Here is a 54,921-nt window from a genome sequence, read left to right as displayed (position 1 = left end):
CGCAGCTCTGCCGGCGACCGAGAGAGTCCGGATCTTCCTCCATCCAGTAGTGACGCAGGGTTCGGCCCGTCCCTCGACCGGCAGACTGCCCTTGGCCGCAGTCGGGCGAAGGAGGTGTGAAGTACCCACTCGACAAGCAACTTGTTGCGCGGCAAGTTGCGCGCAGAAAATAAGGAGATAGGGGATGGATACGATCCTTCGTGTCGCGCGTGCGGTATTCGTCGCGCCTCGCCGCTACTTCGAACAGGCGCTCCGCGCACCCGAGCCGGGCCAGTGCGGCTGCGGCGCGGAGGCCGAGATCGGCCGAACCAAATGCCACGAGTGCTGGCTCGACGAATAGGCGACCGGCCCGGCCGCGAGGCGGCTGGGCGATCCTTTCCGAAAGACGGGGAGCCCGGGTCGATCCGGACCGGCGGCGACGGGGCCGCTCCCGTGATCCCCGGCGCGCGCCTCCGATCGCGGACGGGCGGACCTCGCGCTGGGTCGGGAGCTGCGGGCAGCCGTCGCTCGCCTGGGGCAGACGTGCGGGTAACCATCATCGCCATTGACGAGGCGATGAGAAGCATGGCAGTTGCCGACCGTCGCAAGCGCCTCGGCGCGTGCGACCGAGCCGGACCACGGCCTCGCGGGTGTAGCTCAATGGTAGAGCAGAAGCTTCCCAAGCTTACGACGAGGGTTCGATTCCCTTCACCCGCTCCACTTCCTTAGAGCTGAGACGATCGAGACGCCCGAATGACGCGGGCGTGATCAGCCTCCCTCGCGCAGCACTCCGGCCACACCATACTCCTGCGCTTCGGCGCGCCTCGCGGCCACCGCTTGTGAGCGCCTGAAGCGCTTCAGCGTAAGCGCCGCGCGGACGCTACAGCCGCATCTCCTCCAGCGGGACGCCGTTGGTCTCCGGCATGAAGCGCCACACCCACACCAGCTGCAGCAGCATCATCGCGCCGAAGAACAGGAACACCCAGCCGCCGACGCGGCCCGCCACGATCGGGAAGGTCCAGGTGATCGCCGCGGCCATCACCCAATGGGTGGTGGAGCCCAGCGCCTGGCCCTTGCCGCGCACTTCGCTGGGGAACACCTCGGAGAGGAAGACCCAGATCACGGCGCCCTGGCTGACGGCAAAGGCGGCGATGAAGCCGAGCATGCCGACCAGGATCAGCGTTCCGTCCGCGACCGGCTGCTCCAGCTGGAAGCCGACCAGGAACAGCGCGAGCGCGCAGACCACCGAGCCGACGTAGAGCAGCGGCTTGCGCCCGAAGCGGTCGATCAGGAACAGCGCGAGCACGGTGAAGGCCAGGTTGATGCCGCCCACCGCCACCGACTGAAGCATGGCGCTGTCGGTGCCGGCACCGCCCAGCGCGAAGATGCGCGGCGCATAATAGAGCAGCGCATTGATGCCGGAGAGCTGGTTGAACATGGCGATCGCGATCGCGCAGCCGACCGGCACGGCATAGCGGCGCTGGAACAGCTGCGGCTGGCGCTCGCGCACCTGCACGCCCTGCATGGCGGCGATCTCGCGCTCCGGGTCGGCGAAGCCCAGCCGTTGCAGCACGTCCAGCGCGTCCGCGGATCGCCCCTTCACGACGAGCCACCGCGGGCTTTCCGGGAGTAGCAGGGTGACCAGCAGGAACAGGGCGGAGGGCGCGGCGACGATCCCGAGCATCCACCGCCAGGCGACGTCCGCGTCCATGCCGCGCGCGATCAGATAGTTGGAGAGAAAGGCGAGGAGGATACCGAGCACGATGTTGAGCTGGTTGAGCGCGACGAGGCGGCCGCGGAAGCGCGTCGGCGAGACCTCCGCGATATAGACCGGCGTCACGACCGAGGCCGCGCCGATCGCCAGCCCGCCGAGGGTGCGGAACAGCAGCAGCACCGGCCAGCTGTTCGCCAGCCCGGAGCCGAGCGACGAAACCAGATAGGCGGCTGCGATCGCCAGCAGCATGCGCCTACGGCCGAACCGGTCGGCGGGAACACCGGCCGCGAGCGAGCCGATCACCGTCCCGATCAGTGCAGAGGCGACCGTGAACCCGAGTGCGGGATCGGACAGCGCGAAATGCGCCTGCAATGCCTGGGTCGCGCCGGAGATGACTGCCGTGTCGAACCCGAACAACAGGCCGCCCAGCGCCGCGCCCAGCGCACTCAGCACGATCGCGGGCGACATGCGCCCCGTGTCCGCGTGGGCAGAAAGCTGCCGGTCGTCCCGTGGCTGTTCGTGCGGCCGCATCGCATCCCCCTCCGCGATCGGCATCGCCGTGCCGTACGCTCTGTCGGGATGGAGGCTATCGCCTGCCGGGGCGCCTGTCCAACCTGCGGCAGGCGCAACCGGATTCAGTCGGCCGAACGGCCTTGGGCGGCGAGTGCCAGCACGCGCTGCGCCTGTTCCAGGTGCAGCCGCTCCACCATCGCGCCGTCTAGGCGGATCGCGCTCCGGCCGTCCGCGTCCGGCGTCGCAAACGCGGCCACGATCGCCTCGGCCCGTGCCACATCCTCCGGGCTTGGCGAGAAGGCGGCGTTGCAGGCCGCGATCTGGCGCGGGTGGATCAGCGTCTTGCCGTCGAAGCCCATGGCGGCACCCTGCCGGCACACCGCCTCGAACCCGGCATCATCGTCGATCTCGTTGTGGACGCCGTCCAGCACCGTGAGCCCCCAGCCGCGCCCGGCGGCGAGCGCGAGGGTCAGCAGCGGCAGCAGTTCCGCGCGATCCGGGGAGAGGCGGCAGCGCATCTCCTTGGCGAGATCGTTGGTGCCGATCACGAACGCCTGGAGCCGCGTGCGCTCGGCAGCCGCGGCGATGGCGCCGAGCGCGGGGATGGCGCGACAGGTCTCGATCATCGCCCAGATCGGAGCGCGTTGCACCTGCGCCTCGACCGCGTCGACGTCGGCCGCGGCGTTCACCTTGGGGACCAGCACGGCTTCGAAGGGGGCGCTGTCGGCGGCGGCGAGGTCGCCGGCTGCCCAGGGACTATCGAGGCCATTGACCCGCAGCACCAGCTCACGCGCGCCGAACCCGCCTTCTCGCGCCGCCGCCACTGCCGCCTCCCGCGCCGCCTGCTTCTGCTCGGGCGCGACCGCATCCTCGAGGTCGAGGATCACGACGTCACAGGGAAGGGTGCGCGCCTTCTCGATCGCCCGTGCGTTGGACGCCGGCAGGAACAACGCGCTGCGGCGGGGGCGAAGGTCGCTCATGCGGGCCGTTCGGGCAGCAGCAGCGAGGCGTCGCCATAGCTGTAGAAGCGATAGCCGCTGGCGATCGCGTGCGCATAGGCCGCCTGCATCCGGCCTAGCCCCATCAGCGCCGATACCAGCATGAACAGCGTCGATCGGGGCAGGTGGAAGTTGGTCATCAGCCCGTCGATGCCGCGGAAGCGATAGCCCGGCGTGATGAAGATCGCCGTGTCGCCCTCGAACGGGCGGATGATGCCATCCTCGCCGCTGGCGCTTTCGATCAGGCGCAGGCTGGTGGTGCCGACCGCGATCACGCGGCCGCCGTCGCGGCGCACCTGGTTGAGCCGATCGGCGGTTGCAGCGTCGAGTCGGCCCCATTCGGCATGCATGCGGTGCTCGTCGGTGTCGGCGGCCTTCACCGGCAGGAAGGTGCCGGCGCCGACGTGGAGGGTGAGCGTCGCATGGCCGATCCCGCGCGCCTCCAGCGCTGCCATCAGGCCGGGCGTGAAGTGCAGCGCCGCGGTGGGGGCGGCGACGGCGCCGGCCTCCCGCGCGAACAGCGTCTGGTAATCCTCGGCATCGCGCGCGTCGGTCTCGCGCTTCGAGGCGATGTAGGGCGGAAGCGGCATGCGGCCGGCGCGTTCCAGCAGCAGTTCGACCGGCTCGTCGCCCGCGAACTCCAGCAGCACGCTGCCATCGTCGCCGCGCTCGCCTGCCGTCGCCGACACGCCGGCGCCGAAGTCGATCACGTCCCCGTCGCGCAGGCGCCGTGCGTTGCGCACGAAGGCGCGCCAGGCGCGCGGCCCCTCGCGCTTGTGGAGGGTGGCGCCGATGCGCGCCTCGCCGCGGCGACCCTCCAGCTGGGCGGGGATGACGCGGGTGTCGTTGAAGACCAAGAGGTCGCCCGGGCGGAGCGCGTCGGGAAGGTCGGTTACCACCGCGTCGCGCGTGCCGGCGTCGTCGAGCACCAGCATGCGTGCGGCATCGCGCGGCGCCGCCGGGCGAAGCGCGATGCGCTCCGCGGGCAGCTCGAAGTCGAAATCGTCTACATTCATCTCAGCGTCCGCCGAACGACCGGCGTGGATGGGTCAGCGCTTGGCCGGGCCGGACGGCAGCGTCAGGTTCTGGTCCTTGGCCGGAACGGTGGCGGCAGCGGCCGGTGCCGGCTGGTACGGCGGGGGATTGTCGGCGGCGATATAGGCGTGGACGACGCGGGTCGGGTTCGCCGGCGGCTCGCCGCGCTGGATCGCGTCGACATACTGCATGCCGTCGAGCACGCGGCCGAACACCGTGTACTTCTTGTCGAGCGCGAGGCGCGGCGCGAGCATAATGTAGAACTGGCTGTTGGCGCTGTTCTCGTCCTGCGCGCGCGCGGCGGCGACGGCGCCGCGGACGTGGGGAAGATAGTTGAACTCCTTCTCCAGGTCCGGAAGCTCGGAGCCACCGGTGCCGTCACCCTTGGGGTCGCCGCCCTGGGCCATGAAGCCTTCGATCACGCGGTGGAAGGGCAGGCCGTCGTAGAACTTCTGGCGGGTGAGCGTCTTCACGCGCTCGACCGCCTTGGGGGCGACATCCGGGCGCAGCCAGACGGTGACGCGGCCACCGCTCGACAGGTCGAGCAGCCACAGGTTCTCCTTGTCGGTGGTCGCGGGCGGTGCCGCGCGGCCGGGGACATCGATCAGCTGGGCTGCGGCGGGCAGCGCGAACAAGGACGCGAACAACGCGAAAACAACGGCAAACAGGCGCATTTCCACCCCGGGGATAAGTTCTCGGCCAGGGGCTTAGAGGATTTCCCGCGGCGGGGGTAGGGGCGCGTTTTCGCTCCCGCCGCCCCCGTCTCAGGCGGCGGCGAGCGCCTCCTCGCGCTCGGCGGCCTGGCGCGCCCACATCTCGGCATAGACTCCGCCCTTGCGCAGCAGCTCGGCATGGGTGCCGCTTTCGACCACCTGGCCCGCTTCCAGCACGACGATGCGGTCGGCGTGGACCACGGTCGACAGGCGGTGGGCGATGACGATGGTGGTTCGGCCCCGCTCGATCGCCTCCAGCGTGGAGAGGATCTCCGCCTCCGTCCGGCTGTCGAGCGCGCTGGTCGCCTCGTCCAGGATCAGCACGGGCGGGTTCTTGAGCAGGGTGCGCGCGATCGCGACGCGCTGCTTCTCGCCGCCCGAAAGCTTCAGCCCGCGCTCGCCGACGCGCGCGTCATAGCCGTCCGGCAGGCTTTCGATGAACGGCGCGATCGCCGCACCGCGGGCGGCGGCCGCGATCTCGTCCGCGGTCGCGCCGGCGCGGCCATAGGCGATGTTGTAGCCGACCGTGTCGTTGAACAGCACGGTGTCCTGGGGAACGATGCCGATCGCGGCGCGCAGCGAATCCTGCCGCACCTGCGCGATGTCCTGCCCGTCGATGGTGATGCGGCCGCCGGTCGGGTCGTAGAAGCGGAACAGCAGCCGCGCGAGCGTGGACTTGCCCGCACCCGATGGACCGACCACCGCCAGGGTGGTGCCGGCCGGAACGTCGATGTCGATCCCCTTCAGGATCGGACGCTCCGGATCATAGCCGAAGCGGACGTCCTCGAAGCGGACATGGCCGTGCGATACGGCAAGGGCGGGCGCGTCGGGGGCATCGCGCACCTCGGTCGGCGTGTCGATCAGGTCGAACATCGAACCCATGTCGGTCACCCCCTGGCGGATGGTGCGATAGACCATGCCGAGCAGGTCGAGCGGGCGGAACAGCTGGGTGAGGAGCGTGGAGACCAGTACCACGTCGCCGGGGGAAAAGCGCCCGCTCGCCCAGCCGAACACCACCAGCGCCATGCCGCCGGCCAGCATCACGCCGGTGATCAGCGCCTGGCCGATGTTGAGCAGCGCAAGGCTGTTCTCGCTGCGCACCGCCGCGGTCGCATAGGCGGCGACGGCACGCTCGTAGCGCTCGGCCTCACGGCCCTCCGCTCCGAAATACTTCACCGTCTCGAAGTTCAGGAGCGAATCGACGGCATGCGCGACGGCGCCCGTGTCGAGGTCGTTCATCCGCTCGCGCAGGGCGTTGCGCCAGTCGGTCACCCAGCGTGTGAAGAGGATATAGGCGGCGACCATCACCACCGTGCCGACCACCAGCCACCCGCCGAAGCGGACGCCGAAGATGCCCAGCACCAGCGCCAGTTCGAGCACCGTCGGCGCGATGTTGAACAGCAGGAAGTAGAGCATCGTGTCGATGCTCTTGGTGCCGCGCTCCACCACCTTGGTGATGGCGCCGGTGCGGCGCTCCAGGTGGAAGCGCAGCGACAGGCCATGGAGGTGGCGGAACACCGTACCCGACAGCCGGCGCGCGGCATCCTGGCCCACCCGCTCGAACACCATGTTGCGCAGGTTGTCGAACAGCGTCGCCCCGAAGCGCGCGGTCGCATAGCCGACGATCAGCGCCACCACGAGCCACAGCGCGTCGCGGCTGCCGGCGCTCATCGTGTCGATCGCGTTCTGCAGCGCGAAGGGTGCGCCATAGACCTGCACCAGCTTCGACAGGACCACCAGCAGCAGCGCGCCCACGACGCGCAGCTTCAGCCCCGCCTGACCCTTTGGCCAGAGGTAGGGGAGGAAGCGCCGGAGGGTCGCGATCATCGGCCGCTGGGACACGGCGGGAGCAGAAGTATCAGGAGGCATCGGATCCCGATTTGGGATGTCCGGGCCCGCTGCGCAACGGACCGAGCAAGTCGCGACCGAGCAAGGCTGATGGAACCGGATGTAATCTCAATCGCTTGACTCCCCGAAAGGAAGTCGAATGAGCTCGATCTTGTACGTCATCGCGATCATGGGCTGTGCCGATGACTCCAGCCAGTGCCGCAGCGCGCGCATCGAGCCGGCGACCTATAGCAGCATCCAGTCGTGCCAGGCGGCGATGCCCGACGCGCTGGTCCGCAACACGGACCTGAGTTACCCGACGATCGCCGCCGCCTGCCAGCAGCAGAGCGCACGCCTCGCCAGCAACGAACCGCCGCAGCCGAGCCGCGGCGGCTGACCGGCGCTTTTTCCGGCCAACGAAAAAGGGCCGCGGCTTGATCGAAAGCCGCGGCCCTTTCGTGTCCAGTCCAGCCGGGATCAGGCGACCTGCGCCGTCGGCTGCTCGTTGGGATCGCGCAGCACATAGCCGCGGCCCCACACCGTCTCGATGTAGTTCTCGCCATCGCAGGCGGTGCTGAGCTTCTTGCGCAGCTTGCAGATGAACACGTCGATGATCTTGAGTTCGGGCTCGTCCATGCCGCCATAGAGATGGTTCAGGAACATCTCCTTGGTCAGCGTCGTGCCCTTGCGGAGCGAGAGCAGCTCCAGCATCGCATATTCCTTGCCGGTCAAATGGACGCGGTTGCCGTCGACCTCGACGGTCTTGGCATCCAGGTTCACCGCCAGCTTGCCGGTCTTGATGACCGACTGGGAATGGCCCTTGGAGCGGCGCACCACGGCGTGGATGCGGGCGATCAGCTCTTCCCGGTGGAAGGGCTTGGTCACGTAATCGTCCGCGCCGAAACCGAACGAGCGGACCTTGGTGTCCATCTCGCTGATGCCCGACAGGATCAAGACCGGCGTCTGCACCCGGGCGACGCGGACCTTCTTCAGAACCTCGTACCCGTGCATGTCGGGCAGGTTCAGGTCGAGAAGGATGATGTCGTAGTCATAGAGCTTGGCGAGATCGAGCCCCTCCTCGCCGAGATCGGTGGTGTAGACGTTGAACCCCTCGGCCTCGAGCATCAGCTCGATCGCCTTGGCAGTGGTGGGTTCGTCCTCGATCAACAAAACGCGCATCGCAGTCCCCCTGTGCGGCGAGCGAACCGGAGGCGGCGCGCCGTAGGACAATCATTAACCTAAACCGAAGTGAAGGCAAAAGGTTAACGCGATCCTAAATCTCTCTTACGTCGAACGCGTACGTAGGCGAGATATCAAACGTCTTCGCCCAGCGTCTCCCGCAGGTAGAGGCTGCGGATCAGCGTGAAGATCACCACCAGCAGCGCCGCCGAGAAGAAGAGGCCGAACAGGCCGAACACCATGCCGATCGCGATGATCGCGAACAGGGTGATGGCAGGCGGGATCGCGATCACACGCGCCTGGACGAAGGGCGTGATGAAGTTGGTCTGCAGCAGGCGTACCACCGCATAGGTGACCAGGGCGCCGATCAGCGGCCCGGTACCCTGGGTGGCGCCCAGGCCTAGAGCCGGGATCATGGCCGCGGTCGGGCCGACATAGGGGATGAACTCGCTGAGACCGGCCAGCAGCCCGAGCGCGGCCGCGGACGGCACGCCCGAGATCCAGAGGCCGAGGCCGATCAGCACCCCCATGCTGGTCATCAGGATGATCTGCGCGCGCAACCATAGCCGCAGTGTCTCCGCCGTGTCGTCGAGCGCATCCGCGAACGCGTCGCGCTTGGAACGGGGCACCAGCAACAGCGCGCCGCGGCGGTAGATCCCGGGATCGGCCGCAAAGAACATCGCGCCGGCGAGCAGCAGGATGCAGTTGAGCAGCAACTCGCCCGAGCCCTGAACCAGCCCGCCGATATCCTGCGCGATGCGGGAGCCGGCGAAGGCCGCCTCCACCGCCTCGACGATGCGCGCGCCGACGGGCGAGTGCGACATCCAGGCGGCGAGGTCGGAGAGCAGGCCCGGCAGCGCCAGCACCAGGGCGTTGACCTGAGATCCGAACTGATAGCCGAACAGCCACACCAGGAAGCCAACGGAGGCCAGCACCGTCACCATGCCGGCCGGCACCCGCGCACGCTCGGGCACGCGCAGGCGCCGCCCGTAGATGTCGGCCAGCGCGTGGATCACGGTCGCGCCCAGCATCGAGCCGAACGCCAGGATCAGCAGGTTGAGCGCGCGATAGAGCGCGACCGCGACGGCGCCGATCAGGATCAGCAGGACGACGCGGCGCAGGAAGCGGGCGTCCTCCGCGTCCGGGCGAAGCCGGTTCACTGGCGGCTCGCGCACAGCTGACGGAAGCGTTCCGCCAGGAATTCGATCAGCACCTCGACGCGGGCCGGCCGCAGCGTGCCGGGCGGGGTGAGGAGGTGCAGCGCCATGTTGGTCTCCCGCCAGTCCTGGAGCAGCTCGACCAGCGTGCCGTCCGCCAGATCCTGATCGACGATGAAATCGGGCAGGCGCGTGATGCCGAGACCGGCGCGGAGCGCCGGGAGCATCGCCTCGCCGCTGTCGGTGCAGAGGGGACCGGCCGGCCGGATCGCCACTTCCTCGTTCCCGCGGCGGAATTGCCAGACGAACGGGCGACTGGCGTTGGTATAGGCAAGGCAGGCGTGGTGGGCGAGGTCTGCGGGATGTTCGGGCCGGCCGTGCTTCTCCAGATAGGCGGGCGCCGCCACCAGGTGGAGCGTGACCGGCGCCAGCCGGCGCACCCGCAGGCTGCTGTCCGGCAGTTCCGCCACTCTAAGCGCCACGTCGATTCCCTCCGCGACGATGTCCGTCGGCGCGTCCGACAGCGTCAGGTCGACCTCGATACCGGGATAGAGGGTCAGGAAATCGGCCAGCGCAGGGGCGACACGGGTCAGGCCGAAGTTCATCGGCGCGGCCAGGCGCACCCGGCCGGTGGGCGTGCTGTTGGAATCGCGCGCGACTTCCTCCGCCTCGCGCGCTTCGGCCAGGATGCGGGCTGCGCGGTCGGAGAGGGCTCGGCCGCTTTCGGTCAGGGTCAGGCGGCGCGAGGTGCGGTGGAACAGCGTCGCGCCCAGCCGCGTCTCCAGGCGGCTGATCGCTTTCGACACCGTGGCCTTGGACGTGCCGAGCGCCTGTGCGGCACCGCTGAAGGAACGGTGTTCGACCACGGACGCAAAGATCGCCCAGGCCTCGAAATCGGGTAGCATCATCGGACAGCACCTCCGTGCCTGCAGCTATAGCGCCGCAACGATCAGTTTCCAACGTTTCCGTTTACGTGGTGATAGGAGCGCCTACCTTCTGACCAACGGCTCGATGCCAGCGGAAAGGAATTTCCCATGATCGACAAACGCAGTTTTGAAGGCCTGGGCCATGCAGACCATGGTTGGCTGAACGCCCGGCACCATTTCTCCTTCGCCAACTACCATGATCCCAAGCGGATGGGATGGGGCGCGATCCGCGTCTGGAACGATGACGAAATCGCACCCAACAGCGGTTTCCCGCCGCACCCGCACCGCGACATGGAGATCATCACCTTCGTGCGCAGCGGCGCGATCACCCATCAGGACTCGATGGGCAACACCGGACGCACGGCGGCGGGCGACGTGCAGGTGATGAGCGCCGGCACCGGCGTCCGCCATGCCGAGTATAATCTGGAGCCGGAGACCACCCGGATCTTTCAGATCTGGATCGAGCCGCGGCTCAAGGGCGGCGCGCCTTCCTGGGGTGCCAAGCCTTTCCCGCGCGACGATCGCTCGGGCCGGTTCGTGACGCTGGCGAGCGGCTTTGCCGAGGACGCCGACGCCTTGCGGATCCGCGCCGACGCACGGGTGCTCGGCGCGACGCTGAAGGCAGGCGAGATCCTGACCCACGAGGTGGGCGCGGGCCGCCACGCCTATCTGGTGCCGGCGACCGGCGCGGTGGAGATCGACGGCGTCCGGTTCGACGCCCGCGACGGCGCGGCGATCGACGGCGGTGCGACCGTCTCGATCACGGCGCTGGAGGATGCGGAGATCGTCCTGGTCGACGCCGAATAACGAGTTTCCCGGGCTGCGACGTGCGGCCGGGGAAGGGGGCCTGCCGATCTCTCCCTCCCTGAGGCAGGCCCCCGAATACCAGCCCGACGGGCGGGCAGAAGCAAGGAGACATGCGATGGCAAAGGTTCTGGTGCTCTATTACTCGTCCTACGGCCACATCATGAAGATGGCCGAGGCGGTGGCCGAAGGTGCCCGCGGCGCCGGCGCCGAAGTCGACATCCGCCGCGTCGCGGAGACGGTGCCGGAAGATCTCGCCCGCGCCTCCCACTATGTGATGGACCAGCCCTATCCGGTGCTGGAGGACGTCAACGAACTCGCCAACTATGACGCGATCATCGTCGGCACCGGCACCCGCTATGGCCGCATGACGAGCCAGATGGCGGCGTTCTGGGACAAGACGGGCGGCGTCTGGGCGCGCGGCGCGCTGATCGGCAAGGTGGGCGGCGCCTTTACCTCGACGGCCAGCCAGCATGGCGGGCAGGAGACGACGCTGTTCTCGATCATCACCAACCTGCTGCACCACGGGCTTGCCATCGTCGGCCTCGACTATGGCTTCCAGGGGCAGATGGGCGTGGACGAAGTGCGCGGCGGATCGCCCTATGGCGCGACCACCATCGCGGGCGGCGACGGCAGCCGCCAGCCGCACGCGGAGGAACTCGAGTCGGCGCGCTATCAGGGTCGTCGCATCGCGCTGACCGCCGCCAAGCTCACCGCCTGATCCGGGGTACCCGCCGCTCCCGGAGCGGCGGGGCTCAGCCCTGCGGCGTCGGCACCGTGGCTTGCACGGGAGCCGGCGTCGCCGGTTGCGTCGGGGCCGGAGCGGCAGGCCTCGTAGGCCGCGGCGCCAGCAGCCGCTTGTCCTCCGGGCGGTTGGGATAGGCGGGGAAGCGTGCGGCCGCCGGCGCGAACAGCCTGCGCGCGGTTGCCGCGCCGGGTGCGTTGGGCGTGCGGCCGACCCAGCGCCAGTGCCACGGCTCCCACTTCACCTGCTGCTTGTTGCCGGCCGGGAAGGACTGCTCGAAGCCGAACTCCGCGGCATGGGCGATCAGCCAGCGCCCCGCGGGGGTGGCCGCGAAACAGGCCTCGGCATCCGGGCAGCCGCCGCGGTCGCGGGTGCCGAAGTCCACGACATAGCCGGTGGCATGCTCGCTGAACCCCGGCGGGGCCGATGCCCAGGCGCGCTCGCGAAAACTGCTGCTCTCGTCCGCGTTGATGCCGCCGCAGAAGGTCTGGCGCTGCAGGCGGACCGAGCGGTGGCAGGACACCGCGCGCAGCTTGCCCGCGATCGCCGGATCCTGGTTGGCGCGGGCGAGCAGCGCCTGCAGGTCGGCCAGCATCGCCGGGTGGATGCGGCAGCTGCCGCCGGGCGCGAACTCCTCCGGCGCCGGGATCAGCGCGGTTTCCGTCGTATCCGGGTAGGGGAAGTGGTTGAACAGCCGCCCGTCCGGCCCGGGCTGGACGATGCCGCGGTCGCACAGCGCGATCGGCGCGCGGTTGACGGCGACGGCGGGCGGCGGTGCTGCGGGGGCAGGCGTGGGGGCCGGCACCACCGGTGCCTCGACGGGAGCGGGCCTGGGCGCCGAGCAGGCGGCAAGCGCCAGCACCAGCGCAGCGGACATCCGCAGGGAGTTACGCAATCCAACCTCCTGAACCGCACGGGGCGGCGCTGCCGCCTTTCGGCGCCTGCGCTCTGGCATGTCGGCGGCGGCGGTGGCAAGGGACCAGCATGCTGGATGACCTAGTGCTCTTCATCGATGGCGAAGCGATCGTGATCGACAAACCGGCGGGCCTGCCGGTCGACCGTCCGCGGGACCGCAGCCCGAGCATCGAATCGCGGCTGGACGAACTGACCTTCGGCTTCCAGCGGCTGCCGACGCCGGTCCACCGCCTGGACCGCGACACCAGCGGCTGCCTGCTGCTCGCCCGCAATCCCAAGGCGCACGCCCGCTTCCAGCAGGCGTTCGAGGCGGGGCTGGTGCAGAAGCGCTACCTGGCCGTGCTCGACGGGGTGCCGGCGGAAAGCTCCGGCACGATCGACCTGCCGCTCGCCAAGGTGAGCAGTCCCGAGGCGGGCTGGCGCATGGTCGGTGACCCGAAGGGCAAGCCCGCGCGCACCAACTGGAAGCTGCTGCGCGCCGACGGCGGCCGCGCGCTGGTCGCCTTCTTTCCCGAGACGGGACGCACCCACCAGATCCGCGTCCATGCCGCCGAGGGGCTGGGCGCGCCGGTGGCGGGCGACCCGGTCTATGGCCGGGCGGGCGGCGCGATGCTGCTCCACGCCGCGCAACTCACCGTGCCCCGCGGCAGCAAGCCTCCGGTGGAGGCGACCGCGCCGCTGCCGCCGAGTTTCGCGGCGGCGGGCTTCGGGGACAGCTGAGGCGCCGTCCACATGGCAGCCATCCCGATCACCCGCTCGATCAGCATCGACAGCGACGAGCTCGTCGAGAGCTTCACGCGCGCGAGCGGGCCGGGCGGGCAGCACGTCAACACGACGGACAGCGCGGTGCTGCTGCGCTTCGACGTGGCGGCCTCCCCGAACCTGCCCGAGGCCGTGAAGAACCGGCTGGCCGAGTTGGCGGGCTCCCGGATGACGCGCGAGGGGGTGCTGGTCTTGCGCAGCGAGGGGGCGCGTTCCCAGCTACTCAACCGAGAGGAAGTGCGCGAGCGGCTGGTCGCCCTGATCCGGGAGGCGACCTTCGTGCCGCGCAAGCGCAAGCCCACCAAGCCCAGCCGCGCGGCAAAGGCGCGGCGGGTGGATGAGAAAAAAGGCCGCAGCGCCGTCAAGGCCGGACGCGGCAAGGTCCGCTTCGAGTGAGGCGCCGGGCCGCAACGAGGAAAAGGAACGCCATGTACGTCTTCGACATCGCCGCCGGCTCCAAGCAGGAGCTGTACCGCGAACTCGCCAGCGCCCTGGATGCGCTCACCGCCGACGAGCCGGACGCGGTCGCCAACATGGCGAATGCGGCGGCGCTGCTGTGGGAATATCTGCCCGACCTCAACTGGTCCGGCTTCTACCGCAACGTCGCCGACGAGCTGGTGCTGGGGCCGTTCCAGGGCAAGGCCGCCTGCATCCGCATCCCGTTCGGCAAGGGCGTGTGCGGCGCCGCTGCGTCCACCCGCGAGACCCAGCGGGTCGAGGACGTCCACGCGTTTCCCGGGCACATCGCCTGCGACGCCGCCAGCCGTTCGGAACTGGTGGTGCCGATCGTCCACGACGGCCGCCTGCTCGGCGTGCTCGACCTCGACAGCCCGTCGCCGGCGCGCTTCGATGCCGAGGACGCGGCCGGCTGCGAGATGCTGATGCAGCGCCTCGCCCCCCGCATCGCGGGCGTTTGACCCCGCGTCAGTCGGCGGAACTGGGCTCCGGCGTGGGGCTCGGCTGCGGCTCGGGAAGCGCGACCGCGATGTCGACGCGGCGGTTGCGTGCGCGGCCGGCTTCGTCGTCGCTGCCGTCCGGGTTGGCGTTGGGTGCTACCGGACGGTTTTCGCCGAGCGCGATCACGGTGATGCGATCCTTGGCCACGCCTTTCGCGACCAGATAGTCGCGCACCGCCTCCGCGCGGCGCCGCGACGATCGCAGGTTATCCGCGTCCGAACCCTTCGAATCGCTGTGGCCGCTCAGCCGGATCGCGCCGCCCGCCTGGAGCGCGGGCTCGGCCAGCAGCGTGTCGAGCGCAGCCTTGGCTGCGTCGTCCAAGGCGACGCCCTTGGGGAACTGGACGGTCCGCTCAATCGGCTCGAGCGGCGGCGGCGTGGGTTCGGCGTCCGGTTCGGTTTCCGGGCGGATGATCGACTTGCCCTCGGGCGTCGGCTCCGGCGCCGGGGCGATGTTGGCGATCTCCAGCTCGGCGCTATTCTCGGCCGGGCCGGGCTCGGCGCGGTTGCCTTCGGACGGGCCGCATCCCGCCAGGAGCGCCGCCAGCCCGCCGGCCGTCACCGCGTGGCACAAGGTCCGTTTCATCGTTCCTCCCCAATCAGGTTCTCGTTTCGGGTCTCCGGCTCGCGCACGCGGGGCGGGGCGTAGGAGACGATCACGTCGCCCGGCTGCGGCGTCGGGCGGGTGGCATGCGTGAAGAAGCGCAACGTCCCGTTCTTGCGCAACAGCAGCAGCATGTCGGCCTCGTCCGGCAGCACCGCCTTCGCGTCCGCAAAGTCGAACTGCTCGCTGATGCGGGTCTTGCGGAACGACCAGCCGGCCCGCTCGCGCTCGGTGATCTCCTCGACGCCGAGGCCCGAGGTGAACAGCGCGCGGCCGCGCAGCGCCTCCGGCAGCGCGCGCGGATCGCCGCTCGCGTCGCCCAGCTGGTACACCGCGTCGCGCCCGATCTGCGGCGCGAACTCGCTGCACACCAGCGCATTATAGGCCTCGTTCTCGGAGGTTGCAGCCAGCACCTGGAACTGGCTGAGGTCCAGCTGCTCCTCGGTCGCCTCGGCCAGGATCTCGCCGTGATAGGTCGGGATGCCGCGCTGGCGGGCGGGGGAGAGCCGCTGCCAGCTGCTGTCGCTCACCAGCACCGGCACGTCGAGCGAGCGCAGATGCTCGGCAAGCGCCAGGCTCCAGTCGGTGCTCCCCACGATCAGCAGGCCCCGCTCGCTGGCGCCGGTGACCTTCAGCCAGCGGGCGACCGTGCGGATGCTGAAGCCATGGGCGATGATCGTGGTGACCACGACCGCAAAGGACAGGGTCACCAGAATGTCGCCGTCGCTGTAGCCGAGCCGGTCGAGCCGGAGCGCGAACAGCCCCGACACCGCGACCGCGACGACGCCGCGCGGCGCGATCCAGGCGATCAGCAGCCGCTCGTTCCACGGCACCCGGCTGAATGCGAGGCTGAGGAGCACCGTCGCCGGCCGCACCAGCAGCAGCAGCGCGACCAGGAAGCCGGCGAAGCGCCATTCGAAGCGGCGCAGCACCTCCAGGTCGAGCTGGGCGGAGAGCAGCACAAACACGCCGGAGATCAGGAGGACGGTGATGTTCTCCTTGAACGGGTGAACGTCGCGCAGCGAGTCGAGCTTCATGTTCGCAAGCGCGATGCCCATGACCGTCACCGCCAGCAGCCCGGTCTCCTGCTGGATCAGGTTCGAGAGCACGAAGGTGCCGATCACCGCGACCAGCAGGACCGGGGCCTTCAGATACTCCGGCACATGCCCGCGCGGGAACGCCCAGGCGATCGCGCGCGCCACCGCATAGCCGATCAGGCCCGCGAGCACTGCGGCCGCCAGCAGCGACACGATCACCCCGCCCAGCGAGGCGCCGGCTTCGGATCGGCGGAGATATTCATAGGTGATGACGGCACAGAGCGCGCCGAAGGGATCGTTGACGATCGCCTCCCACTTCAGGATCGCGCGCGGGCGCGGCGCGACGTTGCTCTGGCGCAGCAGCGGCAGGACCACGGTGGGTCCGGTCACCACCATGATGCCGGCAAACAGGATCGCGACCGGCCACACCAGCCCCGCGACATAATAGCAGGCGAGCGCGCCGAGCGCCCAGCCGACCGGGATGCCGATCAGCGCCAGGCGAGTGACGGCGCCCTCGGTCTTGCGCAGCTCGCGGAAGTTGAGGCTGAGCCCGCCCTCGAACAGGATCACCGCGACGGCAATCGAGATGGCGGGTTCGAGCAGCGGGCCGAAGGCGGCATGTGGGTCGATCAGCCCGGTGACCGGTCCCGCAATGATCCCTGCCACCAGCATCAGCGCGATCGCCGGCCAGCCCGTTCGCCAGGCGACCCATTGCGCGCCGATGCCGAGCACGCCGATCAGCGCGAAGAGGAGAGCCTGTTGTTCCATGCGACCCGCGATACCCACCTGAGCCGGGTGTCGCAAATTCCCGTGGCTTTGGCGGGGGAGGCGGCTATCCCCGCGCCATGGCAACTCCGACCGTCTCCGTTCTGATCCCGGTCCACAACCGGGCGCATCTGGTGGGGGATGCGATCCGCAGCGTCCTTGGCCAGCGGTTCGGCGATTTCGAACTGGTCGTGGTCGACGACGGCTCGACGGATGACTCGGTCGCGGTGGTGGAGGGGTTCGGCGATCCGCGCATCCGGGTGGTGCGCCACGCCCGCAACCTCGGGATCCCCGACGCGCGCAACACCGGGCTGGACGCCGCACGGGGCCGGCTGATCGCCTGGCTCGACAGCGACGACATCGCCCGGCCCGAGCGGCTGGGTGCACAGGTCGATTTCCTCGCCCGCAATCCGGGCATCGCCTTGGTCGGCAGCTCCGCGGGCAAGATCGACAAGGAGGGGCGGCGCAAGCGCGGCGTGCGGGTTCCGCCGCTCGAATCCGGCGACATCGCCGCCTGGCTGCTGTTCCGGTCGGCCTTCCAGCAATCCTCAGTGATGGGCCGGGCCGAGGTGCTCAAGGCAAATCCCTATCGGCCGAGCTTCGACGTGTGCGAGGACCTGGAGCTCTTCGTGCGCCTGTCGCGGACCCATAGGCTGGCGAACCTGCCGCAGGTGCTGGTCGACCGGCGGGTGCATCCCGGCCAGACCGTGTGCCAGCGGCAGGACCGCATCCGGGAGTGCAAGGGCGGGCTCTACGCCGGGCCGCTTTCCGAGCTCGGCATGCGGTTCGACGCCGAGGATCTTCGCCGCCACACGATGCTGGGCAAGACGAAGCTGAAGGGCGTGGAGGCGCCGCCGGATTTCCTGCGGTGGGCCGACGACTGGCTCCAGACGCTGCGCGCGCGCAATGCCGAGAGCCGCTACGTCCCGCCCGAGGGGATGGCGCTGGCGACGGGCTGGTTCTGGCTGCTCGCCTGCCGCGTCGCGATGCCGACGCTGGGCCGGGCCGCGGCGGTGCGGACCTACCTGCGCTCGCCGCTGGCCCGGGGACTGATCCGCGGCCCGGCGCGGGGCTGGCTGACCTCCAGCGCGCCGGTGCTGCTGGGCCTCCGGCGCTAGCCGACCAGGCGGCGGACGAGGTCGAGGTCGGCAGGCTTGTCGACATCCACCGCCGCCAGTCCGAACGGGCTCGCGACCGCGCGCGCGGAAATGTCCGCGGCGGCGCCCAGCCGCATGAGCGCCTGATCGAGCGTGAGCCGCCCGACCAGATAGCGCAGCAGCGTTCCGGTGCCGAGCCGACGCACGATCCGCCACGGCCGCTTGCGATCCGCCTCCACCTGCGACCACAGGTCGAGCGCCGCATTCGCCTTGGGCGTCGCCAGGTAGAAGAGGTTGCACCCCGACCAGCTTCCATCGGCGAAGCGCAGATAGGTGCGTTGCGTGTCCGGCACCGCCGCCTCGATCACGTCGCGACGGGCGAGCAGCGCGGTCACGTCCGCGCCCGCCGGCGTCGCCGCCAGGAACGCGGTGATCCACTCCGGTTCGAGCAGCGCATGGTCGGCGGTGGTGACCAGCAGCGGCGTGCCCAGGGTTGCGAGCCCGCTGCGGGTGCTCCGGCTGGGGCCGGCCTCGGCGGTCAGCACCTCGACACCAAGCGTTTCTGCATGGGCGGCGACTGCCGGATCCGAGACGGAGACACCGATGCGGGTGGCACCGGCTGCCCGGAGCGACCGGATGACGCGGGCAAGCATCGTCATGCCGCCGACCTCGATCAGCGCCTTGGCAGGCACGCCGGCATAGACGGCCACCGGATCGGCACCACCGCGCGAGCCCGCGAGCACCAGGGCGTGGAACGCGCTCATGCCCGTGCCCGCGCGCGCCAGACCTTCCACAGCACGCCGGGGGCGGCGAGCAGGGGGTGGCGTTCGGCCCAGGGCGTCAGCTTGACGGGCACACCGGTATGCCGCTCGACCTTCCACGCGCCATAGCGCGCGGCCCCGTCGAGCAGGAAGGCGGCCTTCACCAGGCGCAGCGCGTTGAGCGGCTTGCCCAGCCGCCGGCGCGACCGCCAGCGGCGCAGCAACTGCGCCCGTGTCTCTGCATCCAGGATCGGCGACACCCCGTCCGGCGTCCGGCGAACCTCGATCCCCGCCGCTTCCCAGGCGAGGAGGAGCAGTTCGGCATAGCGTTGCGGGTCATAGGCGAGGATCTGGTCCTCCCGCCCCGGCTGCTCGACCCGCAATTCCGCGCGATAGGTCTCCCGGAACAGCGCCTTCCAATAGGCGGCCGGCGCGCCGTAGGCGGGGCCGAGCACGGCGGCAAAGCGGGCCGCAGTGGTCGCCGCCGCCGCGATCGCGTCCACGACCGCTTCCGCCTGCGCGGCGCCGGCGATCCACAGCAGGGCACTCGGCTGCACGAAGCGGGTCCAGATCGTCGTGTCGGCGAGTTCCCCGCTCGCCGCCTCCGCAAAGACGGAGAGCGGCATGGTCGCGACCTTCGCCTGCAGCATGCGGCCGCCGACGCGAACCTCCTCGAAGCTGATGTCGGGCCAGATCCGCTGCGACACCATGCCGCGGACGCCGGGCGCCGGCGGTCCTTCTGTCAGGACATAGAAGTCGAGCAGCCCATCGAGGTCGCCGGTCCGCAGCACCGAGCCGTAGAACAGCACCGCCGATCCCCCCAGCCGGCCGGCAACGACCGCGGCCGCCTCGACGATCTCCGGCCGGACCTCGGCCGCCAGCATGTCGGCAATGGCGCGACGTAGCGGGCGCATCACGGCGTCACGAACTGGAGCGGCCGGCCCTGGCGCACCGTGATGGTGCCGCCGTCGTAGAGCTCGCCGTCGAGGATGAAGCCGCCCTCCAGCGTGACCGTGAAGGACTGGACGTCATGGCGGCGGTAGCCGGCCTGCTCCAGCCAGGCGGCCTCGGAGCCGCGCAGCAGCGCCGGCACCGCGCGCGAGAGGCTGGTGGGGGGCGCATCGACCGCCAGCATCTTCAGCCCCGCGCGCTCGTGGCCGAAGGGCTTGAGCCGCAGCGGCAGCCGCTCCAGCGTGGAGCTGAACAAGATGTAGAAGGTCTTGTCGACCGGGGCACCCTCGTCGAGCTGCAGCCGCATCGGCTCGCCCGCGCGCCATTCGTTGGCGTGGCCGCCGAACATCGTCTGGGCGACTCCCCAGAACAGCGAGATGCCGACCGCGAAGCTGTTGAAAGCGCCGGCCTTGTGGGTGCGCTGCGCCAGTTCGGTCGCGCGCACGAACGCACCGGCCCCGAACAGGAAGCCGCACAGCTCCGGCCGGGCCGCGTCGCCGCGCAGGATCTCCACGGACGCACGGGCCCGGACCCCGCCATGGACGCCTGCTTCCAGCGCGTCCTGCACCGTCCAGTCGTTCGGGATGCCGAGGTCGAGCGCGAGCGCGTTGGTCTTGCCCGAGGGGACGACGGCCAGCCGGGGCAGGGCGTCGCCGAAAACCGCCTGCGCGCAGGTCAGCACGTCCCGCACGGTGCCGTCGCCGCCGTCGACCACCAGCAGCTCGATGCCGGCGTCGCGGAACTCCCGCAGCGCCTGGGCCAGGGCCGGGTGGGTGCGGGGGCCGCGGTACAGCAGGTTCGGGGTATCGGCCGGCACCACTGCCGCTTCGGCACCGCGCGTGCGGTTGCGATGGCTGCGGCTGTTGCTGATGATCCCCGTGCGCGGGTGGCCGGCGGGGCGGGTGCCGCGCTCGGGGACCGTCGTTCCAAGGGGAGTAGGGGACGCCATCTGCTCTGCCGGTTCCGAGGTAATCTTCTTCAAACGCGCCCCCGGGGTACGATGCTTGAACGGGAGGCGGGCCCATGCACCGCACGATTGGCCCGTCCGCGCCCATATCGTGGCAGTTTTGTGGCGACCGCCGCCTTCGGCAACCCCTATCGCACGGTTTCGCCGGGGAAGCGCCCGGCTTTTACGACCTATCGGCCATAGCGCGTGCGGATGGCGATGCTGCCGCCGCTGGCGGGCAGCGGAAAGCGCGTCGCCTTGAACGCGGGCAGGCCGAAGGTGGTCGGCGCATCGTTGGAGAAGCCGTATCCTTCCTTGGGCGCAATCGCCGTGCGGTTGAACTTATGGTCGCCGTTCTCGTCGTGATAGGTGGCGAGCGCATAATGGCCGGGCGCCAGCCAGAAGCAGGCGCGGGTGGTCGGCGCCGTCGCCTTGACCCGCGCACGCGCGAGCTTGGCGCCGCCTTTCAGGAAGCGGCTGCTGTCGTCCGGATAGACGGTGAAGGCGACCTCGCCATCGGCGCTGCGCAAGCTGGTGGCGGCAACCTCCAGCTTCACCTTGCCGTTCCCCGGCGTGCCGACGCAGGCCGGCGCGGCCTGGGCGGGAGCGGAGAGGGCGGTGGCGCCCGCGAACAGGGCAAGCGCGGCAAGAGCGGTACGCGACATCGAAGACTCTCGTTGCAACAACTGGGCGTTCGCTATGCGCCCGCCCGGATGAACGGGAGATGGTCGGGGCCTACGCCACCGCCCCTTCGGTCCGCAGCCGGTCCCGCCGGATCGCGAGGCCGAGCATCAGCGCAAGCAGCACGGCTGTGACGACCGAGGCGATCAGCACCCCGGCCGCGATGCCGTTCGCCCCCATGCTGGGCGAGAGCAGGAATGCCGCCGCGAACATGGTCCCCGTGGCTGCCAGCCGGACGAAGAAGGCGCTGCCGGCGCGATTGGCGGCCATCAGCACGGGCTCGAAGCCCACCGTGCACAGGTCGATGCACCCGGCCGCCGTCAGCCACAACAGGCTGGAATAGGCGTTGGTGAACTCCGATCCGCCGACCAGCGCCAGCACATGCTGGCCCCCCAGCAGCAGAAGCCCGAACACCAGCGCGGCCACCAGCGTCGCAACCGAAACCGAGCGGACCAGGAAGCGGCCGACCTTGCGCAGGCCGCCCGCATCGATCGAGCGCACGATCTCTGGAAAGGCGGCGCGGGCGAGGAGCTGCGACAGCTTCGTCATCGCCTGTGCCAGCTGCACCGCCAAGCGGAACTCGCCCGCCGCGGTGGTGCCGGCGACGCCGCCCACCAGCAGCAGCGGGAACTGCTTGCTGGACAGGGTGAAGGTCGCATTGGCGTTGGTGCTGACCGCGAACTGGACGATGCCGGGGTTGTCGGTCACCACCGCGCGCAGGCCGTGGCCGTGGCGGCGCATCAGCCGCAGGTTACCCGTCCGCGCGACCATGAGCCAATAGGCAGTGGCCGTGAGCAGCTCGGCCGCCATCCACGCGACCAGAAAGCCCTGCAGCGTCGGGTGGATCAGCGCGACCAGCTCTGCGCCGACCAGCCGCACCACCGGGGTGGCGCTGTCCGCAAGTGCGGCGAGCGAGAAATTGTCGTTCAGCCGCAGGATGCCGAGCGGAGTCGAGCGCAGCGACAGCAGTTGGATGATCGTGAAGATGAAGGTCGCGCGCCACAGCGTCGGGCCGATGCCCAGCACTTCACCCCAGAGACTCAGGATCGTCGCGGCGACACCCACGCCCACCACCGCACTCGTCGCGTCCAGGGCGGTGCAGGCGCGGAACAGCCGGCCGAGCCGGTCGAGGTCGCCCGCCGAGCGATGGGCGGTGCCGTAGCGGACGATGATCTGCCAGGTCTGGAAGCCCACCAGCGCGACCAGCACCTGCGAAGCGCCGACGATGATCGAGAAGCGCCCGAAGTCGGTCACGCCCAGCGTGCGCGTGACGATCGCCAGGTAGAAGAGCGACAGCACGGCGGTGACGCCGCGTCCGGCGAGCAACCATCCCAGATTGTGCGCGACGCTGCCCAGCCCCTTGCGCGGGGTGCCGGTGCGCGCGGCGAACGGGTTCACGCGAGCCAGCTGGTGATCCTTTCGCCGTGACGGGCCACCCACATCGCCTGAAACAGGCGAACCAGGTGCACCACCAGCGAGATCGCGGTCCAGGCCGCCACCCCGATGATGCCCCAGTCGGGACGCTGCACCAGCAGCAGGAAGAACAGGATCACCATGTTCGGGTTCCGGCGGGCGGTGATGAGCCGGAACCAGCTGTCGAATCGCTCCCACACGTGGATATGCATGCCGAAGCGGACGATGAACGCGCCCTCGATCAGCCGCTGGGCGACATAGCCGAACAGCATCGTCCCGATCACCAGCCAGAACATCTGGTCGGTGAGCGGCCGGCCGTAATCGGCGCACCCCGCGGCCCAGGCCCACCACCAGAAGGGCGGGTGGACGAGGTCGACGCCATGGTCCCAGGCGTTGCCGAGCTTGGAGGACGTGATGGTGCAGCGCGCGAGCTTCCCGTCCACAGTGTCGAACACCATGAAGACGAGCCCGGTGGCCAGGCCGGTCCAGAACCATCCGTGCCAGAAGGCGATCGTGGCAATGATGCACAGCACGCTGCCGGCAGCCGTCACCTGGTTGGGGGTGATCCCCAGCCGTGCGGCGATGCGGGTGAGGGCAAAGGCCCATTCCGGCCAGAGATATTTGGTGAGGAGGTCGGTCACCCCCTTGTAGGCGCCGGTGTAGCTCGCCCGCTCGATGCCGGGCACCGCCTCGGGCACCAGCAGTTCGACGAACGGCTGCTCGCGCTTGCGCAGCGCCTCGTTGAAGATGCCTTCCTCGGCCTCGGCCCGGATCTCGTCCATGCCTGCGTCGAGCGGAACGGGCGCCTGCGCCTGCATCGCGGCGAGCACCGCCTCACGCTCCGCGGCGTTCGTGACATGGGCGAGTGCGGGCACGCCGTTGCGGCTCACCAGCGTTCCCGGCCTGCCGGTCAGGTGCGCGATCCAGACGGGATCGAACGCGAACCGCAGATTGACCAGGATCGTCGGGCCGGTCGGCTGGTCGGTGAAGGCCAGGTCGCGCGAGGCGGCGATCCGCCGCACGCGCTCTTCGTTGGTCATGCCCCACAGCAGCGTCGGGTTGCTGCCGACGGGCGTGACTGCCGGCCGGGGCTGGGCATCCTTGGGTGTCATACTCGGGCCGATACCCGATCGTGCGCCGATTGCGAGAGGAAAGCCGTCATCCCGAGTGGCGCTCCGCCAATACGCCCAGGATTTCGGATGCGGCGCGCGTCGGTGCGGCGCCGCTGGTGTCGCCGAGCGAATCGCTCGCGAGCGCCGCCTGCGCATCCGCAAAGCGCGGGTGCTCGGTCCCGGCGCGGGCCAGGGCAGGCAGGACGCCGTCGAGGCTGTCCACCACTTCGCCGGCCACCCACATCGCGTAGGAGGGATCGTCCTGCCAGTGCGCGCCGCCCGCGTTCAGGAACACGCATGGACGCGGCCGCACCAGGAATTCCAGCACCTGGCTGGACGTGTCGCCCAGGTAGAGGTCGGCCGCGGCGGTGTAGCTGCCGTCCACCGCGGCGAAGCTCTGGTAGTCGCAATGCGTGTCGCCGCGGCCCTTCAGTTCCTCGCACAGCGCGCGAACCTCCGGTGCGCGTTCGACGAGCCGCTGGTGGGGCGCGAAGATCAGGTTCCACCTGCCCTCGGCGAGCACCTGCCGGACGATCTGCTCGCCCCAGCGCCACCAGGAGGAGCGGTGCTGCTGCCAATGCGGATTGTAGAGCAGGACCGGGCGATCCTCTGCGAAGTCCGGCCGCGCATAGCTGCGCTGGCGGAACCCCGCCTTCACATAGCCGGTGGCGACGATCCGCTCCGGCGGCATCCCGCGTTGCAGGTAGGTGCGGCGCTCGCGCTCGCTCGGGACCAGCGTGTGCCAGGCGGCACGGCGGCGGCGGTCGTCGCGCGCGCTCATCGAGCCGACCCCGTGCGACGTCTTGACGAACCGGGTGGGGAGGAACGGCAGCAGCCGCGGCAGCCACAGGCTCGTCTGCTCGGCGCAGACGGCGACGGGCACCCGGGCCAGCCGGGGTGCGAGCCGCGCGAGCATCGGCAGCTTGGGCGGGAGCGGCGGGTTGGTGCCCGCGTCCACCGCAACCGTGCGGAAGCCGGGCGCGCGACGGATGCGGATCGGCGCGTGCGGCCGCTCGGCGAGCCAGCCGCCGATCAGCGCCTCGTGCATCGACGTGCTGACCCACAGGTCCTGCGTCAGCTCCGGCGCAAGGTCCGAGAGCGCTTCCACGATCGGGAAGAGGTGCGGGATCAGCAATGTTTCGCCCAGGAACAGAAAGGCGACCCGGTCGCGCATCAGGCGGGCATTCCCTGTGCCGCGCCCCAGGCGTCGATATCCTCGGGCCGGTCGATCTCCTGCCAGTTGCCGGCGTGATGCTCGATGGCGGTGACGCCGACGGTCGCCGCCAGTTCGGCGACGATGGCGTGGTGATAGGCGGCGTGGCCGCTGTCGCGCTCGATCACCGTCTCGAGTGCGCGGGCATAGGCGCCGTCATCCCCGGTGCTGGTGATGACGCCCAGCGACCGGTGGGTGGTGCGCGCGCTGTCCAGGTCCTTGGCAACCGCCGTCACGCGGCCGTCGGCCACGGCGACCCGCATGTCGTCCAGCACGGGGCCGCGGATCGGCTCCACGACCAGGCCGATGCCGGGCGGTGGCTGGCGCAGGGCTTCGCTCAGCACCGCCTGCTCGAACACCGTGTCGCCGTTCAGGAGGCAGAAGGGCTCCAGCAGGTGCGCGCGGGCGACCCACACGCTGCCGATGCTGTTGCTCACCGACCAGAACGGATTGAACACCGTCGTGACGCGCAGCGGCAGCGCGCGTTCGGCGACGAACTGGCGCACCTGCCGGTGGCGATATCCGACGACGACCGCGGCTTCCTCGATCCCCGCCTCGGCAAGCGCGGTCAGCTGTTGCAGCAGGATCTCGCGCCCCTGCACCTTCACCAGGCACTTGGGGATTTCCATGGTGAGGGGCAGCAGCCGGGAGCCATAGCCCGCGCTCAGGATGACCGCTTTCATGGTCCCGCCTTAGCCGCTGGGCCTGCGCTTGTCAGCTTCGGCGGCGCCAGGGGCGCTGCGCCGCCTCAGCCGAGCGCGCGGATGAAGCCATAGGTGCTGGTAATGGTCAGCACCGTGCCGACCAGGATCAGCATGGTCTTGGTCGGGATGCGCTTGGCCATCACCGCGCCGAACGGCGCCGCGACGATGCCGCCGATCAGCAGGCCGAGTGTCGCAGTGGCGAAGTCGCGGATGCCCAGATGGTAGATGAAGGTCGCCGAGACGGTCAGCGTCAGGAAGAATTCGACGCTGTTGACGGTCCCGACCACCTTGCGCGGCTCAACGCCCTGGACGAGCAGGTTGGAGGTGACGATCGGGCCCCAGCCGCCGCCGCCCGCCGCATCCAGGAATCCGCCGGCGAGGCCCAGCGGCTCGACAACCTTGGGCTTGGCGTGCTTGGGCGGGAACAGGATGCCGCGGATCAGCAGGTAGATGCCGACCGCAACCAGATAGCCGAGCACGAACGGCTTCACCGCATCGCCATCCAGGTTGGTCAGCAGATATGCGCCGCTCACGCCGCCGATGACGCCGGGGATCAGCAGCCGCAGGAACAGCTTCTTGTCCACATTGCCCGACAGGACATGGCTGATGCCGGACACCGCGGTGGTGAAGGTCTCGACCACATGGACGTTGGCGGACGCGCGCGCCGGCGGCAGCCCGATCACCGCCACCAGCAGCGTGTTGCAGATGACGCCGAATGCCATGCCGAGCGCCCCGTCGACGATCTGGGCGCCGAATCCCACGGCAATGAACGGCAGCAACGCTTCTACGCTGAACGAAGGATCCACGGCATCTTCCCTGTTGTTGCGGTTCGACCATGCCGTGGCGGAGTTCGCCCAACAACATAGATATGGTTTAAACTGGTCCGGGCGGTCGGACGCCGGCGCGGCGGGGGAGCGCGTCCACCGCGCCGGCATCGCCCCCCTTTTTCTTCTAGAAGCGATAGCGTGCCGTCACCTGGGCGGTGCGCGGGTCGCCCGGCACGCCGGAGAACATGCCCGAATTGCCCGACTGCGGCGTGAGCAGGGTCATATAGTCCTTGTCGAACAGGTTGCGGACCAGCCCGAACACCTCCCAGCCGGCGTCCGCGGCGAAGCCGACGCGCAGGTTGATGGTCGTGTAGCCGTCGATGCGGAGGTACTTCGAATCCGACGCATCCGCGAAATAGCCGGTGCGCGACTGGCCCTCGATGCCGATATAGGCGTCGCCGTTCAGGCCGGTCGGGCGGCGATATTCCGCGCCATAGGAAAACGCCCAGCGCGAGGTGCCCGGCAGATCCTTCCCCGAAAGGTCGCACACCGTCGTTCCCGATGCGATCAGCTCGAGCGGGCAGGGGGCGTTGTCGAAGGACACATAGTCGGCGTCGGTGAAGGCGGTGCGCAGATAGGCCGAGAGGCCGGAGACCGGCGCCAGCACCAGGTCCAGCTCGGCGCCCTGCGACCGCACCGAATCGATGTTCGCGAGATAGCCGCGCAGCGCGCCCGGACCGGTATCGACGACGTTCGCCTGGAAATCGTCCACGTCGGTGCGGAACAGGGCGAAATTGGCCGTGAGCTTGCGCCCGAACCACTGGCTCTTGATGCCCACTTCGTAGGACTGCGACTTTTCCGGGCTGACGATCGCGCGATCGAGCGCGGGGTTGTTGGTGGCGTTGAACGGCAGGCCCGCCAGGTTGATGCCGCCCGACTTGAAGCCGCGGGCATAGCTTGCATAGGCGAGCAGGTTCGGCCGCGCCTGCCACGACAGGTTGATGTCGCCGGTCAGCGCGTCGTCGCTGAACTTCACGTCATAGGCCTGCGGACGGAAGATCGAGAGCTTGGCCGCCTGGAGCGCCGGGTCGTTGGTCTGGAGGCCGCCGGACACGACCGCTTCGTAATCGGCGGTCTTGTGCTCATAGGTGTAGCGAAGCCCCGGCGTCAGGCGCAGCGTATCGGTGATGTGCCAGGTGACCTGCGCGAAGGCCGCGTAGCTCTGGATGGTCGACAGCGCCGACGAGGTGGTGATGTAGCCGTCGAGCAGGTTGGACGGGATCGCGGTGCCGTTCGCCGTCTGCGTCCCCAGCAGCCAGAAGGCGGCGTCCGATCCCCATTCGGTGACGTTCTGCCCGCGCAGCTCCTGGTAATAGGCATAGAGGCCGAGCGTGTAGTCGAGCCGGTTCTGGCCGTTGGACGCGAGCCGGATCTCCTGGCTCAGCTGGTCCTGCTGCACCGGGTTGGCCGACTGCGGCAGGATGTCGAGCGCGGTATAGTCGCGGTCGTTCGCCGGCTGCCAGTCCCACCAGCGGTAGGCGCTGACCGAGGTGAGGGTGCTGCTGCCCAGGTCCACATCCGCGATCGCCGAGATGCCGCCGATCTCGGACCGCGCCTTCAGCTTGCCATCCGCGTCGGCAAGCCGGTCATAGGGGTCGAGGCTCGGCGGACGATAGCCGAGCGCGGCGGAAAGTGCGGGGAACTGGCGGCTGGCAGGCCGCAGCGTCTCGCCATAGCCGGCATAGACCTGGGTGCAGCAATCGGCATCGGACAGGTTGTAGTCGGCAATCAGACGCACCCGCACGTCGTCGTTCGGCTGCCACAGCAGCTGCCCACGGACGGCGAAGTTGTCGAGGTCGTTGACGTTGCGACCGGTCAGTGTGCTTCGCACGAACCCGTCGCGCGTGGTCTTGCCCGCCGCCACGCGGAACGCCAGCGTTTCGCTGATCGGCCCGGTCACTGCCGCCTTGATCTGCCCGAACTTCTGCGTGCCGACCGACGCCTCGAACTCGCCCTCGGGCGTGAAGCTCGGCGACTTGGTGGTGATGTTGACGGCGCCTGCGGTGGTGTTCTTGCCGAACAGCGTGCCCTGCGGCCCGCGCAGGATCTCCACCCGCTCGATGTCGAGCAGGTCGAACGCGGAGGCGGCCGGGCGGCTGTTGTAGACCTGATCGACATAGAAGCCGACGCCCTGCTCCAGGCCGTCGTTGGCAAGGCCGAACGACACGCCCAGGCCGCGGATGTTGAGCGCGGTGTTGCGCGGGTTGGACGAGGTATATTGCAGCGTCGGCGCCTGCTGCGACACCTGCTGGATGGTGAAGGTGCCGGTGCGGGCGATCTGCTCGGCGCCGAGCACCGACAGCGCGATCGGCACCGACTGCGCGCGCTCGGCGCGACGACGGGCGGTCACCACCACGTCCTCGCCTCCAGCGGCTTCGGCGGCAGGCGCCTCCTGCACCTCGGCTGCCGCAACGGCTTCGGCCGCCGGGACGGGCGGCTCCGTGCTCGCCAGCGGAGCCGTGGTCTGCAACGCCAGTATCACCGCAAGCGAACTCGGCACAATCAACCTCCCCGTTGTCTATCCGCGCCAATCTCCACTGATTTAGTGGAGTATCAACATGGATGCTGCTTTACCAGCGACAAGCAGGGCTATTGGACGGGCGATGGCACCGTTTCGGCGGGGCTGGGCAGGCGCGCCGGCTCCGAAACGGAAGGTCAGTCGATCCGGCGGGCGGACAGGATGCGGACGGGATCGGCGATCATCTCGCCCTTGAAGTGGCCGCCTTCGCTCACCGGCGCGTTCAGGATGCGGTGGACGACCTCCATCCCTTCGACCACCCGGCCGAACGCCGCGTAGCCGAGGTTGTCGCCTTCGCGGCTGGGGTCCGCGTCGAGCGAGGGCTGCGCGCCCACGCTGATGGTGAAGTCGCCCTGCGCGGTGCCGGGCGCCAGCCGCGCGATGGAGATCGCGCCGTCGACATGGCGCACGCCCGTCTGGGTGGTCGGCTCATGCTTGATTGGCGGCAGTACCCGCTTGGGGGCGTTCTGCACGCCGAACTGGACGAAGCCGAAGGTCGGGGTGACTCGCACCGTGCGGTAGAAGACGGTGCCGTCCAGCCGCTTCTCATCGACGTAGCGCAGGAAATTGGCGGTGGTGATCGGCGCGCGGCTCTTCTCCAGCTCCAGCACGATGCTGCCCTCGCTGGTCTCCACCTTCACGCGTGCCGTTTGCGCGGCGGGAGGGGCGGCGGCGGGCGTCTGGGCGAGGGCGGGAGCGGCGCACAGCGCCGCGACGAGCAGGAGCAGGCGTTTCAACATGGGGCTCAGCCTATGCGCTCGGCCGCCGCGACGCCAGCCGGGGCGCGGCTTTGCGCAGCCGGAGCTTTTCTTTGCTGGGACAGCCCGGGCCGCATCCCCATGTTGCGGTCACACCCGCCGTGCCGTTAATGGCGCGACAGTTTCGAGACGGAAAAGAGATGACCACCCACACCACCCGCATGCTGATCCTCGGCTCCGGCCCGGCCGGGCTCTCCGCCGCCATCTATGGCGCGCGCGCCGGCCTGAACCCGATCGTGGTGCAGGGCATCCAGCCCGGCGGGCAGCTCACCACCACGACGGACGTCGAGAACTACCCCGGCTTCGCGGAGGTGATTCAGGGCCCCTGGCTGATGGAGCAGATGCAGGCCCAGGCCGAGCACGTCGGCACGCGGATGATGTACGACACCATTGTCGAGGTGGACGTGAGCCAGCGCCCGTTCCGCCTGATCGGCGACGGCGGCGACGTCTATGAAGGCGATGTGCTGGTGATCGCGACCGGTGCTCAGGCGCGCTGGCTTGGCCTGGAGAGCGAGGAAGCGCTGAAGGGCAAGGGCGTCAGCGCCTGCGCGACCTGCGACGGCTTCTTCTACCGCGGCAAGAAGGTGGCGGTGATCGGCGGCGGCAACACCGCGGTCGAGGAGGCGCTGTACCTCACCAACCACTCGCCCGACGTGACGATCATCCATCGCCGCGACAGCTTCCGCGCCGAAAAGATCCTGCAGGAGCGGCTGTTCGCGCATGACGCGGTGAGCGTGCTCTGGAACAAGAAGGTCGAGCGCTTCATCGACGGCGGCGGCAACGTCGGGCTGGTCGGCATCGAGCTCAAGGACACCGTCACCGGCGAGCTGTCGCAGATCGAGGTCGACGGCGGCTTCGTCGCGATCGGCCATCACCCGGCGACCGAGCTGTTCCGCGGCCATGTCGAGCTGGACGAGGACGGCTATATCGTCGTGGAGAAGGGCTCGACCCGCACCAACGTCCCGGGCGTGTTCGCGTGCGGCGACGTCACCGACAAGGTCTATCGCCAGGCGGTGACCGCGGCCGGCACCGGCTGCATGGCCGCGCTCGATGCCGAGCGCTTCCTGGCCGAGGCGGACTTCGAGAAGATCGCCGAAGCGGCCGAGTGATCTGCCTCTCCTCCGTTTGTCTCGAGTAGGGATCGAGCTTGTCGAGAGCCCGTATCGAGAGAGCCACAACGACCGACCTCTCGATACGCCGTCTCGACAAGCTCGACGGCTACTCGAGGGGAACGGAGAAAGAGCCAACGGCGTAGCCTAGCCGAGCGCCTCCCGCACGCGCGCGTGCAGCCATTCGGCGTCGGGGGCGCGCGCGAAGCTGTGGCTGGCGGTGTCGTGTTCCAGCATGGGGATGCGGCTGCGGACGGCGTCGAACGCGCGGCCGCGCCAGGCGTCGGCGCAGGCGATCGCCGTGTTGTCGCGCCGCGCGAGCAGCAGTGTGGCGGGAACGTGGCTGCCGGCCAGCGCCTCCGCGACCCGCTCGGCCAAGCCGGTGGGTGCGGCCTGCGTGACCGTCCGAAGCCCCCGGGCGAGCTTGCGCAGATCGACCTGGCCGCGCAGCAGCCGCAGCCACTGGGCAGGGTCGCCCAGCCGCTCGGCATAGCGCGCGCGCACCGCGGCCGCGGGCGGGGTGTCGCCGGTGCTCTCGACCAGCCACGGATTGGCGAGGAGCAGCGCGTCGATGCCCGCCGCTTGGTGGAACAGGGCCAGGGTGGTCGCGGCATCGCAGTTGCCGAAGCCCAGGATGCGGGAGACGCCGGGTGCCTCCGCGCGGAACGCCGCGGTGGCGGCGACGAGGTCCGCGCCGCTGTCGGCAAAGCCGCGGTTCTCGCCCGTCGAATCGCCGATGCCGCGCCGGTCGTAGCGGAACACGGGCCACCCGCCGGCCGCAATCCGTTGCGCGAGCAGGGCCATGCCGCGGTGCGCGCCGATCCGTAGCTCATTGCCGCCCGAGACGATGAGCAGCCCGGTGCTGCCCGGCGCCTCGTCCAGGGTCGCGGCAAGCCGCTCGCCAGCGCAGGGGAACTCGATCAGGCGGCGCGCCACGTTCCCACCCAATCGGCAATGTCGGCGGCAAGTGCCTGCGCGAGCGCCGGATCCGCTTCCGGCTCGGCGCGCCGCCAGGGCGGCGAATAGGGGAGGCGGCGGTCGGCCGCGCGGGCATCGCTCTCCAGCCGGACGATCCTGTCCGGCCTGCCGATGTCCGCCCCGGCGAGCGCATCCAGCAAGTGGGTTCCGATGCGGTTGCCCGCGATCTCGATCGCGGCTCCTGCGTCGCCGTGCTCCTGCGCAGGCAGGAGCCCAGGGTTTCTCTGTTTAGACAAGCGTTGTTCTGCTTGGCCCTGGATCCCTACCTGCGCAGGGATGCGGTCGTGTGCGGAGGTCGATTGCGCCTCGCGCGATGCTCCCGCGCCTTCCGGCGTCCCGGCCGAACGCGCCGTGCGGTGCAGCTCGCGCAACAGCTCGGCGCCGGTCTGCGGCGACAGCGACCAACGCGCCTGAACGTCCGCTTCGCCGTCGATCAGCGCCCCGGCGCGAATGCTTGCCGCGAACCGGGGGTGGGGCAGCGTCGCGACGCATGCGGCAAACGCAGCGCGCCAGTCCGTCAACGTGGCGTCTTCGGTCGCAACCAGGCTTTCGCCCTGGCCCGGCAGGTCCGGGAGCACGCCGCCGATGCCCACCTCGGCCAGCCGGCGCAGCACCGACACCATCAGCGTGCGGGTGCGGTTCGCCTCCTCGAAGGGGGGCAGGGCAAGCACCACGACCGGCCCGGTGGCGGGACCGAAGCGAAGCATCGCCTCCGTGCCGCCGGGCCAGTCGTAGCGGTCGATCAATGCACCGCCTTGCCCATGGCGAAGCGGGTCAGCGAGCCGAAGGTCGCCAGCGTATCGCCGTCGATGTGGTCGTCCTCGATCAGGATTCCCAGCCGGTCCTCGATCTCGGTGAGCACGCCTGCGACCGCCATGGAGTCGAGCTCCGGCAGCGCGCCGAACAGCGGTGTGTCCGCGTCGAACGCCGCCACCCGCTCGGCCGACAGGCCCAGCACGTCCCGCAGCACGGCCCGCACGGTGTTCTCGATCTCGTTCGCCTGTTCCGGAACCAAGGGATTTTCCTCTTGCTGATTGGACCCGCTGTTAGTGGGCGCAGGCCCGAAAGCCAAGCTGCGCGCGCGATGCGGGCGTGGCTTTGGCGACGGCATCGGCTATGCGCTCGCCGATGGTTCCGCTCGATCCTGTGCCCCAGCCCCTGGACACGCTGCCGTTGCGGGGAAGCCCGGCGGCGCCTGCATTGGCGGGCAAGGACGGCACGCTCTCCTACGCCGAGCTGGAGGCGGCGGTAGGACGCCTCGCGCACTGGCTCCACGGGCGGGGGCTGGCGCCCGGCAGTCGCGTCGCCAGCTGGTTGCCGAAGTCGCGCGCGGCCTGCCTGATGCCACTCGCCGCCGCCCGCGCCGGGCTGGTGCACGTGCCGATCAACCCGGTTCTCAAGCGGGCGCAGGTGGCGCATATCCTCGCCGACAGCGGCGCCGCGCTGCTGCTGACCCAGCCAATGCGTGCCGGGCTGCTGGAGGCCGGCGACGTCCCGCAGGGTTGCGCGATCGCGCTGGAGGAGGAGGCGCTTGCCCATGCGGCGGGGGCATTGCCGCCGTCGCGCGGCGACACGGACGCGCTTGCCGCGATCCTCTATACCTCCGGCTCCACCGGGCGACCCAAGGGGGTGATGCTCAGCCACGCCAACCTGTGGCTCGGCGCGATCTCGGTCGCCCATTATCTCCGCCTCGCGCCCGCCGACCGCGTGCTCGGCGTGCTGCCGCTGAGCTTCGACTATGGGCAGAACCAGCTTTTCTCCACCTGGGCTGCGGGCAGTTGCGTGGTGCCGCTCGACTATCTGACCGCGCGGGACGTGGTGAAGGCGGTGGAGCGCGAGGGGATCACGAGCCTGGCCGGCGTGCCGCCGCTGTGGACGCAGCTGCTCGAGGCGAACTGGCCCGCCGAGACGGCAGCGCGGTTGCGGCGGCTCACCAATTCGGGCGGCGCGCTGACGACCCCGATGGTGCGTGCGCTCCGCCAGCGGTTCCCACAGGCCGATCTCTACCCGATGTACGGCCTAACCGAGGCATTCCGGTCGACCTTCCTTGATCCCGCGCTGGTGGATGGCGCACCGGACGCGATCGGCCGCGCCATTCCCTTTGCCGAGGTGCTGGTGGTGCGCCCCGACGGCAGCCGCGCGCAGGCCGGCGAGCCCGGCGAACTCGTCCATGCGGGGCCGCTGGTGGCGCAGGGCTATTGGCAGGATGCGGAGCGGACCGCCCAGCGCTTCCGGCCTGCACCTGCGTTCGCCGAGCACGGCGGCACCGCGGTCTGGTCCGGCGACACGGTCGTGGAGGGGCAGGACGGCCTGCTCCGCTTCGTCGGCCGCGACGACGAGATGATCAAGAGCGCCGGCAACCGCATCAGTCCGACCGAGGTGGAGGAGGCGGTGCTTGCGGGCGGCGAGGCGGCGGAGGCCGCGGCGTTCGGCGTGCCCGATCCGCGGCTCGGCCAGGCAGTGCTGGTCGTCGCCCGCGCCAACGGCCCCGCCGAGGCTGCAGAGGCAGCCTTGCGCGAGCGCCTGCGTCGCGAGCTTCCCGCCTTTCAGCAGCCCGCCCACTATCGCTGGCGCGACGCGCTGCCGCGCAACGCCAACGGCAAGCTCGATCGCAGCGGCTTGCGCGCCGCCGTGCTCGCCGAGTTCCAGGAGACGCCGCAATGAAGCCGACCGGCCCGATCCCGCCCGCCTTTGCCGGACAGCAGCGGCTGACCATCGGCGGCGAGGATGCCGAGGCGCTGGTCGCCCGCGCGGGTGACACGCCGCTGTTCGTCTATGACCTGGGTGTCGTCGCGGAGCGGGTCGACGTGCTGCGGAGCGCGCTGCCGGCCGAGGTCGGCATTCACTATGCGATGAAGGCGAACCCGCATCCCGAATTGCTTGCCGGCATCGCGCCGCTGGTCGACGGGCTCGACGTCGCCTCGGGCGGGGAACTGGCGCAGGCGCTGGCGGTGAAGCCCGCCGCCGAGATCAGCTTCGCCGGCCCCGGCAAGCGCGACGACGAACTCGCGGCGGCGATTGAGGTCGGCGCCACCCTGAACGCGGAGTCCGAGGGAGAGGTGGCCCGGGCGATCGCGATCGGCGAGCGGCTCGGCATCGCTCCGCGACTGGCCGTGCGGGTGAACCCGGACTTCGAGCTGCGCGGCTCGGGCATGCGGATGGGCGGGCGCGCATCCCCCTTCGGGGTCGATGCCGCGCGCGTGCCGGCGCTCGTCCGCACCATCCTTGCCTCCGGCGCGGCGTGGCGCGGCTTCCACATCTTTGCCGGCTCCCAGGCGCTCGACACCGCCGCGATCATCGAGACCCAGGCCGCCACCGTCGCGCTCGCTGCCCGGCTTGCGGACGAGACCGGAGCCGCACCGCCGCTGGTCAACCTGGGCGGCGGGTTCGGTATCCCTTATTTCGCAGGCGACCTGCCCGTCGACGTCGCAGCGGTCGGCGCTGCCCTCGGGGACGCGCTGGCGACGCGCCCTGCCACGCTGGCCGACAGCACGTTTGCGATCGAACTCGGGCGGTGGCTCGTGGGGGAGGCGGGCGTCTACCTCACCCGCGTCATCGACGTGAAGGACAGCGGCGGCGAGTGCTTCGTGATCGTCGACGGCGGGCTGCACCATCAGCTTGCCGCCAGCGGCAATTTCGGGACGGTGGTGCGCCGCAACTACCCGGTCGCCGTCGCCGGGCGGATGGCGGAGCCCGCAACCCAGACCGCCTCGGTCGTAGGCTGCCTGTGTACGCCGCTCGACCGGCTCGCCGACAAGGTCGCTCTGCCCGAGGTCGCCGTGGGCGACCTCATCGCGATCTTCCTGGCCGGTGCCTATGGCGCGACCGCCAGCCCGGCGGCCTTTCTCGGCCACCCGGCGGCGCGCGAGCTGGTGGTCCAGGGGAACCGCCGGACCTGAAGGTCGTTGAGCCGCTTCCGAACGGCCTGGGGGGCTGGAGTGCGGCTGGCAGGCGTCGGGAAGCTTCCCGATATGGGACGCCGACCCAAGGGAACCGCCGGTTTCTACCTAACCCTATCTTTACCGGGCCGGGTATAGGGCAGCAACGATCCTGCACCCCTTGGGCGGCGGGCGATGAGCGAGGGGTTCGATATGCGCGTGCACAGCTTCCCGGCGGCGGCCGGCATCATGGCCATGGCAGCGATGCTGCTGGGCGGATGCGCCGCGACCCGCCCCGAACTGCCGGCCGCGCCCTTCGTCACCGCGCAGGAGACGCCGGGCGAGGATTATGTGATCGGCCCGCTCGACCAACTCAACGTCTTCGTGTGGCGCAACCCGGAGCTGTCGGCGAAGGTGCAGGTCCGCCCCGATGGCCGCATCACCACGCCGCTGATCAGCGACATGCCCGCCGTCGGCAAGACGCCGGCGATGCTTGCCCAGGACATGAAGCTCGCGCTCGGCGAGTATATCAAGGACCCGCTGGTGTCGGTGATCGTGGAGAATTTCTCCGGCACCTACAGCCAGCAGGTGCGCGTCGTCGGCGCCACCGAGAAGCCGGCATCGCTGCCGTACCGCGCCAACATGACGCTGCTCGACGCGATGATCGCGGTCGGCGGCGTGAACGAGTTCGCGGCCGGCAATCGCGCGCGGCTGGTGCGCTATGACCGGACCACCGGCAAGCAGCAGGAATATGGCCTGCGCATCGCGAGCCTGCTGAAGGACGGCGACACTTCCGCGAACGTGCGGCTGGCGCCGGGGGATGTTATTATCATCCCGGAAACCATGTTCTAAAGGGCCGCTGGTGGAGGGTCTCTTCGACGAACTGCGGGTCGCCGCACACCTGGTGTGGCTTCGTCGCTGGGTGGCGCTGGGCGTCGCCTGGGCGATCTGCCTGGTCGGCTGGCTCGCCGTGTCGCAGATCCCCAACCGCTACACGTCTACCGCGCGCCTGTCGGTCCAGCTGCGTTCGATCCTGCCCACCAGCACCGCGACGGGCGGCATCCAGGACCAGCAGGCAGAGGACATCGAGCGCGTCCGCCAGACGCTCGCCTCCGCCTACAACCTCGAAAAGGTCGTGCGCGGCACCAGCCTGGCGAAAACCGTCGCCAACGACCGCGACGTCAACGACCGCATCGCGATGCTGCAACAGGCGATCCGCATCGTCGCGCAGCAGGACAATCTGTTCGAGATTTCGGCGACGCTGGGCGACCCCCGACTGGCGCGCGAAGTCGTGCAGAAGATGATCGACCTCTTCGTCGAGGACAATCTGGCGAGCGGGCGCGATGCGACCAGCCAGTCGCTGCGGTTCCTGGACCAGCAGCTGGGCGCCCGTCAGCAGCAGATCGCCCAGGTAGAGGCGAAGCGGCAGGGCTTCCAGGCGCAGTTCCTGAACCTGCTGCCGGGCACCGGCTCGCTCGACGAGCGGATGAGCCAGGCGCGCGAACAGCTGGCGCAGATCGACGGCGAGCTTGCCGCGGCGAACACCAGCCTGTCCGCGGTAAACAACCAGCTTGCCGCCACGGCGGCGACGGTCGCCGGCGACGCGGGAAGCGTAGCGGCCGGCCCGGCGCGTGCACGCGTCGCGGCGATCGAGGGCCAGCTGGCGGAAGGCCGCGGGCGCGGCTGGACGGACCAGCATCCGGACATGATCGCGCTCAACCGCCAGCTTGCCGCCGCACGCGCCGCGGCCCGCAATGAGCCGGTGACGCGCAGCGGCGGATCGGCGGCTCAGACGAACCCGCTCTATTTTCAACTCCAGTCGATGCGCACCGAACGCGCCGCGCGCGTGGCCGAGCTGTCGCAGCGCAAGGGGCAGCTGGAGGCGCAGCTCGCCGGCGTCCAGGCCCGCATGGCCCGCGATCCGGCGGCCGCTGCTCAGCAGGCCCAGCTCGATCAGGACATCGCGGCCATGAAGACGCAGTACGACCAGCTGCTCGCCGACCGCGAGCAGGTCCGCCTGCGCCGCCAGGTCCAGAACGAGACGGATGCGGTCAAGTTCAGCCTGATCGACCCGCCCAGCCAGTCGAGCGTGCCTGCCTCTCCCAACCGCCCGCTGCTGCTCTTCGGCGTGCTGATCGTGGGGCTGGGCGGCGGCGTCGCCAGCGCCTTTGCGCTCGGCAAGCTGCGGTCCGGCTTCTCCACCGCCGCGCGGCTGGAGCGGGCAAGCGGCCTGCCGGTGATCGGCTCGATAGGCGAGATGCTGACGCAGACGCAGCAGCAGCTGCGGCAGCGGCGCCTGAAGCTGTTCACCGGAGCCACCGCGGCGCTGGGCGTGGCCTTTGTCGCGCTGATCGCCGTCGAGTTCCTGATGCGGGGGCTCGCGGCGGCATGAGGGGAGATCCGATCAACGGCGCTCCGCCGCCCCCGCGCCGTCGCGGCTCGCTGCTCGAGCGCGCCGTCGAGCGCTATGGCTTCCAGCCGGGCGCCGGCCTGCGCCCGATGGGCCCGGCACCTGCGCCCGCGGCGAACCCTGCCGAACCCGCTGCCCCCTCGGTTCCCGCTCGCGCACCCGAGCCGATCGACCGGGTGCGGCTGGCGGAGCGCGGCATGCTCGTCCCCGGCGGCCCCGTCACGGCGTTGGCCGAAGAATTCCGCCTGGTGAAGCGCCAGCTGCTGCTCGCCGCGCGCGAGGGCGACGCCGCCCGCTCGCGCAGCGTGCTCGTCTGTTCGGCCCAGCCCGACGAGGGCAAGACCTTCTGCTCGGTCAACCTCGCGCTCTCGCTCGCCGCCGAGCGCGATCTCGAAGTGCTGCTGATCGACGCCGACTTCGCCAAGCCCGACGTGCCGGACACGCTCGGCATTACGAGCGGGCCGGGACTGCTCGATGCGCTCGCCGACCCGTCGATCGACGTCGAGGGCTGCATCATCCCGACGGACGTGCCGAATTTGTCGGTGCTGCCGGCCGGTGCCCGCAGCGACAACGACACCGAATTGCTGGCGAGTGACCGTGCCCATGCCCTGCTCCAGCGGCTCGAGCGGGCGAACCCGCGCCGCTTGATGGTCTTCGATTCGGCACCGGTGCTCGCGGCCTCCACCGCGGCGGCGCTTGCGGAGCATGTCGGCCAGGTGCTGGTCGTGGTGCGCGCGGATCGCACCAGCGAGAGCGACCTGCGCGAGGCGGTGGCGCTGCTCGATGGCTGCGACACGGTGCAGCTGCTCTTGAACGCCGTCTCCCTCCAGCCGCGCGGCCGCCGCTTCGGCAGCTATTACGAAGCGGAGGAGGAGGCGTGAACCGAGCCGCGTGGCTGGCCGGTGCGGGCGTGCTGGTGCTGACAGTGACGGATCCGGCCCAGGCGCAGGGGCGCCGGGTCGAGGTGTCGCCCTATATCGAGGTCGGCCAGGTGCTGTCGGCGGACCTCACCAATGACGATGTCCTCACCTACACCCAGCTGACTGCCGGCGTGGACGCGGTGGTGCAGAGCCGGCGGGTACAGGTGCAGCTGTCCTATCAATATCAGCGCACCTTCGGATGGGGAGACGACGCCCGCGACAGCGACGTCCATTCCGGCCTCGCCCGTGCGAACGCGCAGCTCACCCGCACCATCTCGGTAGAGGCGGGCGCACTCGCAACCCGCACCCGCGCGGGCATCGGCGGCGGCTCGCCCGCCTATCTCGCCGGCTATGACGGCAGCAGCACCCAGGTCTATTCGCTCTACGGTGGGCCCACGCTCTCAACGCGGGCCGGCCCGGTCGCGGTCAACGCCGCCTATCGCCTCGGCGACACCAAGGTGGAGGCGCCGGACCTGTTCCGCGACGAGACCGGCCGCGAGCTGGACTTCTATGACGATTCCACCAGCCATCAGCTGACCGGCAGCCTCTCGACCCGGCCGGGTACGGTGCTGCCGGTCGGCCTCACGCTTTCGGGCGGGCTGGTGCGGGAAGACACGAGCCAGCTCGACCAGTTCTACGAGGGCAAGTTCCTGCGCCTGGACGCGCTGATGCCGGTGAGCCGCGAACTCGCGGTGGTCGGCGGCATCGGCTGGGAAAAGATCGAGGTCGGCCAGCGCGATCCGCTGCTGGATGCGCAGGGCTTCCCCGTCCTGGACGGGTCCGGCCGGTATGTGACCGATCCCGATTCCCCAATCCGCCTGGCCTATGACGTCGATGGCGTGATCTGGGACGCGGGTGTCGTCTGGCACCCGAGCCCGCGCTTCCAGCTGGAGGCGCGGATCGGCCAGCGCTACGGCAGCATGATCTACACGGGATCGCTGACGTGGCAGACGGCACCCAATGCCGGTCTCCAGGTGCGGGTCTACGACACGGTCACCACCTTCGGCCAGCAGCTGACCAGCGGCCTCGCATCGCTGCCGACCAGCTTCTACAACGGCGGTACCGATCCGTTCGGCAACCGCTACAGCGGCTGCGTGTTCAGCGGCGGCACCACGCCGGGCGGCGTCCCGCAGCCCGGCACCTGCCTGACCCCGGTGTTCCAGTCGATCTCCACCGCCGTCTATCGCGCGCGCGGGGTCGATGCGGTCTATGCCGTCAGCCGCGGCAACACGCGGCTGGGGGTAGGGGCGGGCTACAGCAACCGTCACTATTTCCTCCCGGAGGTGCCGGGTGCAGACATCTACCGCAGCAATGACGAGAGCTACTACGCGCAGGCGTTCGCGCAGCGGGCGTTGGATTCGCGTTCGGGGGTGACCGCGGACCTCTATGCCAACTACTTCACCAGCGGGATCGACGGCGCGCTCGACAGCTGGGGCGGCGGCGCGCAGGGCGCCTATTATCGCAACTTCGGCCGGGCCTATGGGACCTTTTCGGCCGGGCTGTACACTTTTGATGTCGAACGGAGCGAAAGCGCCTGGATCGCCCAGGCCCTGCTCGCTTTCGGCTACCGCTTCTGAGGAGGCCGGGACGATGTACGACGACTTCTATGGCCTTTCGGGCAAGCCGTTCCAGCTCACGCCGGATCCGGCGTTCTGGTTCGACACCGGCACCCATCGCAAGGCGATGGCGTACCTTACCTATGGCCTGAGCGAGGGTGAGGGCTTCATCGTCATCACCGGCGAGCCGGGTGCGGGCAAGACCACGCTCTTGGGCCACGTCCTTTCCACCATCGATCCCGCTCGCCTGAACGTCATCCGGCTGGTGACGACCCAGCTGGAGCCGGAGGACCTGTTGCAGGTCATCGCGTCGGGCCTGGGCACCGACCCGACGGGTCTTTCCAAGGCGCAGCTGCTGTCCGCGATCGAGCGTGGTCTTCATGCGGTCGCGCGTGCCGGCCGCCGCACGCTGCTGGTGGTGGATGAGGCGCAGTCGCTGCCGCTCTCCGCGATCGAAGAGCTGCGGATGCTGTCCAATTTCCAGGCCGGCGGCCATGCGCTGCTCCAGATCTTCCTGCTCGGCCAGCCCGAGTTCCGCGAGCGACTGCAGGGCTCCGGCCGGGTCGAGCAGCTGCGCCAGCGCGTGATCGCGATGCACCATCTCGATCCGATGGAGGCGCATGAGGTCGAGCCCTACATCGTCCACCGCTTGTCGCTGGTCGGCTGGAACGGCCGGCCGGACTTCACGCCCGAGGCGATCGAGGCGCTGCATCGCTGGTCGGGCGGCGTGCCGCGCCGGCTGAACTTGTTGATGAGCCGCGTGCTCCTGATGGGTGGCGTCGAGGAGATCGAGCGCTTCGACGCAGCCGAGATCGACGCCGTCGGCGCGGAGCTGGCCGACGACGTGGGCCATTCGGAAGAGGCGGAGGAGCATGTGCCCGCCGCTGCGCCATCGCCGGACGCCGCCCGCCCGGCGCGCGGCGTGCTCCACGCCGTGCCCCCACCCGGCAGCACGCAGACCGCGGAGCTGGCGGCGCTCAACGATCGCATCGCCGAGCTGGAGGCGCGCCTGGCCGATCAGGACGAGACGGTGCGCCGCGTGCTGATGCTGCTGGTCGATTGGGTGGAGGGCGAGGAGCGCCGGCCCAACATCGACCGGCTGCGCGGCAACGCCGCCTGAGCCGCCGCCCATGCGCAACGCCATGTCGGTCGATGTCGAGGACTGGTTCCAGGTCGGTGCCTTCGAAACGGTGATCGCCCGCGAAGACTGGCCGCGCCTGGAAAGCCGGGTCGAGGCGAATACCGATCGCGTGCTGGCGGTGTTTGCCGAGACGGGCACGACCGCGACCTTCTTCACGCTCGGCTGGGTGGCGGAGCGGGCGCCCGGCCTGATCCGCCGCATCGCCGAGGCGGGGCACGAGGTCGCCAGCCACGGCTGGGATCACCAACGCGTCTTCACCTTCACCCCCGATCAGTTCCGCGCCGATGTGGCGCGGGCGCGGTCGGCGCTGGAGGATGCGGGCGGCGTCGCCGTCACCGGCTATCGCGCGCCCAGCTTCTCGATCGACGCGCGCACCCCCTGGGCGCACGCGGTGCTGGCCGAGACGGGGCATTTTTATTCGTCGAGCGTCGCCCCGGTCCGCCACGACCATTATGGCTGGCCGGACGCGCCGCCGCATCCCTTTCGCCCGCTTGCCGGCAGCGACCTGATCGAATGGCCGATCACCACCGCGCGCGTGCTCGGGCGGCAGGTGCCGGCCGGCGGTGGCTTCTTCCGGCTGTTGCCGGGCGCCGTCACCGAACGCGCGGTGGCGCAGGCAAATGCCGGGGAGGGGCGCCCCGCCATGTTCTACTTCCACCCGTGGGAGATCGACGCCGGCCAGCCGCGCGTGGCCGGTGCGCCGATGCGCTCGCGCGTGCGCCATTACGCGCGCCTGGGCGCGATGGAGGGCAAGCTGCGCCGGCTGCTGCGCCGGCACCGCTGGGGGCGTGCCGACGCGATCGTGGCCGCGGAGGCGCAGCGCGCGTGACGCAACTCGTCGCGGGAGTGACCGTCCGCACCGCCCGGCCGGACGATGCGGCCGAGCGCGCGCGCATCGCCGGCTTCGTGGCGGGGCAGCCGGGGGGCACGCCCTTTCACCTGCCGGCCTGGGGCATGGCGACGGCGCGGGCGACCGGCCAGCGCTTCGCGATGCTGGTGGCGGAGCGCGGCGACACGCTGGCGGCGATCCTGCCGCTCACCACCGTGCGATCGCGTCTGTTCGGCACCGCGCTGGTCTCGACCGGCTTCGGCGTCGCGGGCGGCCCGCTCGGCGACGATGCAGCGGCGCAGGCAGCGCTGATCGAGCAGGCGCTCGCGATCGCGGACGAAGAAGGCGCACCGACGATCGAGCTGCGCGGCGGCCCGGCGCCCCGCGGAGCCGGCTGGACGGTGGACGAGGGCCGCTATCTCGGCTTCGTTCGCCCGATCGCCGGGGACGATGCCGCCGAACTCGCCGCCATCCCGCGCAAGCAGCGCGCGGAGGTCCGCAAGGCGCTCGCCGCCGGCTTCGAGGTCGCAACCGGCCGAAGCCGCCGGGACGTGGCCGAGCATTTCGCTGTCTATGGCGAGTCCGTCCGCAACCTGGGCACGCCGGTGTTCCCGCCGGCGCTGTTCCGCGAAGTCCTCGACGCCTTCGGGCCGGAGGGTGCGGATATCCTGACCGTGCGCCATGGCGGCAGGCCGGTGGCGAGCGTGCTCAGCCTCTATTGGCGCGGCACCGTCTATCCCTATTGGGGCGGCGGGACGCGCGCCGCCCGCGCGCTGCGGGCGAACGACGCGATGTACTTCGCGCTGATGCGGCATGCCCGCGATCGCGGCTGCACCGCCTTCGACTTCGGCCGGTCCAAGGCCGGCACCGGGCCGGCCGCGTTCAAGAAGAACTGGGGCTTCACGCCCCAACCGCTCGCCTATGCGACCTGGACCCGTGACGGCGCCGCGCCCCGGGACGCCAGCCCGCTCAACCCGAAATATCGGCTGAAGATCGCCGCCTGGCAGCGGCTGCCGCTCGCCATCGCCAACCGCGTCGGCCCCTGGATCGCGCGCGGGCTCGGCTGATGGCATCGATCCTGTTCCTGGCGCACCGGGTGCCGTTTCCGCCCGATCGCGGCGACAAGATCCGCGGCTGGCACCTGCTGCGGCATCTCGCGCGCAGCCACCGGCTCCATCTCTGCGCCTTTGCCGACGATCGCCGCGATTTGCAGCCGCGTCCCAAGCTTGTGGAGGCGACCGCCAGCCGCGCGATCCTGTGGCGCGGCAAAGGGCGGGTGCGCGCTGTCGCTGAGGCGCTGGCGACCCGCCGCCCGTTTTCCCTCACCGCCTTCGACGCTTCCGCAATGCGCGCGGCGGTAGAAGAGGTACTGGCATGCGAGCCGATCGAGGCGATCTACGTCTTCTCCGGCCAGATGGCGCAATATCTGCCTGCCGATACGAACGCGCGGGTGGTGATGGATTTCGTCGACATGGATTCCGCCAAGTTCGCCCAATATGCCGGCGAAGCGACGGGGCCGATGCGCTGGCTGCTCGCACGCGAGGCGCGGCTGCTCCAGGCGTTCGAGGCTGACGTCGCCGCACGCGCCGACGCCAGCCTGTTCGTCAGCGAGGCGGAGGCCGCGCTGTTCCGGAAAGCAACGGGTGCGCCGCGCGTCCGGGCGATCGGCAACGGCATCGACACCGGCTTCTACCATCCGGCTGTGGTTCAGCCCGTTTCCGAAGCCGCGCCCCTGATCGTCTTCACCGGCCAGATGGACTATCGCCCCAACGTCGATGCAGTCACCTGGTTCGCAGAAGCCGTGCTGCCCAAAGTCCGGGAACGCCATCCAAGCGCACGCTTCGCGATCGTCGGGCGCGCGCCGACGCCGGCGGTCCGCGCCCTGGCCGAGCAGCCCGACGTGCTGGTGACCGGCGAAGTGCCCGACGTTCGCGGCTGGCTGGCTGCGGCGAATGTCGTGGTCGCGCCGCTCCGCATCGCCCGCGGTGTCCAGAACAAGGTGCTCGAAGCAATGGCGATGGCGCGTCCGGTGGTCGCCTCACCGGAAGCTGCGGAGGGGATCGACCACGACGGCTGCCTTTCCGTGGCGCGTGCGCCGGCAGACTTCGCGAACGCCGTCTCGGCATTGCTCGCCGACCCCGCCCAGGCGTCCAAGATCGGTGCTCGGGCACGCACGCAGGTGCAGCGCCGCTATGGTTGGGACGCGCAGCTGGCACCGCTCGATGCGCTGCTGGAGCGGCAGGCGGCATGAGCGGGACGATCGCCTCGCCGCCGCTCGCCGCCGGCCTGGGCTCGCGCTGGCTCACCTCGCTGGCCTGTCTCGCCGGCACCTGGGCCGCGTTGCTGCTGATCTTCCGCCGCGACGTCGCGCACATGCTGGGCATCTGGTGGAACTCCACCACCTACGGCCATTGCCTGTTCGTGCCGCCGATTCTCGCATGGCTCGTGTGGCAGCGGCGGCGGGAACTGGCGCAGCTGCATCCCCAGGCGTGGGGACCCGGGTTGCTGGCGGTGGCGGTCGGCGCCTTCGTCTGGCTCGTCGGCGATGCGGCGGCCGTCGCGCTGTTCCGCCACGCCGGGCTGGTGACGATGCTTGCCGGCGCGGTGGTGGCGCTGCTCGGCCCCAATGTCGCGCGCGGGCTCGCCTTTCCGCTCGGCTACATGGCGTTCCTGGTCCCGTTCGGCGATTTCCTGGAGATGCCGCTTCAGGCGCTGACCGTCCGCCAGACCATGGGGCTGCTCCACCTGCTCAACGTGCCGGCCGTGGTCGATGGCGTGCTGATCACGATCCCGAACGGCTATTTCGAGGTGGCGGAGGCCTGTTCGGGCACCAAGTTCGTGATCGCGATGGCCGCCTATGGCGTGCTGGTCGCCAACGTCTGCTATGTCCGCTGGCAGCGGCGCGCGGCGTTCCTGGCGATGGCGCTGGTCGTGCCGGTGCTCGCGAACGGCGTGCGTGCGGCCGGCACCATCTATGCCGCGCATCTGACCTCGGTGGAGGCAGCCACCGGCTTCGACCACATCGTCTATGGCTGGGTCTTCTTCGCCCTGGTGATGGCGGCGGTGATGGCGATCGGGTGGCGCTGGTTCGATCGCGATCCCGACGCACCCTGGTTCGATCCCGCCGCGCTGCAGGCGCCGGTCACCTGGACGCTACGGCTGCCGCTCGCAACCGCGCTGGTACTGGCCATCGCGCTGCTGTTCGCCGGCTGGGGCTGGGCTGGGGAGGGCCGGACGGCGCCGCTGCCCGCACGCTCGGTCTTGCCGGCGGTGCCCGGCTGGCGCCAGGTGGCCGGGGAGGGGCCGGCTTGGGCGCCCAACTATCCGGGAGCCGATCGCCTGATGCTGGGCCATTATGCCGACGCGCAAGGCCGCCGGGTCGACCTGGCGGTGGCGGTCTATGCGGGCCAGCGCGAGGGCAAGGAACTGGTCGGCTTCGGCCAGGGCGCGATCCGCGAGAACGATCGCTGGGTCCGCATCGAGGACCTGCCGCCGCTCGCTGGCAGCAGTGGCGTGCGCATGACCGCGCCCGGCCCGGTCGAGCGCCAGACCTTCACCTGGTACCGGCTGGGCGACGTCACGACCGGCAGCCCCCGCCGCGTCAAGCTGGAGACGCTCAAGGGCAAGCTGCTCGGCGGCTCGCCGCTCGCCGTCGCCGTCCTGGTATCGGCGCATGGCGGCGGCCAGGCGGCGCGCGCGGCGGCGGAGGATTTCGTCGCCGCAGCCGCGCCGATCGACCGGCTGGCCGCCTCCGTCGCGGGGAGTGCGCGCTGATGTGCGGCATCGCCGCCCTCTATTATCCCGCGCTACCCAAGCCGATCGAGCCGGCGCGGATCGCGGCCATGACCAACGCGCTCGCGCATCGCGGGCCAGACGGATCGGGCATCTGGACGGCACCGGGCGTGGGGCTCGGCCACCGGCGCCTTTCCATCATCGACGTGGCGGGCAGCCCGCAGCCGATGGCGACGCCCGGCGAAAGCCACGTCGTCGTCTTCAACGGCGAGATCTACAACTACCGCGAGGTGCGCGCCGAACTCATGGACCTCGGCGCCCGCTTCACCACCGACGGCGATACCGAGGTGCTGCTCCACGGCTGGCGCGCCTGGGGACCGGGGCTGCTGTCACGGCTGAACGGCATGTTTGCCTTCGCGCTCTACGATGCGGAGGCACGCAGCCTGTTCCTCGCCCGCGACCGGCTGGGCGTGAAGCCGCTCCACTATGTCGAGCTGTCGGACGGCGCGGTCGCCTTCGCGTCGGAATTGAAGGGGCTGCTCGCCCATCCGCTGGTCCGTCGCGCGCCCGATCTGGGCGCGATCGAGGATTACATGGCGCTCGGCTACGTCCCCGACGACGCGAGCATCGTCGCGGGCGTGCGCAAGCTGCCTGCCGGCCACTTCCTGCTGCTGGAGCGCGGCCGGCCGATGCCGGAGCCGGTGCGCTGGTGGGACGTGGATTTCTCCCAGCGCGCCAAGGGTTCGACCCGCGACCTGACCGCGGAGCTGGTGCACCACCTGCGGGAGGCCGTGCGCTCCCGCATGGTCGCCGACGTGCCGCTCGGCGCCTTCCTCTCCGGCGGCGTCGACAGCTCGGCAGTGGTGGCGCTGATGGCGGAGGCCAGCCGCCAGCCGGTCAAGACCTGCACCATCGGCTTCGAGGAGGCCGATCATGACGAGCGGGCCCACGCCGATCTGGTCGCCCGCCGCTTCGCCACCGAGCACCGCACCCGCGCCGTCGCCTCGGACGACTTCGGCCTGATCGACAGGCTGGTCGATGCGTTCGACGAGCCCTTCGCCGACGCCTCGGCGCTCGCCACCTATCAGGTCTGCGCGCTGGCGCGGGAGACGGTCACGGTGGCGCTGTCCGGCGACGGCGCCGACGAAGCGTTCGCCGGATACCGCCGCTATCGGTTCCACGCCGCCGAGGAGCGGGTGCGCGGGATGCTCCCGGCGCAGTGGCGTTCGCGCCTCTTCGGTGCGCTCGGCGCGGCCTATCCAAAGGCCGACTGGGCGCCGCGGCCGCTGCGCGCCAAGACGACGCTGCTCGCGCTCGCGGACGATGGTGCGGCCGCCTACGCGCGGGCGGTCGGGGTCACCACGCCGGCGACGCGGGACCGGCTCTACACCGCCGCGACACGCACGGCGCTCGGCGGCTATCGCGGTGAGCAGCGCTATGTGGCGACGATGCGCAATGCGCCGGCGCGCGACGCGCTGGACACCGCCCAATATGCCGACATCCAGCACTGGCTGCCCGGCGACATCCTCACCAAGGTCGATCGCACCAGCATGGCGGTGAGCCTGGAGGCGCGCGAGCCGCTGCTCGATCATCGCCTGGTGGCGTTCGCCGCCACGCTGCCGCCAGCCCTTCGGCTGCGCGGCGGGCAGGGCAAGTGGCTGATGAAGAAGGCGCTCGAACCCTGGCTGCCGAAGGAGATCCTCTATCGGCCCAAGATGGGGTTCGTGACGCCGGTCAGCGCCTGGTTCCGCGATGCGCTCGCGGCCGAGGCGGCGACGCTTGCGCGCTCACCGGTGCTGGCGAACTGGTTCGATCCGGCCGCGGTCGAGCGGCTCGCCGCCGATCATCGCACCGGCCGGGCGGAGCATGGCCGTACCCTGTGGCAGCTGGTCATGCTCGACCGATCGATGCGGCGCCTGTTCGGCTGAGGGGCAGGGCGGCTGCAGCCGCCCCACCGCTTACTTCGCGCGACGCTTGCGGGCGAAGGCGAGTGCTGCCGCGCCGCCGCCCAGCAGCAGCATGGTGGCCGGCTCCGGCACCGGTGCCGGCGTGCCGCCCGACGAACCAGTGCCGCCGGTGGAGCTGTGGCCACCGGTCGAGCCGGTGTTGCCGCCGCTGGAACCCGTGTGGCCGCCGCTGGAACCACCCCACCACCACCAACCGGTGGCCGATGCCGGGGTGCTTGCGGTAGCGATCAGCGCCACGCAGATCATGGTCGAAAGCTTCATCTCGATTCCCCTGTCGTTTCCGGCGGAATACCAGCGACGAAGAAATCGAGTAAACGAAGGGTTTACGCCCTCAGTGGTGCGGCTGTGCCAGCTTGGGACCCAGCCCACGCGCACTTCAGCTGAGGTGTGGCTGCATCCAAAGGTCGAACAATCGGAGCCAGCCGCGCCCGGGCGCTGTTTCCGGCAGGTGCTTCGCGCCGAAGCCGTGCCCGCCCTTTTCAAAGAAATGCACCTCCACCGGCACCTTGGCCGCGCGGGCGGCGGCGAGCACGTCGAGGCTCTGCTCCAACGGCACCAGCGGATCGTCCATGGCATGGACCAGGAACAGGGGCGGGGTCGCGCCCGTGATGCGCGGCGGCGTGTCATAGCGGCGGCGGGTCGCCTCGTCGGGGTTCGGCCCGAGCAGGTTGTTCCCCGAGCCGCTATGGGTCCCCGGCCTGGAGAGGCTGGTCACGGGATAGACGAGGCCGGAGTAGGCCGGGCGAGCGGACTGGCGGTCGGCGGCGTCCACCGGCGCGTAGATCCGGTCGTCATGGCCCACGGTCAGCGATGCGGCCAGGTGCCCGCCCGCCGAAAAGCCGAGCACGCCGAGGTTGGCGGGATCGATCCCATAGCGCCGGGCATTGGCGCGGATCAGCCGCATTGCGCGCTGCGCATCCTGCAGCGGCACGTCCGCGCGGTTCGCCCAGCCATCGCCCGGCAGGCGATAGCTCAGCACGAACACGGTGACGCCCAGCGGGTTGAGCACGCTGGCGACGTCGATCCCTTCGTTCTCCAGGGAGACGAAGCCATAGCCGCCGCCCGGGATCGACAGCACCGCGCGACCGTCCGGGCGCTCGGGACGGTACACCGCGACGATCGGATCGGCGGTGCCGCGCATCCACAGTTCCGGTTGCGCCGGGTTGCCGCTCATCTCGGGCCTGGGGGTGGGGAGCCTGGCCGGCGCTCCGGGCGCCTTGCCCGGCCACAGCCGGAAGTGCTCCGCCGGCGGCCACGGCGTCATGCCCGTGCGGGTCTGTGCCTGCGCGCCCTGGCTGGCGGCGGCGGCGACCGGCAGCGCGAGTGCGGTGCCGAGCAGCGTGCGGCGGTCGATCGTCATGGTGCCTCTCCCTGTCTTTGGAACGACAGGTACCGCGACGAAGCCCAAAGAAAAACCCGCCCGAGACATGCCCGGGCGGGTTCGTTCCTTCCAGTCGGGCAGGCTTACTTGCCGCCGAACAGCTTGGCCCAGCCGCGCTTCGCACGGTTCTTCCAGTGGCCACGGTGATAGGCGTCGGACGCCAGCAGCGGCATGACCGAGCCCGCTTCCGCGAACACCATCTGCTCGATGCCGGTGTTGACCTTGCCCCAGCTCGCCGCCTCCTGGAGGGTCGAGGACGAGCAGGCGCCGTCGCGCACGTCGGCGACGGTGATCTGCACCGCGTACTTGTGCACTTCGACGTCGTCATGGCCCAAGATTTCGGCGCAGACGACCGTGTCCTGGATGAAGTTCTTCGGCACGCCGCCGCCGATCATCAGCAGGCCGGTGGTGCCGGCCGCGATCTTGATGTCGGTCAGCTCGCGGAAGTCCGCGATCGAGTCGATGGTGAGGTAGGGCTTGCCCGCCTTCATCGCGTCGACCTGGTGCTTCACGAGGCCGAAGCCCGCCGAGCTATCGGTGAACGCCGGGCAGAAGATCGGCACGTCATGCTCGTAGGCGAGCTTGACGAGGCTGTTCTCCTTCTTGCCGTGCTCGACGAGATACTTGCCCATTTCGCGGATGAACGCGCGCGAGCTGTAGGCGCGGGGCTCCAGCGTCTCGGCGATCTCGAAGATCGTGTGGTCGACGTTCTGGAGGTCTTCCTCGTCGATGTAGGTGTCGTAGATGCGGTCGATGTAGAGCGAGCGCAGCGTGTCGTCGTCGGGGATCTCCAGCGCCTGATAGTGCTTGTGACCGAGGCCCTCGAAGAAATCCATGTCGACGATGGTCGCACCGGTGGCGACGATGCCGTCCACCATGTTGTTGCGCACCAGCTCGGCGTACAGGTCCATGCAGCCGGCGGCCGAGGTCGAGCCCGCGATCACCAGGAAGATCGAGCAGTTCGGGTCTTCCAGCATCTGGTTGTAGATGCCGGTCGCGCGCGCCAGGTCGCGGCTGGTGAAGCTCATCTTCTGCATCGAATCGATGATCGGACGCGCGTCGAAGCTCTTGATGTCGATGTGCTCGACGACGGACGAGAGCAGCTCAGCCTTGCGCTTGTCGTTGATCTTGGTGTCGGTCATGATGTTCCCAATAGTCAGGACCGGCGTCGTTCAAGGGGACGCACGAAACCCGTCAAGGGCGGCGGAGGCCGTCAGCGCCCGCCGCCCATATAGGTAGGCCTTGCGGCCGTTAAAGCTTGATGACGTTCGAGCGCTTCGCGCGTTCGGCCGCTTCCAGCGCGACATAGAGCGAGGCCATCGGCTCGTCGGTGACGATCACCGTCTCTTCCGAACCAAAGCCGTTGAACGCCGTCCGCATCGCACAGCCATAGGCGCCGAGCATGCCGATCTCGACATAGTCACCAGCCCGGATGTCCGCCGGCAGCTCGAACGGACCCGCCATGTGGTCCATGTCGTCGCAGGTCGGCCCGTAGAAGCTGAAGCCCACGTCTTTGGCGTCCGATTCCGGCTCGCGCAGCAGCTGCACCGGAAAGCGCCAGCCGATGTGCGCCGCATCGAACAACGCGCCATAGGCACCGTCGTTGATGTAGAGCTCGGCCCCGCGACGCTTCTCCACGCGCACCACCAGCGAGCTGTACTCGGCGCACAGCGCGCGGCCCGGCTCGGCCCACAGCTCGGCCGAATAGGACACCGGCAGGCTTTCGAACGCGCGGTGGATCGTCTCGAAATAGCGCTCCAGCGGCGGCGGCTCCATGCCCGGGTAGGTCGACGGGAACCCGCCGCCCACGTCGATCACGTCCACCGTCACGGCTGCCTCGACGATGGCGGCGCGCACGCGCTCCATCGCATTGGCATAGGCTTCCGGGCTCATCGCCTGGCTGCCGACATGGAAGCAGATGCCGAGCGCGTCGGCCGCCTGGCGCGCCGCGAACAGCAGTTCCTTCGCCTCGTGCGGCGCCGCGCCGAACTTCGACGCGAGGCTGAGCTTCGAGTGATCCGACGACACGCGCAGCCGGACGCACAGCGTCAGGTCCTCGGCGCCGCGGGTCGCACGGACGATCTTTTCCAGCTCCTCGGTCGTGTCGAGCGAGAAGACGCGCACGCCGTGGGTGAAATACGCCTCGGCGATCGCTTCCTCGGCCTTGACCGGGTGCATGAAGCACAGGGTCGCGTCCGGAAGCGTGCGCGAGACGAGCCGCACCTCGGCGATCGAGGCGACGTCGAAATGCGTGATGCCGCTGTCCCACAGGATCTGCAGCAGATCCGGCGACGGGTTCGCCTTCACCGCATACATCGACCGGCCCGGAAACTTCTCGACGAAGAATCGGGCGGCCCGACGCGCGGCGTGCGGACGGACGAGCGTTACCGGCTGGACCGGGGCACGCTGGGCGATGTCGACGCCGCGGACGACGTCAGAGTGGGCGATTGCTAGCCCCAGCGCGCTATGGTGTTCGGCCAATTCAAGGGACCTCCAACGGGGTAGTTCGACACAAGAGCTGCCTTGCGGTTGGAAGTCCCATGGGGCAGCGGATGGCGCACATAGGGTCGGTGAACCGGCGTGTAAAGCGCCTGACTCGCATCACGGCCGCTGCGGAGACGAAATGTGACCATCGTGCGACAGCCCACACGCGCCGGAGTGCGGGACGCGGCTGCAAAGATCGCCCAAATCCTTCCCCCGACACCGCTTTTCGCGGCCGAAATCCGCGGGCGCCGGGTCGCGTTCAAGGCCGAATCGCTCCAGCCGATCGGTGCGTTCAAGGTCCGTGGCGCTTGGCATCGCCTGACCGCGCTCGACGAAGCGGCCCGCGCGCGGGGCGTCGTCGCCTTCTCGTCGGGGAATCACGCGCAGGGAGTCGCCTGGGCGGCGCGGCGGCTGCGGATGCCGGCGACGATCGTCATGCCGGCCGACGCGCCGGAGGTGAAGCGCGAGGCGACGCTGGCGCTCGGCGCCGAGGTGGTGCGCTACGACCGCCGCACCGAAAGCCGCGAGCGGATCGCGGGCGAACTCGCCGCCGCGCGCGGCGCGACGCTGGTGCCGAGCTTCGACGATCCCTGGGTGATCGAGGGGCAGGGGAGCGCCGGCATCGAAGCCGCGCGGCAAATGGAGGCGCAAGGGCTCGCGCCCGTGCGCCACGTGGTGACGCCCTGCGGCGGCGGCGGCCTGGCCGCCGGCCTCGCGCTTGCCCTGCCGAACGCGGAACTGACGGTGGTCGAGCCGGAGGGCTGGGACGACATGCGAGCGTCACTGGAGGCGGGCTGGATCGAACCGGTGGCGCCGGACGCGCCGGACACCGCGTGCGATGCGCTCCAGACGCAGCGGGTGTCGCCGCTCACCTTCGAGGTGATCGCACGCCGGGGCGCGACTGGCGTCGCCGTCAGCGAGGCCGAGATCCGCCACGCCCAGCGCTGGGCCGCGCGCCAGCTGCGCCTGGTGGTGGAGCCCGGCGGCGCGGTCGCCCTTGCCGCGCTGCTTGCCGGCAAGCTGGCGCCGGCAGACGGCATGCTGGTGCTGCTGTCGGGCGGGAACGTCGACCCGCACGCCTATGCGGCGGTGCTGGACGGAAAAGACTAGGGCGTGAACCCATCAACGACCGCTTCTAGGGCGAGCATTGAACGACCGATTATGGGTGGAAAGCGGACGTTCAGCGGTCGACAGGCAGCAAGTCCGAGGGCAGCGACCAGCACCACAATGACTGCTACCATTAGAACATAGGTCGGTGTCATGACTGCCTGCGAATAAGCCGCCGTGCTGACGAAGGCCGTTGCGAGTGAGGCTGGAGGTAACAGGGGCGAACAGCCCCAAGTGAATGCAGCGATGGTCCCGAGGGTTCCAAGCGCGAACATGATCCTCAGGACTTCAATCCTGTCGCCGTTAAATGGCCATATGTTATGCAGCTCGAAGATCAGCCACGCGGCAGCGAGCAGCGCGAACATACCGATGATGGCAAGCCGACGAACCATGCCGCACCCTGGACCGATTGCTCGATGTCTGCAATTGGGCGTTTCCAGACCGTCCGCTTGATGAGTCCACGACCTGGCCGGCCCGCGGCGGCGGAAGACGGCCCTAGTGCTTCTCGCCCTTCCGCTGCTGCGCCCGCCGGGAGAGCATGTTCAGCAGTTCGACCAGTACCGAGAAGCCCATCGCCGCGTAGATGTAGCCCTTGGGCACATGGACGCCGAAGCCATCGGCGATCAGGACCGCGCCGATCATCAGCAGGAAGCCCAGCGCGAGCATCACGACCGTGGGGTTGCGCGCGATGAAGTTCGCCAGCGGATCGGCCGCCAGCACCATGGCGCCGACCGCGGCGAGCACGGCGATGATCATCACGGCGAGATTGTCGGTCATGCCGACCGCGGTCAGGATCGAATCGATCGAGAACACCATGTCGAGCAGGATGATCTGGACGATCGCCGATCCGAAGGTGATCGCCGCCACCTGCTTCTTGTCGAGCAGGTCGTCGCTGGGGGTGGCGTCCACATTGTGGTGGATCTCCTTGGTCGCCTTCCAGATCAGGAACAGCCCGCCCGCGACCAGGATCAGGTCGCGCCAGGAGAAGGCGGTCTCGAACGCGGGCTGGCCATAGTCGTTGAGCGGCCCGGTGATGCCGAGGTCGAAGACCACCGCCGTCAGCCCGACGAGCCAGGCGATCATGGACAGCAGGATCAGCCGCATGCCGAGCGCGAGGCCGATGCCGACCTTGCGGGCACGGGCCCGCTGCTCCTCCGGCAGCTTGTTCGAGAGGATCGAGATGAAGACGAGGTTGTCGATGCCGAGCACCACCTCCATCACCACGAGCGCGATCAGCGCGGCCCAGGCCGTCGGGTCGGAGAAGAGTGCGAGCAGGCTTTCCATTCCCGCAGTCTATGCGGCGTCCGCGGCCGGCACAACGCCGCAGCGACGCTAGGGCTGGGGACGCTGGGTGAAGTCGATGCGGATGCGGACCCAGGCGCCGATCATCGGCTTCCCGCCGACCCGCGGCGGGCGGACGCGGAACTGCCATGCGGCCTGGCGGATGGCGCCCGCCAGCCGCGATCCCCGCGGAGAGTCGCCCAGCTCGCGGCAGTCCTCGACGCGATAATCGGCGACGGTGCGGCAGGCGATCTCTGCCCAGGCGCCGGCAGGGGCACCCTGCGGCGGCATATAAGCGCCAAGCTCCCGGTCGGTCGGCCGGCGATACCATTCCGCCCGGTACAGCCGCTCGCCGCCGGGTCCTTCGCCCGGGCCATAGGCCGCACCGCTGTCCGCAGCGTCGCCGCCGTCGTTCGCCGCACCGCTGTCGGCAAGTTCGGCACCCTGCTTCGATCGGATCGCGCCGATGTCGGAGGCGGCGAAATCCTCGCTGCTCAGGACCAGCATGCTGGGGGTGGGCTGCGGCGCGATCCGATCG

At 70.0% G+C, this 54,921-nt stretch carries 53 protein-coding genes, 1 tRNA gene and 1 pseudogene; 23 read left to right on the top strand and 32 right to left on the bottom strand.

Annotated elements, in window-relative coordinates; translation table 11 throughout:
* The first annotated feature begins 184 nt into the window (after positions 1-184).
* Both MHZ35_RS09480 and MHZ35_RS09475 read left to right on the top strand, forming a co-directional pair.
* The gene (locus MHZ35_RS09480) at positions 185-340 is read left to right on the top strand and encodes a hypothetical protein (RefSeq protein WP_165890056.1); all 156 of its coding nucleotides are present in this window, start codon (positions 185-187) and stop codon (positions 338-340) included.
* Between the two features lie 285 nt (positions 341-625).
* Positions 626-699: transfer RNA gene (locus MHZ35_RS09475), tRNA-Gly, on the top strand.
* 160 nt (positions 700-859) lie between these two features.
* Here MHZ35_RS09475 and MHZ35_RS09470 read toward each other — a convergent pair.
* The 5 genes from MHZ35_RS09470 to MHZ35_RS09450 all read right to left on the bottom strand — a co-directional run bounded on the left by MHZ35_RS09470 (position 860) and on the right by MHZ35_RS09450 (position 6,821).
* Positions 860-2,224: a sugar porter family MFS transporter gene (locus MHZ35_RS09470; RefSeq protein ID WP_239435377.1), complete on the bottom strand. Its 1,365-nt coding sequence runs from the start codon at positions 2,222-2,224 to the stop codon at positions 860-862.
* 104 nt (positions 2,225-2,328) lie between these two features.
* A complete protein-coding gene (locus tag MHZ35_RS09465; RefSeq protein ID WP_239435376.1) occupies positions 2,329-3,186 on the bottom strand; it encodes an HpcH/HpaI aldolase/citrate lyase family protein in 858 nt (285 codons plus the stop codon).
* Positions 3,183-4,220 carry a tRNA preQ1(34) S-adenosylmethionine ribosyltransferase-isomerase QueA gene (queA, locus tag MHZ35_RS09460; RefSeq protein WP_239435375.1) on the bottom strand — a complete coding sequence of 346 codons (1,038 nt, stop codon included), beginning with the start codon at positions 4,218-4,220 and terminating at the stop codon, positions 3,183-3,185. Before queA ends, MHZ35_RS09465 begins: the two co-directional genes overlap by 4 nt.
* A gap of 33 nt (positions 4,221-4,253) precedes the next feature.
* Entirely contained in the window at positions 4,254-4,913 is a 660-nt protein-coding gene (locus MHZ35_RS09455; protein ID WP_239435374.1) for a peptidylprolyl isomerase, read from the bottom strand.
* Positions 4,914-5,003: 90 nt separating this feature from the next.
* Positions 5,004-6,821 (bottom strand): ABCB family ABC transporter ATP-binding protein/permease, encoded by a 1,818-nt coding sequence (locus MHZ35_RS09450; protein ID WP_239435373.1) that lies wholly within the window; start codon positions 6,819-6,821, stop codon positions 5,004-5,006.
* Positions 6,822-6,939: 118 nt separating this feature from the next.
* On the opposite strand from MHZ35_RS09450, the gene MHZ35_RS09445 reads away from it, so the two are divergent.
* Positions 6,940-7,176 carry a hypothetical protein gene (locus MHZ35_RS09445; RefSeq protein WP_125960421.1) on the top strand — a complete coding sequence of 79 codons (237 nt, stop codon included), beginning with the start codon at positions 6,940-6,942 and terminating at the stop codon, positions 7,174-7,176.
* Between the two features lie 80 nt (positions 7,177-7,256).
* On the opposite strand, the gene ctrA is transcribed toward MHZ35_RS09445, so the two are convergent.
* The 3 genes from ctrA to MHZ35_RS09430 all read right to left on the bottom strand — a co-directional run bounded on the left by ctrA (position 7,257) and on the right by MHZ35_RS09430 (position 10,023).
* Positions 7,257-7,958 (bottom strand): response regulator transcription factor CtrA, encoded by a 702-nt coding sequence (gene ctrA, locus MHZ35_RS09440; RefSeq protein WP_125960420.1) that lies wholly within the window; start codon positions 7,956-7,958, stop codon positions 7,257-7,259.
* A gap of 134 nt (positions 7,959-8,092) precedes the next feature.
* The gene (locus MHZ35_RS09435; protein WP_239435372.1) at positions 8,093-9,118 is read right to left on the bottom strand and encodes an AI-2E family transporter; all 1,026 of its coding nucleotides are present in this window, start codon (positions 9,116-9,118) and stop codon (positions 8,093-8,095) included.
* Positions 9,115-10,023 (bottom strand): LysR family transcriptional regulator, encoded by a 909-nt coding sequence (locus MHZ35_RS09430; RefSeq protein WP_239435371.1) that lies wholly within the window; start codon positions 10,021-10,023, stop codon positions 9,115-9,117. Before MHZ35_RS09430 ends, MHZ35_RS09435 begins: the two co-directional genes overlap by 4 nt.
* A gap of 126 nt (positions 10,024-10,149) precedes the next feature.
* Here MHZ35_RS09430 and MHZ35_RS09425 point away from each other — a divergent pair, with 126 nt between their 5' ends.
* Positions 10,150-10,848, top strand: coding sequence for a pirin family protein (locus MHZ35_RS09425; RefSeq protein ID WP_239435370.1), 699 nt, complete (start codon positions 10,150-10,152; stop codon positions 10,846-10,848).
* A gap of 115 nt (positions 10,849-10,963) precedes the next feature.
* A complete protein-coding gene (wrbA, locus tag MHZ35_RS09420; RefSeq protein ID WP_125960416.1) occupies positions 10,964-11,566 on the top strand; it encodes an NAD(P)H:quinone oxidoreductase in 603 nt (200 codons plus the stop codon).
* 34 nt (positions 11,567-11,600) lie between these two features.
* Here wrbA and MHZ35_RS09415 read toward each other — a convergent pair whose 3' ends face one another.
* The gene (locus MHZ35_RS09415) at positions 11,601-12,485 is read right to left on the bottom strand and encodes a M15 family metallopeptidase (RefSeq protein WP_239435369.1); all 885 of its coding nucleotides are present in this window, start codon (positions 12,483-12,485) and stop codon (positions 11,601-11,603) included.
* A gap of 89 nt (positions 12,486-12,574) precedes the next feature.
* On the opposite strand from MHZ35_RS09415, the gene MHZ35_RS09410 reads away from it, so the two are divergent.
* The 3 genes from MHZ35_RS09410 to MHZ35_RS09400 are packed head-to-tail and all read left to right on the top strand — an operon-like array spanning position 12,575 to position 14,184.
* Positions 12,575-13,225: an RluA family pseudouridine synthase gene (locus MHZ35_RS09410; protein WP_239435368.1), complete on the top strand. Its 651-nt coding sequence runs from the start codon at positions 12,575-12,577 to the stop codon at positions 13,223-13,225.
* 12 nt (positions 13,226-13,237) lie between these two features.
* Complete coding sequence (gene arfB, locus MHZ35_RS09405) at positions 13,238-13,663, top strand: alternative ribosome rescue aminoacyl-tRNA hydrolase ArfB (protein WP_239435367.1); 426 nt, start codon at positions 13,238-13,240, stop codon at positions 13,661-13,663.
* A gap of 32 nt (positions 13,664-13,695) precedes the next feature.
* Positions 13,696-14,184, top strand: coding sequence for a GAF domain-containing protein (locus tag MHZ35_RS09400; RefSeq protein WP_239435366.1), 489 nt, complete (start codon positions 13,696-13,698; stop codon positions 14,182-14,184).
* A 7-nt stretch (positions 14,185-14,191) separates the two neighbouring features.
* Here the strand turns inward: MHZ35_RS09400 and MHZ35_RS09395 are convergent, their stop codons facing one another.
* On the bottom strand, positions 14,192-14,809 hold the full coding sequence (locus MHZ35_RS09395; protein WP_239435365.1) for an OmpA family protein: 618 nt from the start codon (positions 14,807-14,809) through the stop codon (positions 14,192-14,194).
* Entirely contained in the window at positions 14,806-16,632 is a 1,827-nt protein-coding gene (locus MHZ35_RS09390; protein WP_239435364.1) for a cation:proton antiporter, read from the bottom strand. The genes MHZ35_RS09395 and MHZ35_RS09390 overlap by 4 nt, the downstream gene beginning before the upstream one ends.
* 77 nt (positions 16,633-16,709) lie before the next feature.
* Between MHZ35_RS09390 and MHZ35_RS09385 the strand changes: the two genes are divergently transcribed.
* Positions 16,710-17,747 carry a glycosyltransferase family 2 protein gene (locus tag MHZ35_RS09385; protein ID WP_239435363.1) on the top strand — a complete coding sequence of 346 codons (1,038 nt, stop codon included), beginning with the start codon at positions 16,710-16,712 and terminating at the stop codon, positions 17,745-17,747.
* Here the strand turns inward: MHZ35_RS09385 and MHZ35_RS09380 are convergent.
* From MHZ35_RS09380 to MHZ35_RS09330, 11 genes are all read right to left on the bottom strand, one after another.
* A complete protein-coding gene (locus tag MHZ35_RS09380; RefSeq protein WP_239435362.1) occupies positions 17,744-18,490 on the bottom strand; it encodes a nucleotidyltransferase family protein in 747 nt (248 codons plus the stop codon). The genes MHZ35_RS09385 and MHZ35_RS09380 overlap by 4 nt on opposite strands.
* Positions 18,487-19,401 carry a hypothetical protein gene (locus tag MHZ35_RS09375; RefSeq protein WP_239435407.1) on the bottom strand — a complete coding sequence of 305 codons (915 nt, stop codon included), beginning with the start codon at positions 19,399-19,401 and terminating at the stop codon, positions 18,487-18,489. The genes MHZ35_RS09380 and MHZ35_RS09375 overlap by 4 nt, the downstream gene beginning before the upstream one ends.
* Positions 19,401-20,420 carry a diacylglycerol/lipid kinase family protein gene (locus MHZ35_RS09370; RefSeq protein WP_239435361.1) on the bottom strand — a complete coding sequence of 340 codons (1,020 nt, stop codon included), beginning with the start codon at positions 20,418-20,420 and terminating at the stop codon, positions 19,401-19,403. The genes MHZ35_RS09375 and MHZ35_RS09370 overlap by 1 nt, the downstream gene beginning before the upstream one ends.
* A 155-nt stretch (positions 20,421-20,575) precedes the next feature.
* Positions 20,576-21,049 carry a DUF2141 domain-containing protein gene (locus tag MHZ35_RS09365; protein WP_239435360.1) on the bottom strand — a complete coding sequence of 158 codons (474 nt, stop codon included), beginning with the start codon at positions 21,047-21,049 and terminating at the stop codon, positions 20,576-20,578.
* A 70-nt stretch (positions 21,050-21,119) separates the two neighbouring features.
* A complete protein-coding gene (locus tag MHZ35_RS09360; RefSeq protein WP_239435359.1) occupies positions 21,120-22,463 on the bottom strand; it encodes a lipopolysaccharide biosynthesis protein in 1,344 nt (447 codons plus the stop codon).
* Entirely contained in the window at positions 22,460-23,590 is a 1,131-nt protein-coding gene (locus tag MHZ35_RS09355) for a CDP-alcohol phosphatidyltransferase family protein (protein WP_239435358.1), read from the bottom strand. Before MHZ35_RS09355 ends, MHZ35_RS09360 begins: the two co-directional genes overlap by 4 nt.
* A 46-nt stretch (positions 23,591-23,636) precedes the next feature.
* Complete coding sequence (locus MHZ35_RS09350) at positions 23,637-24,764, bottom strand: hypothetical protein (RefSeq protein ID WP_239435357.1); 1,128 nt, start codon at positions 24,762-24,764, stop codon at positions 23,637-23,639.
* On the bottom strand, positions 24,764-25,486 hold the full coding sequence (locus tag MHZ35_RS09345; RefSeq protein WP_239435356.1) for a phosphocholine cytidylyltransferase family protein: 723 nt from the start codon (positions 25,484-25,486) through the stop codon (positions 24,764-24,766). The genes MHZ35_RS09350 and MHZ35_RS09345 overlap by 1 nt, the downstream gene beginning before the upstream one ends.
* Positions 25,487-25,551: 65 nt before the next feature.
* A complete protein-coding gene (locus MHZ35_RS09340) occupies positions 25,552-26,313 on the bottom strand; it encodes a sulfite exporter TauE/SafE family protein (RefSeq protein WP_239435355.1) in 762 nt (253 codons plus the stop codon).
* 145 nt (positions 26,314-26,458) lie between these two features.
* A complete protein-coding gene (locus tag MHZ35_RS09335; RefSeq protein WP_239435354.1) occupies positions 26,459-28,834 on the bottom strand; it encodes a TonB-dependent receptor in 2,376 nt (791 codons plus the stop codon).
* A 155-nt stretch (positions 28,835-28,989) separates the two neighbouring features.
* Positions 28,990-29,592 carry a peptidylprolyl isomerase gene (locus MHZ35_RS09330; protein ID WP_239435353.1) on the bottom strand — a complete coding sequence of 201 codons (603 nt, stop codon included), beginning with the start codon at positions 29,590-29,592 and terminating at the stop codon, positions 28,990-28,992.
* A 158-nt stretch (positions 29,593-29,750) separates the two neighbouring features.
* Here MHZ35_RS09330 and trxB point away from each other — a divergent pair, with 158 nt between their 5' ends.
* The gene (gene trxB, locus MHZ35_RS09325; protein WP_239435352.1) at positions 29,751-30,719 is read left to right on the top strand and encodes a thioredoxin-disulfide reductase; all 969 of its coding nucleotides are present in this window, start codon (positions 29,751-29,753) and stop codon (positions 30,717-30,719) included.
* A 147-nt stretch (positions 30,720-30,866) separates the two neighbouring features.
* On the opposite strand, the gene MHZ35_RS09320 is transcribed toward trxB, so the two are convergent.
* From MHZ35_RS09320 to MHZ35_RS09310, 3 genes are read right to left on the bottom strand one after another with little or no spacing between them, the layout of a single operon-like run.
* On the bottom strand, positions 30,867-31,655 hold the full coding sequence (locus MHZ35_RS09320) for a hydrolase 1, exosortase A system-associated (RefSeq protein WP_239435351.1): 789 nt from the start codon (positions 31,653-31,655) through the stop codon (positions 30,867-30,869).
* Positions 31,640-32,443 carry a hypothetical protein gene (locus tag MHZ35_RS09315; RefSeq protein ID WP_239435350.1) on the bottom strand — a complete coding sequence of 268 codons (804 nt, stop codon included), beginning with the start codon at positions 32,441-32,443 and terminating at the stop codon, positions 31,640-31,642. The genes MHZ35_RS09320 and MHZ35_RS09315 overlap by 16 nt, the downstream gene beginning before the upstream one ends.
* On the bottom strand, positions 32,440-32,712 hold the full coding sequence (locus MHZ35_RS09310) for an acyl carrier protein (protein ID WP_239435349.1): 273 nt from the start codon (positions 32,710-32,712) through the stop codon (positions 32,440-32,442). Before MHZ35_RS09310 ends, MHZ35_RS09315 begins: the two co-directional genes overlap by 4 nt.
* Before the next feature lie 113 nt (positions 32,713-32,825).
* On the opposite strand from MHZ35_RS09310, the gene MHZ35_RS09305 reads away from it, so the two are divergent.
* The 12 genes from MHZ35_RS09305 (at position 32,826) to MHZ35_RS09250 (ending at position 48,091) form a co-directional block, all read left to right on the top strand.
* Positions 32,826-34,361, top strand: a complete 1,536-nt coding sequence (locus tag MHZ35_RS09305) for an acyl-CoA ligase (AMP-forming), exosortase A system-associated (RefSeq protein WP_239435348.1) — start codon at positions 32,826-32,828, stop codon at positions 34,359-34,361.
* Positions 34,358-35,596: a pyridoxal-dependent decarboxylase, exosortase A system-associated gene (locus tag MHZ35_RS09300; protein WP_239435347.1), complete on the top strand. Its 1,239-nt coding sequence runs from the start codon at positions 34,358-34,360 to the stop codon at positions 35,594-35,596. Before MHZ35_RS09305 ends, MHZ35_RS09300 begins: the two co-directional genes overlap by 4 nt.
* A 234-nt stretch (positions 35,597-35,830) precedes the next feature.
* Positions 35,831-36,427 (top strand): XrtA/PEP-CTERM system exopolysaccharide export protein, encoded by a 597-nt coding sequence (locus MHZ35_RS09295; protein ID WP_425542295.1) that lies wholly within the window; start codon positions 35,831-35,833, stop codon positions 36,425-36,427.
* Positions 36,428-36,437: 10 nt separating this feature from the next.
* A complete protein-coding gene (locus MHZ35_RS09290) occupies positions 36,438-37,967 on the top strand; it encodes an XrtA system polysaccharide chain length determinant (protein ID WP_239435346.1) in 1,530 nt (509 codons plus the stop codon).
* Positions 37,964-38,866: an AAA family ATPase gene (locus MHZ35_RS09285; protein WP_239435345.1), complete on the top strand. Its 903-nt coding sequence runs from the start codon at positions 37,964-37,966 to the stop codon at positions 38,864-38,866. Before MHZ35_RS09290 ends, MHZ35_RS09285 begins: the two co-directional genes overlap by 4 nt.
* Positions 38,863-40,482: a hypothetical protein gene (locus tag MHZ35_RS09280; protein WP_239435344.1), complete on the top strand. Its 1,620-nt coding sequence runs from the start codon at positions 38,863-38,865 to the stop codon at positions 40,480-40,482. Before MHZ35_RS09285 ends, MHZ35_RS09280 begins: the two co-directional genes overlap by 4 nt.
* 13 nt (positions 40,483-40,495) lie before the next feature.
* Entirely contained in the window at positions 40,496-41,581 is a 1,086-nt protein-coding gene (locus MHZ35_RS09275) for an AAA family ATPase (protein WP_239435343.1), read from the top strand.
* A gap of 10 nt (positions 41,582-41,591) precedes the next feature.
* A complete protein-coding gene (locus MHZ35_RS09270) occupies positions 41,592-42,431 on the top strand; it encodes an XrtA system polysaccharide deacetylase (RefSeq protein ID WP_239435342.1) in 840 nt (279 codons plus the stop codon).
* Positions 42,428-43,498 (top strand): FemAB family XrtA/PEP-CTERM system-associated protein, encoded by a 1,071-nt coding sequence (locus MHZ35_RS09265; protein WP_446741040.1) that lies wholly within the window; start codon positions 42,428-42,430, stop codon positions 43,496-43,498. The genes MHZ35_RS09270 and MHZ35_RS09265 overlap by 4 nt, the downstream gene beginning before the upstream one ends.
* Positions 43,498-44,682, top strand: coding sequence for a TIGR03087 family PEP-CTERM/XrtA system glycosyltransferase (locus MHZ35_RS09260; protein WP_239435341.1), 1,185 nt, complete (start codon positions 43,498-43,500; stop codon positions 44,680-44,682). The genes MHZ35_RS09265 and MHZ35_RS09260 overlap by 1 nt, the downstream gene beginning before the upstream one ends.
* On the top strand, positions 44,679-46,205 hold the full coding sequence (xrtA, locus tag MHZ35_RS09255) for an exosortase A (RefSeq protein ID WP_239435340.1): 1,527 nt from the start codon (positions 44,679-44,681) through the stop codon (positions 46,203-46,205). The genes MHZ35_RS09260 and xrtA overlap by 4 nt, the downstream gene beginning before the upstream one ends.
* A complete protein-coding gene (locus MHZ35_RS09250) occupies positions 46,205-48,091 on the top strand; it encodes an XrtA/PEP-CTERM system amidotransferase (protein ID WP_239435339.1) in 1,887 nt (628 codons plus the stop codon). Before xrtA ends, MHZ35_RS09250 begins: the two co-directional genes overlap by 1 nt.
* Before the next feature lie 30 nt (positions 48,092-48,121).
* On the opposite strand, the gene MHZ35_RS09245 is transcribed toward MHZ35_RS09250, so the two are convergent.
* From MHZ35_RS09245 to MHZ35_RS09230, 4 genes are all read right to left on the bottom strand, one after another.
* Positions 48,122-48,391, bottom strand: coding sequence for a PEP-CTERM sorting domain-containing protein (locus MHZ35_RS09245; RefSeq protein WP_132881859.1), 270 nt, complete (start codon positions 48,389-48,391; stop codon positions 48,122-48,124).
* A gap of 115 nt (positions 48,392-48,506) precedes the next feature.
* Positions 48,507-49,490, bottom strand: coding sequence for an alpha/beta hydrolase (locus MHZ35_RS09240; protein WP_239435338.1), 984 nt, complete (start codon positions 49,488-49,490; stop codon positions 48,507-48,509).
* A gap of 104 nt (positions 49,491-49,594) precedes the next feature.
* Entirely contained in the window at positions 49,595-50,653 is a 1,059-nt protein-coding gene (locus MHZ35_RS09235; RefSeq protein WP_132881861.1) for a 1,9-bis(guanidino)-5-aza-nonane synthase, read from the bottom strand.
* 109 nt (positions 50,654-50,762) lie between these two features.
* Positions 50,763-51,992, bottom strand: a complete 1,230-nt coding sequence (locus tag MHZ35_RS09230; RefSeq protein ID WP_125960379.1) for a type III PLP-dependent enzyme — start codon at positions 51,990-51,992, stop codon at positions 50,763-50,765.
* Positions 51,993-52,136: 144 nt separating this feature from the next.
* On the opposite strand from MHZ35_RS09230, the gene MHZ35_RS09225 reads away from it, so the two are divergent.
* On the top strand, positions 52,137-53,105 hold the full coding sequence (locus MHZ35_RS09225; RefSeq protein ID WP_239435337.1) for a threonine ammonia-lyase: 969 nt from the start codon (positions 52,137-52,139) through the stop codon (positions 53,103-53,105).
* Here MHZ35_RS09225 and MHZ35_RS09220 read toward each other — a convergent pair.
* The 3 genes and pseudogenes from MHZ35_RS09220 to MHZ35_RS09210 all read right to left on the bottom strand — a co-directional run.
* Entirely contained in the window at positions 53,102-53,494 is a 393-nt protein-coding gene (locus MHZ35_RS09220; RefSeq protein WP_239435336.1) for a hypothetical protein, read from the bottom strand. The two genes, MHZ35_RS09225 and MHZ35_RS09220, sit on opposite strands and share 4 nt — an antisense overlap.
* 103 nt (positions 53,495-53,597) lie before the next feature.
* Positions 53,598-54,386, bottom strand: coding sequence for a TerC family protein (locus MHZ35_RS09215; RefSeq protein WP_239435335.1), 789 nt, complete (start codon positions 54,384-54,386; stop codon positions 53,598-53,600).
* 48 nt (positions 54,387-54,434) lie between these two features.
* Positions 54,435-54,921: pseudogene (locus MHZ35_RS09210) on the bottom strand (hypothetical protein); the annotation flags it as partial.

It is taken from the genome of Sphingomonas sp. ACRSK (assembly GCF_022346685.1).
Lineage (GTDB): Bacteria > Pseudomonadota > Alphaproteobacteria > Sphingomonadales > Sphingomonadaceae > Sphingomonas > Sphingomonas molluscorum.
This window is presented reverse-complemented; position numbering and strand designations above follow the sequence as displayed.

Bases quoted from the DNA above. Each gene is read 5' to 3' on its own strand.
- MHZ35_RS09295 (WP_425542295.1), top strand. From the start codon at position 35,831: ATGGCAGCGATGCTGCTGGGCGGATGCGCCGCGACCCGCCCCGAACTG.
- MHZ35_RS09350 (WP_239435357.1), bottom strand. From the start codon at position 24,764: ATGCGCGACCGGGTCGCCTTTCTGTTCCTGGGCGAAACATTGCTGATC.
- trxB (WP_239435352.1), top strand. From the start codon at position 29,751: ATGACCACCCACACCACCCGCATGCTGATCCTCGGCTCCGGCCCGGCC.
- MHZ35_RS09480 (WP_165890056.1), top strand. From the start codon at position 185: ATGGATACGATCCTTCGTGTCGCGCGTGCGGTATTCGTCGCGCCTCGC.
- MHZ35_RS09375 (WP_239435407.1), bottom strand. From the start codon at position 19,401: ATGCGCCCGCTACGTCGCGCCATTGCCGACATGCTGGCGGCCGAGGTC.
- MHZ35_RS09330 (WP_239435353.1), bottom strand. From the start codon at position 29,592: ATGTTGAAACGCCTGCTCCTGCTCGTCGCGGCGCTGTGCGCCGCTCCC.
- MHZ35_RS09465 (WP_239435376.1), bottom strand. From the start codon at position 3,186: ATGAGCGACCTTCGCCCCCGCCGCAGCGCGTTGTTCCTGCCGGCGTCC.
- ctrA (WP_125960420.1), bottom strand. From the start codon at position 7,958: ATGCGCGTTTTGTTGATCGAGGACGAACCCACCACTGCCAAGGCGATC.
- MHZ35_RS09355 (WP_239435358.1), bottom strand. From the start codon at position 23,590: ATGACACCCAAGGATGCCCAGCCCCGGCCGGCAGTCACGCCCGTCGGC.
- MHZ35_RS09390 (WP_239435364.1), bottom strand. From the start codon at position 16,632: ATGGAACAACAGGCTCTCCTCTTCGCGCTGATCGGCGTGCTCGGCATC.
- MHZ35_RS09455 (WP_239435374.1), bottom strand. From the start codon at position 4,913: ATGCGCCTGTTTGCCGTTGTTTTCGCGTTGTTCGCGTCCTTGTTCGCG.
- MHZ35_RS09365 (WP_239435360.1), bottom strand. From the start codon at position 21,049: ATGTCGCGTACCGCTCTTGCCGCGCTTGCCCTGTTCGCGGGCGCCACC.
- MHZ35_RS09300 (WP_239435347.1), top strand. From the start codon at position 34,358: ATGAAGCCGACCGGCCCGATCCCGCCCGCCTTTGCCGGACAGCAGCGG.
- MHZ35_RS09395 (WP_239435365.1), bottom strand. From the start codon at position 14,809: ATGAAACGGACCTTGTGCCACGCGGTGACGGCCGGCGGGCTGGCGGCG.
- MHZ35_RS09385 (WP_239435363.1), top strand. From the start codon at position 16,710: ATGGCAACTCCGACCGTCTCCGTTCTGATCCCGGTCCACAACCGGGCG.
- MHZ35_RS09430 (WP_239435371.1), bottom strand. From the start codon at position 10,023: ATGATGCTACCCGATTTCGAGGCCTGGGCGATCTTTGCGTCCGTGGTC.
- MHZ35_RS09240 (WP_239435338.1), bottom strand. From the start codon at position 49,490: ATGACGATCGACCGCCGCACGCTGCTCGGCACCGCACTCGCGCTGCCG.
- MHZ35_RS09305 (WP_239435348.1), top strand. From the start codon at position 32,826: ATGGTTCCGCTCGATCCTGTGCCCCAGCCCCTGGACACGCTGCCGTTG.
- MHZ35_RS09285 (WP_239435345.1), top strand. From the start codon at position 37,964: ATGAGGGGAGATCCGATCAACGGCGCTCCGCCGCCCCCGCGCCGTCGC.
- MHZ35_RS09410 (WP_239435368.1), top strand. From the start codon at position 12,575: ATGCTGGATGACCTAGTGCTCTTCATCGATGGCGAAGCGATCGTGATC.
- wrbA (WP_125960416.1), top strand. From the start codon at position 10,964: ATGGCAAAGGTTCTGGTGCTCTATTACTCGTCCTACGGCCACATCATG.
- MHZ35_RS09400 (WP_239435366.1), top strand. From the start codon at position 13,696: ATGTACGTCTTCGACATCGCCGCCGGCTCCAAGCAGGAGCTGTACCGC.
- arfB (WP_239435367.1), top strand. From the start codon at position 13,238: ATGGCAGCCATCCCGATCACCCGCTCGATCAGCATCGACAGCGACGAG.
- MHZ35_RS09425 (WP_239435370.1), top strand. From the start codon at position 10,150: ATGATCGACAAACGCAGTTTTGAAGGCCTGGGCCATGCAGACCATGGT.
- MHZ35_RS09470 (WP_239435377.1), bottom strand. From the start codon at position 2,224: ATGCGGCCGCACGAACAGCCACGGGACGACCGGCAGCTTTCTGCCCAC.
- queA (WP_239435375.1), bottom strand. From the start codon at position 4,220: ATGAATGTAGACGATTTCGACTTCGAGCTGCCCGCGGAGCGCATCGCG.
- MHZ35_RS09260 (WP_239435341.1), top strand. From the start codon at position 43,498: ATGGCATCGATCCTGTTCCTGGCGCACCGGGTGCCGTTTCCGCCCGAT.
- MHZ35_RS09445 (WP_125960421.1), top strand. From the start codon at position 6,940: ATGAGCTCGATCTTGTACGTCATCGCGATCATGGGCTGTGCCGATGAC.
- MHZ35_RS09250 (WP_239435339.1), top strand. From the start codon at position 46,205: ATGTGCGGCATCGCCGCCCTCTATTATCCCGCGCTACCCAAGCCGATC.
- MHZ35_RS09215 (WP_239435335.1), bottom strand. From the start codon at position 54,386: ATGGAAAGCCTGCTCGCACTCTTCTCCGACCCGACGGCCTGGGCCGCG.
- MHZ35_RS09245 (WP_132881859.1), bottom strand. From the start codon at position 48,391: ATGAAGCTTTCGACCATGATCTGCGTGGCGCTGATCGCTACCGCAAGC.
- xrtA (WP_239435340.1), top strand. From the start codon at position 44,679: ATGAGCGGGACGATCGCCTCGCCGCCGCTCGCCGCCGGCCTGGGCTCG.
- MHZ35_RS09450 (WP_239435373.1), bottom strand. From the start codon at position 6,821: ATGCCTCCTGATACTTCTGCTCCCGCCGTGTCCCAGCGGCCGATGATC.
- MHZ35_RS09380 (WP_239435362.1), bottom strand. From the start codon at position 18,490: ATGAGCGCGTTCCACGCCCTGGTGCTCGCGGGCTCGCGCGGTGGTGCC.
- MHZ35_RS09220 (WP_239435336.1), bottom strand. From the start codon at position 53,494: ATGGTTCGTCGGCTTGCCATCATCGGTATGTTCGCGCTGCTCGCTGCC.
- MHZ35_RS09270 (WP_239435342.1), top strand. From the start codon at position 41,592: ATGCGCAACGCCATGTCGGTCGATGTCGAGGACTGGTTCCAGGTCGGT.
- MHZ35_RS09275 (WP_239435343.1), top strand. From the start codon at position 40,496: ATGTACGACGACTTCTATGGCCTTTCGGGCAAGCCGTTCCAGCTCACG.
- MHZ35_RS09235 (WP_132881861.1), bottom strand. From the start codon at position 50,653: ATGACCGACACCAAGATCAACGACAAGCGCAAGGCTGAGCTGCTCTCG.
- MHZ35_RS09345 (WP_239435356.1), bottom strand. From the start codon at position 25,486: ATGAAAGCGGTCATCCTGAGCGCGGGCTATGGCTCCCGGCTGCTGCCC.